This window comes from Methylocaldum sp. MU1018 (assembly GCF_053646775.1).
The window spans coordinates 1,298,408-1,354,008 of sequence record NZ_CM132195.1 but is presented as its reverse complement, the minus strand read 5'-3'; the positions used below and the strand labels follow the sequence as shown (position 1 = coordinate 1,354,008).

Annotated in this window: 56 protein-coding genes (2 of these 56 running past the window's edge); 34 read left to right on the top strand and 22 right to left on the bottom strand. The window is 62.4% G+C overall.

The window, feature by feature from the left end; genetic code table 11:
* From ACWJKU_RS06385 to ACWJKU_RS06360, 6 genes are all read left to right on the top strand, one after another.
* Positions 1 to 215: the end of a Gp37 family protein gene (locus ACWJKU_RS06385; protein ID WP_454146885.1), read on the top strand. 250 nt of this gene lie to the left of the window's left edge; the window shows 215 of its 465 coding nt (coding positions 251-465); its start codon lies beyond the left edge, outside the window; the stop codon is at positions 213 to 215.
* The gene (locus tag ACWJKU_RS06380) at positions 212 to 445 is read left to right on the top strand and encodes a hypothetical protein (protein ID WP_454146883.1); all 234 of its coding nucleotides are present in this window, start codon (positions 212 to 214) and stop codon (positions 443 to 445) included. The genes ACWJKU_RS06385 and ACWJKU_RS06380 overlap by 4 nt, the downstream gene beginning before the upstream one ends.
* Before the next feature lie 3 nt (positions 446 to 448).
* Complete coding sequence (locus ACWJKU_RS06375; RefSeq protein WP_454146881.1) at positions 449 to 1,879, top strand: phage tail sheath subtilisin-like domain-containing protein; 1,431 nt, start codon at positions 449 to 451, stop codon at positions 1,877 to 1,879.
* A gap of 2 nt (positions 1,880 to 1,881) precedes the next feature.
* Positions 1,882 to 2,406, top strand: a complete 525-nt coding sequence (locus ACWJKU_RS06370; protein WP_454146879.1) for a phage major tail tube protein — start codon at positions 1,882 to 1,884, stop codon at positions 2,404 to 2,406.
* Positions 2,407 to 2,544: 138 nt separating this feature from the next.
* Entirely contained in the window at positions 2,545 to 2,787 is a 243-nt protein-coding gene (locus tag ACWJKU_RS06365; RefSeq protein WP_454146877.1) for a phage tail assembly protein, read from the top strand.
* Between the two features lie 25 nt (positions 2,788 to 2,812).
* Positions 2,813 to 2,950, top strand: coding sequence for a hypothetical protein (locus ACWJKU_RS06360; RefSeq protein ID WP_454146875.1), 138 nt, complete (start codon positions 2,813 to 2,815; stop codon positions 2,948 to 2,950).
* Here the strand turns inward: ACWJKU_RS06360 and ACWJKU_RS06355 are convergent.
* On the bottom strand, positions 2,938 to 3,498 hold the full coding sequence (locus ACWJKU_RS06355; protein ID WP_454146873.1) for a hypothetical protein: 561 nt from the start codon (positions 3,496 to 3,498) through the stop codon (positions 2,938 to 2,940). The genes ACWJKU_RS06360 and ACWJKU_RS06355 overlap by 13 nt on opposite strands.
* A gap of 117 nt (positions 3,499 to 3,615) precedes the next feature.
* Here ACWJKU_RS06355 and ACWJKU_RS06350 point away from each other — a divergent pair, with 117 nt between their 5' ends.
* From ACWJKU_RS06350 to ACWJKU_RS06285, 14 genes are all read left to right on the top strand, one after another.
* Positions 3,616 to 6,102, top strand: a complete 2,487-nt coding sequence (locus ACWJKU_RS06350) for a phage tail tape measure protein (RefSeq protein WP_454146871.1) — start codon at positions 3,616 to 3,618, stop codon at positions 6,100 to 6,102.
* A complete protein-coding gene (locus ACWJKU_RS06345; protein ID WP_454146869.1) occupies positions 6,102 to 7,016 on the top strand; it encodes a phage tail protein in 915 nt (304 codons plus the stop codon). The genes ACWJKU_RS06350 and ACWJKU_RS06345 overlap by 1 nt, the downstream gene beginning before the upstream one ends.
* The gene (locus ACWJKU_RS06340; RefSeq protein ID WP_034175821.1) at positions 7,016 to 7,222 is read left to right on the top strand and encodes a tail protein X; all 207 of its coding nucleotides are present in this window, start codon (positions 7,016 to 7,018) and stop codon (positions 7,220 to 7,222) included. The genes ACWJKU_RS06345 and ACWJKU_RS06340 overlap by 1 nt, the downstream gene beginning before the upstream one ends.
* On the top strand, positions 7,210 to 8,397 hold the full coding sequence (locus ACWJKU_RS06335) for a phage late control D family protein (protein ID WP_454146867.1): 1,188 nt from the start codon (positions 7,210 to 7,212) through the stop codon (positions 8,395 to 8,397). Before ACWJKU_RS06340 ends, ACWJKU_RS06335 begins: the two co-directional genes overlap by 13 nt.
* Positions 8,394 to 8,927 carry a phage baseplate assembly protein V gene (locus ACWJKU_RS06330; protein ID WP_454146865.1) on the top strand — a complete coding sequence of 178 codons (534 nt, stop codon included), beginning with the start codon at positions 8,394 to 8,396 and terminating at the stop codon, positions 8,925 to 8,927. Before ACWJKU_RS06335 ends, ACWJKU_RS06330 begins: the two co-directional genes overlap by 4 nt.
* 63 nt (positions 8,928 to 8,990) lie before the next feature.
* A complete protein-coding gene (locus tag ACWJKU_RS06325; RefSeq protein WP_454146863.1) occupies positions 8,991 to 9,344 on the top strand; it encodes a GPW/gp25 family protein in 354 nt (117 codons plus the stop codon).
* On the top strand, positions 9,341 to 10,447 hold the full coding sequence (locus ACWJKU_RS06320) for a baseplate assembly protein (RefSeq protein ID WP_454146861.1): 1,107 nt from the start codon (positions 9,341 to 9,343) through the stop codon (positions 10,445 to 10,447). The genes ACWJKU_RS06325 and ACWJKU_RS06320 overlap by 4 nt, the downstream gene beginning before the upstream one ends.
* Positions 10,440 to 11,078 (top strand): phage tail protein I, encoded by a 639-nt coding sequence (locus tag ACWJKU_RS06315; RefSeq protein ID WP_454146859.1) that lies wholly within the window; start codon positions 10,440 to 10,442, stop codon positions 11,076 to 11,078. The genes ACWJKU_RS06320 and ACWJKU_RS06315 overlap by 8 nt, the downstream gene beginning before the upstream one ends.
* A 15-nt stretch (positions 11,079 to 11,093) precedes the next feature.
* Positions 11,094 to 12,983, top strand: a complete 1,890-nt coding sequence (locus tag ACWJKU_RS06310) for a phage tail protein (RefSeq protein WP_454146857.1) — start codon at positions 11,094 to 11,096, stop codon at positions 12,981 to 12,983.
* 14 nt (positions 12,984 to 12,997) lie between these two features.
* Positions 12,998 to 13,573 carry a DUF4376 domain-containing protein gene (locus tag ACWJKU_RS06305; RefSeq protein WP_454146855.1) on the top strand — a complete coding sequence of 192 codons (576 nt, stop codon included), beginning with the start codon at positions 12,998 to 13,000 and terminating at the stop codon, positions 13,571 to 13,573.
* 4 nt (positions 13,574 to 13,577) lie between these two features.
* Entirely contained in the window at positions 13,578 to 14,051 is a 474-nt protein-coding gene (locus ACWJKU_RS06300; protein ID WP_454146854.1) for a hypothetical protein, read from the top strand.
* A 151-nt stretch (positions 14,052 to 14,202) separates the two neighbouring features.
* Entirely contained in the window at positions 14,203 to 14,616 is a 414-nt protein-coding gene (locus ACWJKU_RS06295) for a DNA adenine methylase (protein WP_454146852.1), read from the top strand.
* Positions 14,617 to 14,645: 29 nt separating this feature from the next.
* Positions 14,646 to 15,811 (top strand): IS3 family transposase gene (locus ACWJKU_RS06290; protein ID WP_454142624.1). Its coding sequence is split into 2 segments (ribosomal slippage): positions 14,646 to 14,901 and positions 14,901 to 15,811, totalling 1,167 coding nucleotides; the frame shifts between segments, so codons are not numbered across the junction.
* The gene (locus ACWJKU_RS06285) at positions 15,812 to 16,243 is read left to right on the top strand and encodes a DNA adenine methylase (protein ID WP_454148058.1); all 432 of its coding nucleotides are present in this window, start codon (positions 15,812 to 15,814) and stop codon (positions 16,241 to 16,243) included.
* 75 nt (positions 16,244 to 16,318) lie between these two features.
* On the opposite strand, the gene ACWJKU_RS06280 is transcribed toward ACWJKU_RS06285, so the two are convergent.
* Entirely contained in the window at positions 16,319 to 16,495 is a 177-nt protein-coding gene (locus tag ACWJKU_RS06280; protein WP_454146850.1) for a hypothetical protein, read from the bottom strand.
* 131 nt (positions 16,496 to 16,626) lie between these two features.
* Here ACWJKU_RS06280 and ACWJKU_RS06275 point away from each other — a divergent pair, with 131 nt between their 5' ends.
* Both ACWJKU_RS06275 and ACWJKU_RS06270 read left to right on the top strand, forming a co-directional pair.
* The gene (locus tag ACWJKU_RS06275) at positions 16,627 to 16,890 is read left to right on the top strand and encodes a helix-turn-helix domain-containing protein (RefSeq protein WP_454146848.1); all 264 of its coding nucleotides are present in this window, start codon (positions 16,627 to 16,629) and stop codon (positions 16,888 to 16,890) included.
* A 525-nt stretch (positions 16,891 to 17,415) separates the two neighbouring features.
* Positions 17,416 to 17,757, top strand: a complete 342-nt coding sequence (locus tag ACWJKU_RS06270) for a zinc ribbon domain-containing protein YjdM (RefSeq protein WP_454146846.1) — start codon at positions 17,416 to 17,418, stop codon at positions 17,755 to 17,757.
* Positions 17,758 to 17,877: 120 nt separating this feature from the next.
* Here the strand turns inward: ACWJKU_RS06270 and ACWJKU_RS06265 are convergent, their stop codons facing one another.
* From ACWJKU_RS06265 to ACWJKU_RS06225, 9 genes are read right to left on the bottom strand one after another with little or no spacing between them, the layout of a single operon-like run.
* Positions 17,878 to 18,498 carry a PqiC family protein gene (locus tag ACWJKU_RS06265; protein WP_454146844.1) on the bottom strand — a complete coding sequence of 207 codons (621 nt, stop codon included), beginning with the start codon at positions 18,496 to 18,498 and terminating at the stop codon, positions 17,878 to 17,880.
* Positions 18,499 to 19,491, bottom strand: a complete 993-nt coding sequence (locus ACWJKU_RS06260) for an MlaD family protein (protein WP_454146842.1) — start codon at positions 19,489 to 19,491, stop codon at positions 18,499 to 18,501. It abuts the gene before it with no gap.
* Complete coding sequence (locus tag ACWJKU_RS06255) at positions 19,488 to 20,276, bottom strand: ABC transporter ATP-binding protein (RefSeq protein WP_454146840.1); 789 nt, start codon at positions 20,274 to 20,276, stop codon at positions 19,488 to 19,490. Before ACWJKU_RS06255 ends, ACWJKU_RS06260 begins: the two co-directional genes overlap by 4 nt.
* Positions 20,277 to 20,294: 18 nt before the next feature.
* Positions 20,295 to 21,440 (bottom strand): MlaE family ABC transporter permease, encoded by a 1,146-nt coding sequence (locus ACWJKU_RS06250; RefSeq protein WP_454146838.1) that lies wholly within the window; start codon positions 21,438 to 21,440, stop codon positions 20,295 to 20,297.
* A 23-nt stretch (positions 21,441 to 21,463) separates the two neighbouring features.
* Positions 21,464 to 22,588, bottom strand: coding sequence for an ABC transporter permease (locus ACWJKU_RS06245; protein ID WP_454146836.1), 1,125 nt, complete (start codon positions 22,586 to 22,588; stop codon positions 21,464 to 21,466).
* 2 nt (positions 22,589 to 22,590) lie between these two features.
* Positions 22,591 to 25,455, bottom strand: coding sequence for a ribosome-associated ATPase/putative transporter RbbA (gene rbbA / locus ACWJKU_RS06240; protein WP_454146834.1), 2,865 nt, complete (start codon positions 25,453 to 25,455; stop codon positions 22,591 to 22,593).
* Complete coding sequence (locus tag ACWJKU_RS06235; protein WP_454146832.1) at positions 25,452 to 26,510, bottom strand: HlyD family secretion protein; 1,059 nt, start codon at positions 26,508 to 26,510, stop codon at positions 25,452 to 25,454. The genes rbbA and ACWJKU_RS06235 overlap by 4 nt, the downstream gene beginning before the upstream one ends.
* Positions 26,507 to 27,943 (bottom strand): efflux transporter outer membrane subunit, encoded by a 1,437-nt coding sequence (locus tag ACWJKU_RS06230; RefSeq protein WP_454146830.1) that lies wholly within the window; start codon positions 27,941 to 27,943, stop codon positions 26,507 to 26,509. Before ACWJKU_RS06230 ends, ACWJKU_RS06235 begins: the two co-directional genes overlap by 4 nt.
* The gene (locus ACWJKU_RS06225; protein ID WP_454146828.1) at positions 27,933 to 28,535 is read right to left on the bottom strand and encodes a TetR/AcrR family transcriptional regulator; all 603 of its coding nucleotides are present in this window, start codon (positions 28,533 to 28,535) and stop codon (positions 27,933 to 27,935) included. Before ACWJKU_RS06225 ends, ACWJKU_RS06230 begins: the two co-directional genes overlap by 11 nt.
* Before the next feature lie 75 nt (positions 28,536 to 28,610).
* Between ACWJKU_RS06225 and ACWJKU_RS06220 the strand changes: the two genes are divergently transcribed.
* On the top strand, positions 28,611 to 29,636 hold the full coding sequence (locus ACWJKU_RS06220; protein WP_454146826.1) for an HlyD family secretion protein: 1,026 nt from the start codon (positions 28,611 to 28,613) through the stop codon (positions 29,634 to 29,636).
* Here ACWJKU_RS06220 and ACWJKU_RS06215 read toward each other — a convergent pair.
* Positions 29,623 to 30,936: a hypothetical protein gene (locus ACWJKU_RS06215; RefSeq protein WP_454146824.1), complete on the bottom strand. Its 1,314-nt coding sequence runs from the start codon at positions 30,934 to 30,936 to the stop codon at positions 29,623 to 29,625. The two genes, ACWJKU_RS06220 and ACWJKU_RS06215, sit on opposite strands and share 14 nt — an antisense overlap.
* Positions 30,937 to 31,095: 159 nt before the next feature.
* Here ACWJKU_RS06215 and ACWJKU_RS06210 point away from each other — a divergent pair, with 159 nt between their 5' ends.
* A complete protein-coding gene (locus ACWJKU_RS06210) occupies positions 31,096 to 32,649 on the top strand; it encodes an MBOAT family O-acyltransferase (protein WP_454146822.1) in 1,554 nt (517 codons plus the stop codon).
* A gap of 16 nt (positions 32,650 to 32,665) precedes the next feature.
* Positions 32,666 to 33,946, top strand: coding sequence for a hypothetical protein (locus tag ACWJKU_RS06205; protein ID WP_454146820.1), 1,281 nt, complete (start codon positions 32,666 to 32,668; stop codon positions 33,944 to 33,946).
* 7 nt (positions 33,947 to 33,953) lie between these two features.
* Here ACWJKU_RS06205 and ACWJKU_RS06200 read toward each other — a convergent pair.
* The 3 genes from ACWJKU_RS06200 to ACWJKU_RS06190 form a co-directional block, all read right to left on the bottom strand.
* Positions 33,954 to 35,086 (bottom strand): IS630 family transposase gene (locus ACWJKU_RS06200; protein WP_454148056.1). Its coding sequence is split into 2 segments (ribosomal slippage): positions 33,954 to 34,654 and positions 34,654 to 35,086, totalling 1,134 coding nucleotides; the frame shifts between segments, so codons are not numbered across the junction.
* Between the two features lie 299 nt (positions 35,087 to 35,385).
* Positions 35,386 to 36,897, bottom strand: a complete 1,512-nt coding sequence (gene gndA / locus ACWJKU_RS06195) for an NADP-dependent phosphogluconate dehydrogenase (protein WP_454146818.1) — start codon at positions 36,895 to 36,897, stop codon at positions 35,386 to 35,388.
* Between the two features lie 164 nt (positions 36,898 to 37,061).
* Positions 37,062 to 37,748, bottom strand: a complete 687-nt coding sequence (locus ACWJKU_RS06190; protein WP_454146816.1) for a retropepsin-like aspartic protease family protein — start codon at positions 37,746 to 37,748, stop codon at positions 37,062 to 37,064.
* Positions 37,749 to 37,982: 234 nt separating this feature from the next.
* On the opposite strand from ACWJKU_RS06190, the gene ACWJKU_RS06185 reads away from it, so the two are divergent.
* Positions 37,983 to 40,310 (top strand): dynamin family protein, encoded by a 2,328-nt coding sequence (locus tag ACWJKU_RS06185; protein WP_454146814.1) that lies wholly within the window; start codon positions 37,983 to 37,985, stop codon positions 40,308 to 40,310.
* Positions 40,311 to 40,382: 72 nt separating this feature from the next.
* On the opposite strand, the gene ACWJKU_RS06180 is transcribed toward ACWJKU_RS06185, so the two are convergent.
* From ACWJKU_RS06180 to ACWJKU_RS06160, 5 genes are all read right to left on the bottom strand, one after another.
* A complete protein-coding gene (locus ACWJKU_RS06180) occupies positions 40,383 to 41,258 on the bottom strand; it encodes a phosphoribulokinase (RefSeq protein WP_454146812.1) in 876 nt (291 codons plus the stop codon).
* A 39-nt stretch (positions 41,259 to 41,297) separates the two neighbouring features.
* A complete protein-coding gene (locus ACWJKU_RS06175; protein WP_454146810.1) occupies positions 41,298 to 42,089 on the bottom strand; it encodes an HAD-IA family hydrolase in 792 nt (263 codons plus the stop codon).
* A 3-nt stretch (positions 42,090 to 42,092) separates the two neighbouring features.
* Entirely contained in the window at positions 42,093 to 43,157 is a 1,065-nt protein-coding gene (fba, locus tag ACWJKU_RS06170; protein WP_454146808.1) for a class II fructose-bisphosphate aldolase, read from the bottom strand.
* Between the two features lie 170 nt (positions 43,158 to 43,327).
* Positions 43,328 to 45,340, bottom strand: coding sequence for a transketolase (gene tkt, locus ACWJKU_RS06165; protein ID WP_454146806.1), 2,013 nt, complete (start codon positions 45,338 to 45,340; stop codon positions 43,328 to 43,330).
* Positions 45,341 to 45,582: 242 nt separating this feature from the next.
* Positions 45,583 to 45,744: a hypothetical protein gene (locus ACWJKU_RS06160; protein WP_454146804.1), complete on the bottom strand. Its 162-nt coding sequence runs from the start codon at positions 45,742 to 45,744 to the stop codon at positions 45,583 to 45,585.
* 157 nt (positions 45,745 to 45,901) lie between these two features.
* On the opposite strand from ACWJKU_RS06160, the gene ACWJKU_RS06155 reads away from it, so the two are divergent.
* Both ACWJKU_RS06155 and ACWJKU_RS06150 read left to right on the top strand, forming a co-directional pair.
* Positions 45,902 to 46,888: a transaldolase gene (locus ACWJKU_RS06155; RefSeq protein ID WP_454146802.1), complete on the top strand. Its 987-nt coding sequence runs from the start codon at positions 45,902 to 45,904 to the stop codon at positions 46,886 to 46,888.
* A gap of 750 nt (positions 46,889 to 47,638) precedes the next feature.
* Entirely contained in the window at positions 47,639 to 47,917 is a 279-nt protein-coding gene (locus tag ACWJKU_RS06150) for a transposase (RefSeq protein ID WP_454146800.1), read from the top strand.
* A 210-nt stretch (positions 47,918 to 48,127) separates the two neighbouring features.
* On the opposite strand, the gene ACWJKU_RS06145 is transcribed toward ACWJKU_RS06150, so the two are convergent.
* Complete coding sequence (locus ACWJKU_RS06145) at positions 48,128 to 49,483, bottom strand: YihY/virulence factor BrkB family protein (RefSeq protein WP_454146798.1); 1,356 nt, start codon at positions 49,481 to 49,483, stop codon at positions 48,128 to 48,130.
* 58 nt (positions 49,484 to 49,541) lie between these two features.
* Between ACWJKU_RS06145 and ACWJKU_RS06140 the strand changes: the two genes are divergently transcribed.
* From ACWJKU_RS06140 to ACWJKU_RS06130, 3 genes are all read left to right on the top strand, one after another.
* The gene (locus tag ACWJKU_RS06140) at positions 49,542 to 50,702 is read left to right on the top strand and encodes a lipocalin-like domain-containing protein (RefSeq protein ID WP_454146796.1); all 1,161 of its coding nucleotides are present in this window, start codon (positions 49,542 to 49,544) and stop codon (positions 50,700 to 50,702) included.
* 58 nt (positions 50,703 to 50,760) lie between these two features.
* Entirely contained in the window at positions 50,761 to 52,179 is a 1,419-nt protein-coding gene (locus ACWJKU_RS06135; RefSeq protein WP_454146794.1) for a c-type cytochrome, read from the top strand.
* 151 nt (positions 52,180 to 52,330) lie between these two features.
* Entirely contained in the window at positions 52,331 to 52,885 is a 555-nt protein-coding gene (locus ACWJKU_RS06130; protein ID WP_454146792.1) for a DUF488 domain-containing protein, read from the top strand.
* A 33-nt stretch (positions 52,886 to 52,918) separates the two neighbouring features.
* Here ACWJKU_RS06130 and ACWJKU_RS06125 read toward each other — a convergent pair whose 3' ends face one another.
* The gene (locus ACWJKU_RS06125) at positions 52,919 to 53,098 is read right to left on the bottom strand and encodes a hypothetical protein (protein WP_454146790.1); all 180 of its coding nucleotides are present in this window, start codon (positions 53,096 to 53,098) and stop codon (positions 52,919 to 52,921) included.
* Positions 53,099 to 53,467: 369 nt separating this feature from the next.
* On the opposite strand from ACWJKU_RS06125, the gene ACWJKU_RS06120 reads away from it, so the two are divergent.
* The 3 genes in view from ACWJKU_RS06120 to ACWJKU_RS06110 are tightly spaced (each overlapping or abutting the next) and all read left to right on the top strand, a layout consistent with a single transcriptional unit that may run on beyond the window.
* On the top strand, positions 53,468 to 54,367 hold the full coding sequence (locus ACWJKU_RS06120) for an isoaspartyl peptidase/L-asparaginase (RefSeq protein WP_454146788.1): 900 nt from the start codon (positions 53,468 to 53,470) through the stop codon (positions 54,365 to 54,367).
* On the top strand, positions 54,364 to 55,290 hold the full coding sequence (locus ACWJKU_RS06115; protein ID WP_454146786.1) for a M90 family metallopeptidase: 927 nt from the start codon (positions 54,364 to 54,366) through the stop codon (positions 55,288 to 55,290). Before ACWJKU_RS06120 ends, ACWJKU_RS06115 begins: the two co-directional genes overlap by 4 nt.
* Positions 55,262 to 55,601, top strand: the 5' portion of a protein-coding gene (locus tag ACWJKU_RS06110; protein WP_454146784.1) for a WbuC family cupin fold metalloprotein. Its footprint extends 176 nt past the window's final position; only the first 340 of its 516 coding nucleotides appear in the window; the start codon lies at positions 55,262 to 55,264; its stop codon lies off the right edge, out of view. Before ACWJKU_RS06115 ends, ACWJKU_RS06110 begins: the two co-directional genes overlap by 29 nt.

Here is a 55,601-nt window from a genome sequence, read left to right as displayed (position 1 = left end):
CCGTCGACGTGGTGGATGCGGTACGGCGGGCGCTGGTGGGCTTCCGCCCGCCGGACTGCCGCAAGGCCTGGGCCGTGTCCGAGAAGTTCCTGGGCGAGACGGCCGGTCTGTGGCAGTACGCCGTGGATGTGGCCTCCGAGGCCATGCTGGTCGAGGACGCCGACGTCAACACCGAAACACCCCTGACCCTGGTTACTTACGAGGAGAACCCATGAAATACCGTTACAGCGGGCCGACCAGCGGCGTGACGCTGCAAAAGAGCGCAGACGACCCCGATGCCCAGGAAGTGATGCTCCATACCGGCGCCGAGGTCGAGCTGCCGGAAGAGCACGAGTACACCAAGACCCTGCTGGCCCTGGGGCACCTGACCCCGGTGAAGCCGGCCGCCAAGACGTCGGCGCGCACCAGCGCCGGCACCGACGAACCCGCAGCGAAAGGAGCGTAAGCGATGGCTGCAAACTACTTGCATGGCGTAGAAACCATCGAGGTCGAAAAAGGCAAGCGTCCCGTTCGCACGGTGAAGTCGGCCGTGATCGGCCTGATCGGCACGGCGCCGATCGGCGCGGTCAACGTCGCCACCCTGACCCTGTCCGAGAAGGATGCGGCCGCCTTCGGCTCGCAGCTTCCGGGCTTCACCATCCCCCAGGCGCTGGATGCGATCTACGACCACGGCGCCGGCACGGTGATCGTGATCAACGTGCTCGACCCCACGATCCACAAGACGGCCGTGGTTTCCGAGGCCATCGCCTTCGACGCCTCCACCGACCGCGTGAAGCTCGCCCACGGTGCCGTGGCCGCGCTGGTGGTGAAGAGCAACGACAACGCCGCCACCTACGTGCTCGGCACCGACTACACGGTCGATACGCTCACCGGCGAGCTGACCCGCGTCAAGGGCGGCAACATCATGGCCGGCGCCAGCGTCAAGGCCAGCTACGACTACGCCGACCCGACCAAGGTCACGGCGGACGACATCATCGGCGTCGTCGACGCGGCGGGCGTGCGCACCGGCCTGAAGGCGCTCAAGGACACCTACAACCTGTTCGGCTTCTTCGCCAAGATTCTGATCGCCCCGGCCTTCTGCACGCAGAACTCGGTGGCGGTCGAGCTGATCGCGATGGCCGACCAGTTGGACGCGGTGGCCTACATCGACGCGCCGATCGGCACCACCTACGCCCAGGCGCTGGCCGGTCGCGGCCCGGCCGGGACGATCAACTTCAACACCTCCAGCGACCGCGTCCGGCTGTGCTACCCGCACGTGAAGGTGTATGACCCGGTGCTCAATGCCGAACGCCTGGAGCCTTTGAGCGCCCGCGCCGCCGGCCTGCGCGCCAAGGTCGATCTGGACAAGGGCTTCTGGTGGTCCAGCTCCAACCAGGAACTGGCCGGGGTGATCGGCGTCGAGCGCCAGCTCTCGGCGATGATCGACGACCCGCAGTCCGAGGTGAACCTGCTCAACGAGCAAGGCATCACCACCGTGTTCTCCAGCTACGGCTCGGGCTTCCGGCTGTGGGGCAACCGCACCGCCGCTTGGCCGACCGTCAGCCACATGCGCAACTTCGAGAACGTCCGCCGCACCGGCGACGTAATCAACGAGTCGCTGCGCTACTTCAGCCAGCAGTTCATCGACATGCCGATTAACCAGGCGTTGATCGACGCCCTGGTGGAGTCGGTGAACGGCTACGGCCGCAAGCTGATCGGCGACGGCGCGCTGCTGGGCTTCAAGGCGTGGTTCGACCCAGCGCGCAACGAGGAGACCGAGCTGGCCAACGGGCACCTGCTGATCAGCTACAAGTACACCCCGCCGCCGCCCCTGGAGCGCCTGACGTTTGAGACCGAGATCACCTCGGAATACCTGCTGACCCTGAAGGGAGGTAACTGATCATGGCCGGCAAGATCGAAATCAACCGCATCACCAACGCCAACATCTACGTGAACGGCAACTCGCTGCTCGGCCGCGCCGAGGAGATCAAGCTGCCCGACATCTCAGCCATCATGCAGGAGCACAAGGCGCTCGGCATGGTCGGCAAGATCGAGCTGCCGGCGGGCTTCGACAAGCTGGAGGGCGAGATCAAGTGGAACTCGCTGTACAAGGATGTGGCCAAGACCGTGGCCAACCCGTTCAAGGCGGTGCAGCTGCAGTGCCGCTCCAGCATCGAGACCTACGGCGCCCAGGGCCGCATCTCGGAAGTGAGCCTGGTCACCTTCCTGACCGTGATGTTCAAGAAGAACCCGCTCGGCACCTACAAGCAGCACGACAACGCCGAGTTCGGTTCCGCCTTTTCGGCCACCTACATCAAGCAGGTGGTCGATGGCGACGAGGTGCTGGAGCTGGACTACCTGGCCAACATCTTCCGCGTCGGCGGCGAGGACATGCTGGCCGACTACCGCAGCAACATCGGCGGCTGACCCTTCACCTCTTCCCCCTGCAGGCCCACTTCGGTGGGCCTTTTCATTTGTTAAAGCCGTTTAACTGACCCACGCCCGGCGCCGGCCGACAATCCTTCGCGTACCTCTTTGTTTCTCAACCCACGCGAAGGAAGCCTCATGGAACTCACCCTCAAGCACCCGTTCACCAACGCCGCCGGCCAGCGCATCGAGAAGCTCACCGTCCGCCGCGCCAAGCGCGCCGACATGAAGGCCGCCGCCAAGTACAGCAAGGACGAAGGGGAGCAGGAAGACTTCCTGTTTGCCCAGATCACCGGTCTGACGCTGGAAGACATCGACCAGCTCGACCTGGCCGACTCGAAGGCGCTGACCGACACCTTTCGCAGCCTGGTGGACAACTGACGAAGCGCTGCGGCCGCTGGACGAAGTGCTGCTCACGGTCCTGCGCATTCAGCCGTCAGAGATCGACGGCCTCGACATGGAGGACTACTGGTTCTGGATCGGGGTCGCCGAGCGCGAGGTCAAGCGCCGGAACGAGATGATGCAGTCGCTTTACGGCCGATGAACACCGCCACGGCCACCAGCAAACCGCCGATGAAGGAAGCGCCGGCCGCCAGGGGCGCGCCGGCCATCGCCCAAGGCGGTCTTCTGGTCGTCCGGCAGGCGGCGGAACTGGCGCAGCTCGCGGTAGCCGATGCCCATGCGGGACATGCTTTCGAGAGCCTCTTCGCCAAACGCTTGGAGATTCTTGATGTCCAGATCGGCCTTGTCTTCAGACATGCCGAGCAGGCCACAAAACTCCGCCCATGTACCTTTCAACTCCGAACCGTTCGGAGCGCGCATTCCAGCAAGTTGTTGATACAGTTTATTTTTCTTAACAATTTCCAATTTAGAAACCGAAACTGTTCGGGAAAATTGCTCGAATGCACCAGCCATCTGCGCCTGCCCGAGCAACTGGTTGACCAGATCGCGGCCTTGCCCGTAACCCTGCTGCAGGGCGGCGAGCTGCTTGGCCGCTTCTCCGGCCTCTTCGAGGCGCTGCGGGTTGAAGCCGTGCCAGGGTGAGCGCGAAGGGGAAGAGGAAAAGCGCCACCCAGAATGGCAAGTGCGCAAAGCACGCCCAGGCAAGCCACGCGGCGCCGCTGCCGATGGCTAGCCAGTAGAGCGTCTTGGCGGTAGTGAGGGCGGTTTTTTCAAACATGTTTCTAGGATAGCAAAAGGCAAAACGGCATGGCCAATGAACTGCGCGTAGGGGTCAAGATCGGCGCGGTGCTGTCCGGTACCTTCCAGGCCGCCTTCGCCTCGGCGCGCGGCACCTCGTTGAAGCTCGGCCAGGCGGCCGACGAATTGCGCGTCAAGCACGCCCGGCTGGGCGATGTCATGGCGCGCGCCATGTCGCACCCCACCCGCAACGTGGGCGAGCTGCGCCGCCAGTATGAGCGGCTCGGCCAGACCATCGATCAGCTGCGGGCCAAGCAGGAGAAGCTGGCGGCCAGCATGGCGCGGGGCGAGGCGCTCAAGGCGGCCCGCGCCGATCTGCGCGGCCAGGCGATGGAGACAGCCGGCACGGCGGTCGCCCTGGGCGCTCCGGTCGTGCAGTCGGTTCGCCTGGCGGCCGGCTTCCAGGATCAGATGCGGGACATCGCCATCACCGGCGAATTCACCAGGGCCGAGGAAGCCAGGATCAGCGGCACCGTCCGCGATTCGGCAACCCGATGGAACCAGACCCAGGCCGAAATCGGGCGGGGCCTCGGCGTGCTGGTGGCGGGTGGCATCCAGGACGCGAAGGCGCTGGAGCACTACGCGCCGATCATGGCCAAGGCGGCCACGGCGACCCGTGCCAGCATGGACGACCTGGGCAGTGTGGCCATCGCCCTGAAGGACAACCTCAAGGTCGGCGAGGAGGGCTTCGAGGGCGCGCTGAACATGCTGGCCTACGCCGGCAAGCGCGGCCAATTTGAAATCCGCGACATGGCCAAGTGGTTGCCAACCCTGACACCAAGTTTTGCGGCAATGGGCGTGACCGGCAAGGAAGCCGTGGCCGAGATCGGCGCCGCCCTGCAGATCGCCCGCAAGGGCGCCGGCTCGAACGACGAGGCAGCCAACAACTTCCGCAACTTCCTGCAGAAGCTGTTCTCGCAGGACACGAAGAAGGATTTCGAGAAGGCCGGCATCGACATCGAGAAGAGCCTCAAGAACCTCCGGGAAAAGGGCCTGACGCCTGTCCAAGGCATGCTCGAAGTCATCACCCAGTACATGGGCAAGAAGAGCCCGGAGGCCGCCGGCCAGTTCCAGAAGGCGATGGCCCTCAAGGATGACAAAGAGCGCGAACTTGCCCTGCAGCGCCTGTCCGAAGCCTACAAGCTGGGCGAGCTGTTCCAGGACATGCAGGCAATGAACTTTATCCGCCCTGCGATCGCCAACAAGGGTGAGATGAAGGACATCCAGCAAGGCAGCATGGATGCAGCCGGCAAGGGGCTGCTCGATGCCGACTTCAAGAAGCGCATGGAAGGCGCCACCGAGCAGTTCAAGGCGTTCAAGATCGGCGTGATGGACATCGGCATCACCATCGGCGACGCGCTGCTGCCACCGCTGACCGAACTGTTGCAAGAACTGAAGCCAGGCATCAAAGCCTTCGGCGACTGGGCCAAGGAACACCCCGGCCTTATCAAGGGCGTGATCGGCCTGGTCGGCGGCCTGCTGGCGGGCAAGATGGCCTTCATCGGCATCAAGTACGGCCTCAACCTGGTGCTCTCGCCGTTCAACGCGCTGGGCACCACCATCACGGCGCTGTCCGGGAAATGGACGTACCTCCAAGCCATGTGGCAGGCCGGACGCTTCGCTCCCGCGATCGCCAGCCTTCGCTCCATCGGGAGCACCATCCTGGCAGTCGGCCGCTTCCTGCTCCCCTTTGGCCACGGGCTGCTGATGAGCGTGCTGGGGCCGCTCAAGCTGGTTGGCCAGGCCGTTCTATGGCTGGGCCGCGCCCTGCTCCTGAATCCGATCGGTCTGGCCATCACCGGCATTGCCTTGGGCGCCTACCTGATCTACCGCAACTGGGACAAGCTCAAGCCCTGGTTTCAAGGTCTGTGGGGCCAGATCAAGGCAGCCTTCGCCGGCGGCATCGGCGGCGTGGCCAAGCTGATCCTCAACTGGTCGCCGCTGGGGCTGTTCTACAAGGCATTTGCCGGCGTGATGAAGTGGTTCGGCATCGACCTGCCCAAGAACTTCACCGACTTCGGCGCCAACCTGATCGGCGGCCTGGTGAGCGGCATCAAGGCCAAGCTCAGCGCGGCCAAGGACACCATCGTCGGCTTCGGCAAGGGCGTGAAGGGCTGGTTCGCCGATACCCTGGGCATCAAGTCGCCATCCCGCGTCTTCATGGGCTTCGGCGACAACATCGCCCAGGGCGCTGCGATCGGCATCGGGCGCTCGGCCGGGCTGGCCTCCAAGTCAGCCGCCGGCATGGCCTCGGACACGGCGGCAGCCGCAGCAGCGCAGCGCATCAACGCGGGCCGGGCTGGTGCCGGTACCGCAGGCGCGGCGGCCGGTACCGCCGGGGGAATGACCATCCACTTCAGCCCGACGATCCAGGTCCAGGGCGCTGCGGCTGAAGGCGTCAAAGGCCAGATCACCGAGGCGCTCAACCTCTCGCTGTATGAGCTGGAGCAACTGATCAAGCGCGTGACGGCGCAACAAGCACGGAGGGCCTACTGATGTTTGCGCTCCTGGGCGACGTCCAGTTCGACCTCATCACCTACTTCGACGGTTTCGAGTCGCAGTTCGGCACCGACTTCGCCGAGCACGCCCTGATCGAGGGCAAGCCGCGCCTGCAGTTCATTGGCGACAAGCTCGACGAAATCCGCATCCAGCTCGCCTTCCACCTGCACTACTGCGACCCGGAGGCCGAGCTGGCCAAGCTCAAGGATGCTCTGGCGGCACACCAGGCGATGGCCCTGGTGCTCGGCAACGGTGACTACAAGGGCTGGTTCGTGCTGACCGATGTGCAGGCGACTAGCAAGCACACCGACAAGGCCGGCACGCTGATCGCGCTGGAAGCCAGCATCACCCTGCGCGAGTTCGTCGGCGACAAGAAGAACCCGCTGCCGCCGCCCGCCGTGCAGCCCAAGCTGCCGCCGGCCGCCGCCAAGGCCCTGCCGGCCAGCCAGACCGCTGGCGTCACCACGCTGGCCAGCGGCGCCACAGCGGTGCGCGGCAACATCCGCCAGGCGGTGACCTACGCCAACCAGGCGCAGTCCGCGTTGCGGGTGGCGGTGGATGCCGCACGCCTGGCGCAGAAGCTGCGCGACAACCCGCTGGCGGCGCTGGGCCGGGTGCCCAGCCTGCTAACCGGCATGAAACAGGTGGCCGGCCCGCTGGAGAAGCTGTCGCCGACCTTGGCCAGCCTGACCAGCCAGTTGCCCGAGGCGTCCGGCATCCTGCGTGCCAGCAACAACGCCCTGGGTGCGGTGCGCAACGCCCAAGGCGCCCTGTCGGTCGTCAGCGCCGGCACCGTGACCGGCCGCATCGACTACTTGGCCGGCCAGCTCTCGACCGCAACCGGCGCGCTGGAGTCGGCGGCGCCGAGCATCAGCAAGCTGGCCGGCAAGGTCGTGACGAGGACGATCTGATGTACCTGACCCACATCACCACCGAAGGCGAGCGCTGGGACCAGCTCGCTACCCGTTACTACGGCGATCCGCTGCAGTACGAACGCATCGTCGCCGCCAACCCGCACGTGCCGCTGGCCACCACCTTGCCGGGTGGCCTGACGCTGTCGGTGCCGGTGATCGAACAGCAAGACCTGTCCGAGGAGCTGCCGCCGTGGCTGCGCTGACCGACCAGTTGCCCACCGCCGTGGCCAAAGTGCCGCACCCGGTGTTCGTGCTCTCTTACGAGCAGAAGAACATCACCCGCGACGTCACGCCCTACGTGCGCTCGGTCACCTACACCGACTACCTGTCCGGGCAGTCCGACGAGCTGGAGGTCGAGCTGGAGGACGCGGACGGCCGCTGGGTGCGCCACTGGTATCCCGGCAAGGGCGACACGCTGTCGCTCAAGATCGGCTACGAGGCGGCGCCCCTGCTGCCCTGCGGGGCGTTCGAGATCGACGAGATCGAGTTTGCCCAGCCGCCGGCCACGGTATCGATCCGGGGCCTGGCCACCGGCATCAAGAAGTCGGTGCGCACCCGCGCCGGCCGCGCCTACGAAAACACCACGCTGGCAGCGATCGCCCAGCGCATCGCCAAGCGCAACAAGCTGACCCTGACCGGCAAAATCCGCGACATCCGCATCGACCGGGTGACGCAGTACCAGGAGCGCGACGTCGAGTTCCTGACGCGCCTGGCGCGCGAGTACGGCTACGCCTTCAAGATCGTCGGCAGCAAGCTGGTCTTCACCGAACTGGCCGACTTGCGCGACGGCGGCACGGTGGCCACCCTCGAGGCCACCGACCTGATCGCCATCCGCCTGCGCGACAAGATCAAGGACATCTACCAGGAAGCCAAGGTCAAGTACCACGATCCGAAGACCAAGAAGCTGGTGGTCTATGGCGTGAAGGGCGACCAGGTGACCGAGGTCGGCCAGACCACCACCGCCAGGAAACAGTCCGGCCAATCGACCAGCAGCGACACCCTGAAGCTCTCGTCTCGCGGGTCCAAGGCGGCCGTACAGGCGAAGGCACAGGCAGCACTGGAGGCGGCCAACCTGCAGCAGACCGCCGGCAGCCTGACCGTGCCGGGCAACCCCAAACTGGTCGCCGGCACCACCTTCGAGCTGGCCGACTGCGGCAAGCTCTCCGGCAAGTACCTGGTGGAGTCGGCCCGCCACCGCCTCGATCGCGGCGGCTACATCACCGAGCTGGAAGTGAAGCGCGTCGCCCTGCCCATCACCTCGGGCACCGGCGGCGCCTCGGCCAAGAAGAAGTCCGGCAAGACTCTCAACGTGTACGGCGTCCAGCGCAGCGGCCAGGTGGGCGTGGTCGGCACTTCCCAAGCGAGCGCGAAGAAATGAGCGAGACCCTGCAAGAGTTCGGCGCCAGCTTCAAGTTCGGCACGGTCTCGGCCGTCGATGCCAAGACCTGCCGCGTCCGCGTGCGCCTGCCCGACTACGACAACCTGCGCACCGCCTGGCTGCCAGTGCTGCAGGCCAAGACCCTGCGCGACAAGCACTACCACCTGCCCGACCTCGGCGAGCACGTCGTGGTGCTCCTGGACGGGCGCGGCGAGGACGGCGTGGTACTGGGCGCGGTCTATTCGAGCGCCGACGCTCCGCCGGTGGCCAGCGGCGACAAGCACCACGTGCGCTTCGACGATGGCGCCGAGTTGGAATACGACCGTGCCAGCCACCAGCTCACGGTCAAGGGCGGCATCCAGAGGGTGGTGGTCGAAGTTGGCGCCGACATCCTGCTCAAGGCCGGCGCCAAGGTCACCGTCGACGTGCCTGAGACCGAGGTCACCGGCAACCTGCTGGTGAAGGGCAACATCAGCGCCACCGGCACGATCATGGATGCCGGCGCCAACTCCAACCACCACAGCCACTAGCCGCTGGCCAAGCCTTAAATCACTTTAATATCCCCCGGCCGGGGATGGCGGCACGATAGCCGCATGACCCGGCTATCTGACATTTCCTCCGTTCACTGGCAGCCCGCCCTCAAGAGCCTCGACGTGGTCGAGGCCGAAGCGGACATCGACCAGGCCATCCGCGTGATCCTTGGCACCCCCAAGGGCAGCGACCCGCATCGCCCGGACTTCGGCTCCAACCTGCACCTCTATCTGGATTACCCGATCGACCAGGCCGTGCCGCATCTGGTGCGCGAGACGGTCGAAGCGATCCGCCGGTGGGAGCCGCGTTGCCAACTGGTCAAGGTCACGCCCTCGATCATGGAGGCCCAGATCACCCTGCGCGTGCAGTGGAAGCTGGCAGATGGCGTTCTACGTGAGACAGAGGTGCGCCTGTGAGCCTGCCCGAGCCGAGTTTCATCGACCGCGACCCGCAGGCCATCACGACCGAGATCGTCGCGCAGTACGAGCAGCTGACCGGCAAGACGCTTTACCCGGCGCAGGTCGAGCGCCTGCTGATCGATGTGATCGCCTACCGCGAGACCCTGGTGCGCATCGGCATCCAGGAGGCGGCCAAGCAGAACCTGGTCGCCTACGCCCGCGCACCGATGCTCGACTACCTGGGCGAACTGGTCGGCGTCACGCGCCTGCCGGCGCAACCGGCGAAGACCACGCTGCGCTTCACCTTCGCGGCGGCGCTGGCCACCAACCTGCTGATCCCGGCCGGCACCCGCGTCGAGGGCGGTGACGGCACGGCCACCTTCGCCACTGACGCCGATGTGACCCTTCTGGCTGGCCAGCTGTCGATCGACGCGGCCGCGACTTGCGAGGAGCCCGGCGCCGCCGGCAACGCTTGGCAGCCGGGGCAGATCAACAACCTGGTCGATGATCTGGGCGACGTCGAGGTGACGGCCGCAAACACCACGGTCACCTCCGGCGGCATCGAAGAGGAGGAAGACGACCGCCTGCGCGAGCGCATCAAGCTGGCACCGGAAGCCTTCAGCACCGCCGGCAGCCGGCTGGCCTATGTGTTCCATGCCAAGAGCGCCCACCAGAGCATCGTCGACGTGGCGGTGCTGTCGCCCACGCCCGGCGTGGTCAAGCTCTATCCGCTGCTGACCACCGGCCTGCCGGACGCGAACATGCTGTCCCTGGTGGAGGCCACCTGTTCGGCCGACCGTGTGCGGCCGCTGACCGACAACGTGCAGGCCCTGGCACCGACCTCGATCGACTACGCCATCGACGCCCAGCTGGTGCTCTACAAGAACACCGACGTCGCCAGCGTGCTCGCCCAGGCACAGGCCGCAGCGGAAGCCTACAAGGCCGACCGCGCCGCCGGCCTCGGCCGCGATATCGTGCCGGTGCAGGTCGAGGCCGCACTCAAGGTCGCCGGGGTGTACGACATCGTCCGCACCGCCCCGGCCAAGATCGTGCTTGCCGAGAACGAGTGGGCGCGCTGCACCGGCATCAACCTGGTCGTGACGGGGACGGTCGATGGCTGACGCGCTGCTGCTCCCGCCGCCGCTGGCCGGCGATGAACGCTTCCAGGCGCTGGGCCAGCTGGCCGCCCGGATCAGCGACATCGACCTGTCGCCGTTGCTGGTCTATCTGGTCGATACGGTCAACGCCTCGGCGCTACCCAACCTGGCCGAGCAGTTGCACATCCTGGGCGAAGGCTGGCAGTTCGCCCGCGACGACGACGAGCGCAGGCGCCTGCTGAAGCGCGCCATCGAGCTACACCGCTACAAGGGCACCCGCTGGGCGATCCAGCAGGTGCTGGAGACGCTGGCCCTGTCCGGCCAGATCAGCGAGTGGTTCCAGTACGGCGGACAGCCCTACTACTTCAAGATCAACGTCGACCTCTCCACGCGCGGCATTGACGAGGCCACCTTCGACGCCTTGGTGGCGCTGATCACCGAGTACAAGAACGTCCGCTCGCACCTGGAGCTGCTGACCCTATCGCTGACCAACGTCAGCCAGGTGCCGGCGATCGCGGCCACCACCCTGTGCGGCGAGCTGGCCACCGTTTATCCCTACGAGCTGACCGAACTCAACCAGGTGAGCCAGGTGCCGAGCTTCGGCATCGGCCACTGGAGTGTCGAGACCGTCTGGGTCTATCCGCAGACTGCTTAATCCGAAGGAGCCCTTATGGCCAATGATTTTTTCACGATCCTGACCGCGACCGGGCGCAACAAGCTGGCCGCCGCGACGGCGACCGGAACCCCGCTGACGCTCACCCAAATGGCGGTGGGCGACGGCGACAACGGTGCCTACTACAGCCCGACCGAAGCGCAGACCGCCCTCAAGCACGAGGTGTGGCGCGGCGCGATCAATCACTTGGCAGTAGATGCCAACAACCCCAACTGGATCGTCGCCGAGCTGGTGATTCCGGACAACGTTGGCGGCTTCTACATCCGGGAGGTCGGCCTGTTCGATAGCACCGGCGCGATGATCGCCGTGGGCAAGTTCCCCGAGAGCTACAAGCCGACGCTCGCGGCCGGCTCCAACAAGCAGCTCTACGTGCGGATGATCCTGGAGGTGACCAACACCTCGGCGGTCACCCTGTTGGTCGATCCGAGCGTGGTCCTGGCCACCCGGAAATACTGCGACGACAAGGTCGCCGACGAACTCAACAAGCGGGACGGCAAGCAATCGGTGCGCGTGGCCACCACGGCCGCGATCGCGCTCGCCGGCCTGCAGACGATCGACGGCGTGGTGCTGGTGGCGGGTGACCGCGTGCTGGTGAAGGACCAGGCGGCGGGCGCAGAGAACGGCATCTACGTGGCGGCGGCCGGCGCCTGGGCGCGAGCCACGGACGCCGACAGTGGGACCAAGCTCAACGCCGGGGCGCTGGTGCCGGTCGAGGCCGGGACGGTCAACGCGGACACCATTTGGATGCTCAAGACGGACGGCGCCATCATCGTCGACGCCACGCCTATCGCTTTCCAGTGGGCCGGTGGCCTCAATGCGCCGACCCAGGCACCTGGAGACAACAGCGCCAAGATTGCCAACACCTCCTTCGTCCAGGCCGCGATCGCCGCCCTGGTCGCCTCGTCGCCGGCAGCGCTGGACACCCTCAACGAGTTGGCCGCCGCCTTGGGCAACGATGCGAACTTCGCCGCAAACGTTACCAATGCTCTCGCACTGAAGGCGCCGCTGGCGAGTCCCGCGTTCACCGGTTCGCCGACCGCTCCGACGCAGGCAGGGGGGGACAACTCGACGAAGCTGGCGACGACCGCCTTCGTTCAGACTGCCGTCGCGCCGAAGGCGCCGCTGGCGAGTCCCGCGTTCACCGGTTCGCCGACCGCTCCGACGCCGGCTCAGTTCGACAACAGTACCAAGATCGCCAATACCGCCTTCGTGCGATCACGCGGCATGTCGTTCAGTGGCTGCACACAAGTCACGAGCGGAATGACGCTGACCCCGGACTATGCCGGAAAATGCATATTTTTATATGGTACGAGCTACATTGTTGCGTTGCCCGACGCCGGCGACGTCCCGTCAGGATCGATGCTGTCCTTCTACAGCATTAGCGGATCCATCGGGATCGTTGCTCAGGCGGGTGACGCCATTTATATCAATAATAAATCTTTCACTGATCTGACATTGCTTCCGGGCGACACGATGTCCATGGTATCGGATGGCGGCAACGGATGGATTGTTGTATCCGGCTACGCCCAAGTGAGGAATGGCGAAACATTTAAAGCCGGGCGTTCTGCATGGACGTATAAGGACATTGTTCCGAGCGCGTCGGACCAGACCTACACCAACATACTGACGTTCACCTCTCCATGCAGCGGAAGGATCCACGCGTGGGCCGTGGCGAACAGTAGCGCACCGCAACCTGTCAGCCATTATCACGAGGTGACCATCAATGGCTCTCCCTATATGACCGACGGCACGCAGTTGGGCATGACGGAGATGGGCGCTGCCAGCGTATTGGGCGGCGTGCCGTGCACTGTCACCCAGAAAATCGTCACGGGAGGGGCCGGTAATTCAATCCGGATGGGCCTGATGTACCTATTCGTTCCGGCTTAGTAAGGAGGAGGAGGATGTTCTACGCCTTGGATTTCGACCAAGCAGGCAACGTGATCGCCCGTTGCGTGTATTCCGAAGAACCCGACACGTTGGCCAAGGATCAAATTGCCTGCACCGAGCAGCAATACCGCAGCTGGCAAGAGTGGCGGGTGCAAAACGATGCGCTCGTGCCGCTAGGGGCGAACGATCTGGCGGCACGAGCGAAATCGGCGCAATGGACGGCCATCAAAGCCGAGCGTGACAGGCGCAGGACCGGCGGAATCAAAGTCGGAACGTTATGGTTCCACGGCGATGCCGACAGCCGCATCCAGTACCTCGGCTTGAAGGACAGGGCGCGCGACCTGCTCGCTGCCGGCGGGGGCATGACGGACGATATCGTCATCCTGGGCCAGCCGGTGCGCTGGAAAACGATGAATGGCTCATTTGCCAACATCACGGCCCAACTCGCCATCGATATCGTGGCCGCCGCTGGTGATTTGGACGCACGGCTGTTTGCCGTGGCAGAGATGCATCGAGCGGCAATGGAGGTAGCAGACGACCCGGCTGCGTATGACTTTTCCTCCGGCTGGCCGGAAACCTTCGGGGGCTAAGCCCATGTCAGCCGTCCAACTGCTTTTTACCCGGCGCCGGCATCCAGGCAGTGCGTTGATCCGCGTTACCACCTGGTCGGCCTGGTCGCACGTCGATCTGATCGATGGCCAGTCGGTGCTCGGTGCGGTGGCCTTCCACGGCGTCGAGCGCGAGCTGCTGGCGACCCGCTTGGCCAATGCCAGCCGGGCAGCCGTCATGACGATCCCCTGCGCCGACGCCCAGGCCGTGATCGCTGCCGCCGAGGCGCAGATCGGCAAGCCGTATGACTGGCTGGGAGTGCTGGGGATTGGCCTGCATCGAGACTGGCATGAGCCGGATCGGTGGTTTTGCAGCGAAATGGCGGCCTGGGCATTCCATCAGGCCGGGCGGCCGCTGTTCCGGCCTGACGCGCTGCACCGGATCACGCCGCAGCACCTATGGATGCTGCCCTACGAGGCGCGCTTGATCGAGACGCCGGACGCTCTGCAGCCGGCATAAAGAAGAGGGCGGCGGCCGTGGTGCGGGAACACCTCGGCCGTCACCGTAACCCACAGACAGTACCTGTGAGCCTTGGCCAAGGCCCCCTTACCGTGCACACGGCGGGTCTAAGCCTAACACAATTGCAACTAACAAAAAGGGCTTACACAGAATGGAAATGCAATCTGCTTCACCCATCATCCCCTGGATCGGTGGCAAGCGCCGTTTGGCAAAACATATTCTCCCACTCTTCCCTGAGCACACCTGTTATGTCGAGCCGTTCTGCGGCGCGGCCGCCCTCTACTTCCTGAAGGCGCCGACCAAGGTCGAAGTGCTCAATGACGTGAATGGGGATCTGGTCAATCTGTACAGGGTCGTGCGCCACCACCTGGAGGAGTTCGTCCGGCAATTCAAATGGGCGCTGACCTCGCGGCAAATCTTCAAGTGGCTGCAGATCACGCCCGAAGAGACGCTGACGGACATCCAGCGCGCGGCCAGGTTCTTCTACCTCCAGAAGATGGCCTTCGGTGGCAAGGTCGAAGGCCAGACCTTGACGTGGTCCAATGCCAGCAGACACCTGAGTTAAGGAGTTAAGCTCTACAACTGAGGTGAGAGATGATGACAAGAAAACGCTATACGAAGGAATTCAAGCTGGACGCGGTGAGGCTGGTGACCGAACACGGGTACACCCAGGCCGAAGCCGGTCGCAACCTGGGGATCAACCCGAAGATGCTGGGGCGATGGATTCAAGAATACCGGGTGGATGAGCAGGAAGCGTTTCGGGGGAATGGCAAACGGACGGCAGAGCAGGAAGAGCTGCGGCGACTGCGGGACGAGAACCGTAGGCTGAAGCAGGAGCGCGATATTCTGGTAAAGGCGGCGGCCTTCTTCGCGAAGGAAGTGGGCTGAGATATCAGTTCATTGATCAGGCGAAGAAGGCTTATTCCGTGAAACGATTGTGCCGTGTGCTGGGGGTGAGCCGGGCGGGCTACTACGCCTTCGTCCGGCGACCGCAGCGCGGTCCAGATCCGATGCGCCAGGCGAAACTGGACGCAGTGCGCCAATTGGCGGCCGACTCGGACCACGTTTATGGCTCGCGGCGCATGGCACGGGAGCTGGGACGACTAGGCTACCGGGTCGGCCGCTATCAGGCACGTGGACTGATGCGCGAGGCTGGGGTGTGGGTGCGCTATCGCCGCCGGTATCGGGTGACGACAAACAGCGCACACAGCCAGCCCGTGTTTCCGAATCGGCTGCAGCGGGGTTTCCGAGTAGCAGCGCCGGACCGGGTATGGGCCTCGGACATCAGCTATGTCTGGACGGCCGAAGGCTGGTTGTATCTGGCCGTCGTGATTGACCTATACGCCCGCAAGGTCGTGGGTTGGTCTCTGGGAAAGCGCCTCACCAGCGCCTTGGCATGTGACGCGCTCCGGATGGCGCTGTGGCGCCGGCAACCGCCCCGGGGTCAACTGCTGCATCATTCTGATCAAGGCGTGCAGTATGCCAGCCGGGCGTTTCGGGGCCTGCTGCAGGCGTATGGGATGACAGGCAGCATGAGTCGCAAGGGCGATTGTTGGGATAACGCTGTGGTCGAGAGCTTCTTTGGCTCGCTCAAATCCGAACGGGTCCATTGGCGGAGTTACCAGACTCGAGAAGAAGCGCGCCGGGATATCGTCGAGTACATCACGATGTTCTACAACTGTCGCCGTCTGCATTCGTTCCTGGGTTATCGCAGCCCGGACGAATTTGAGAAGAACGGCCATTTGGCCAATGCCGCTTAACTGGGGTGTCCGCTATCACTTGACCAGGTCACCTTCGGCACCTCGACCACCTCGGGGCCGAAGCTCAACCTGCTACGCCTGGAAGAAGACCTGTCTGCTGCCCACCTGCGCCTGAGCCGGACCTACATCGAAAACCTAGACTGGGCCGACTGCATCAGGAAGTACGACCGAGAGCACACCCTGATCTACTGCGACCCGCCGTACTGGGGCACCGAGGGCTATGGCGTCGATTTCGGCCCGCACCAGTACCAGCGCATGGGCGACCTAGCCAAGACCGTCCAGGGCCGCGTGGTCATCTCGGTCAACGACATCCCGGAGATGCACCAGGCGTTCGCTGGCCTGCGTATCGAGCGAGTGGATATCAACTACACAGTAGGAGGCGGCGGCCGGTCAAAGGCCAAGTCGGGCGAGCTGATCATTCGGAACTGGTAGACGTGACAAAGGGGCCTCGCGGCCCCTTGTCTCTGCAATTCTCTTTCAATGCGTGCAACAATTACCCAGTGCAACTTATCTCGCAAAACGAGCCGCTTTTATCGCGGCGCGCTTCACGTGGGCCAACTTGCGGGCATCCGCCTTACCTTTGCCAATCAGTCCTTCCAACTCGCCCCGCTCCTCGTCTGTCAACGTCACCCGGTACTTCTTGGCCATCCGATCCTCCCGGCCGCTCAGCCTCGCCATGCTCATCTAAAGCATGCTCCATTAGACTCGCCAGAGGACGGGTGATACTGCACTAGTACCCTAACCGTACTCAGCTGACAGAGTGAAGGCTGGAATGAAAGACGGTGGCCCTCGTTCATTCTGGAGAGTTCCCTGTTATGGTCCGCTATCTTGTCCGGCTCACCAAGGCCGAACGCGACACCTTGGAGCAGTTACTGACGAAGGGGCGCCATGCCGCGACGATGTTGATACGGGCGCGGATTCTATTGAAAGCGGACCCGGGCGAAGACGGACCGAGGTGGAGCGATGGCAAGATCGTGGAAGCGTTCGATACGAGCCTCTCGACGATTCATCGGGTCCGGCAGGCGTTCGTGGAATCCGGCCTGGACGCTGCGCTCTCTCGGAAGCGGCCAGTATCTTGAAGCCGGGCCGATCAGTGATTCTTCGCATGATGTCTCTCTTTATCGCTTTCTGAAGTGGAACCGCTTCGAGTCGCAAGCCGCCGGCGACCGACGACTTCCGAACCGAACCCAGGCAAAATCCAACCAACAAAAAAACGGCGGATGGAAAAGCGAGATCGGGGGAACCTCCGACACTCGCCCAGTCATCCGCCAACATCTCAGGTTGAGGTTATGCGCCAAAGTACACGCAAAATCGGCGCCAGAAGCTTAAAGCCTTGTCTGCCGGGCCCTGCGCGGTTCCGCCGCCGCAGTCCGGAGCGCAAAATGAGGCGTGTCACGCACCCGCTGCGCGAATTCGCCCAATTCCGCCCGGAACCGTCGAGAAGGCACATGGCCATCCACGGCCGGGCACTCCCCTTCTCCACGTTTCCCGCAAGGCTTCAAGACGAAAAGATACGCGCCGGTTCGCCGCCGAAAGCGGCTCTCCCCTACTTCGGCCATGATCGATCCCTTATAATGCGCGCCTCACTATATTCGAGCGGAATTATGTCTACTATCCCAGCTTGCCCCCAGTGCACCTTAGAGAACACTTACCCGGACGGCGACAATTACGTTTGTGCGGACTGCGGCTATGAATGGCCGATCGAGGAGACCGCGGAGGCCGATGAGGTCGCCGAGGCGGTGGTAAAAGACGCCAACGGCAACGTGCTGACCGATGGCGACTCGGTCGTGCTGATCAAGGATTTGAAAGTCAAAGGTTCGTCCATCACCCTAAAAATGGGCACCAAGGTCAAGAGCATCCGTTTGGTCGGCGGCGACCACGAGGTGGACTGCAGAATGGATAACGGTAATTTCATGCTGAAGGCCTGCTATTTGAAGAAGGTCTGACAGACCGCATCTCACCGACAGCACGCGGCTGTTCTCGGCCCGAAGCTCCGCGTGCTCGTCCAAGCCCTGCGCGACGGTCTCCGCGAACGATTGCCGGGAACCGATTTCCCGCTTCCGGCTTTATTCATTCGAAACGGCCAATCTCTGTAGCTCGGAAGCCAAATCCCGACTCAGGCGATCGAGGCACTCGTTGAGCGCTTCCACGATGATGCGGTAGTCGGAGGCCGTAGCCTGCGCATGGTAAGACACTTGCCGATTCGCCAGCATGTCTTTGCCGCGCGTGATGTGCCATTGCGCGGTCAAGACGGCCTGCCCTTTCGGGCCTGCATGAAATTCGAGAATATTGACGGATACCCGGAAATCCGCGCGTTCCGCCGTAGTCGACGTGTTGGAAAACCTCACCTCCGCCGGCACCAAAATTGTGAGATTTTGGGCCAATACGCGGCTGATATTGTAATCCAGCGGCTCGGCCCAGCGATTGCGCTCGCTCAGCTGATAGGCATTCTTGCGGGTGGCGGTCACGATCTGCGGCCTGTCCACATAGTGCGGAACGCGAACCGATGCCAGGACAATAACGGGCTTGGGGGTAGTTCTTGCCGATCCATTCCGCCCGATGTCGCCGATGGGCTCCAGCATATAGAAATGTGGCGGAGACGTTGTCCCGCCTATGCAGGCCGTCAGGAGCAGGAGCAGAATGGACAGTGGAAGAAAAACGAGCCGGTTCGCGCGGGTGATAGACATCTAGTGATCCTTTCCGGTAAGTACCGCTTCCGGATGGCGTTCCAGATAGTCGGTCAGATTTCTGACGGAACGTGCGGCATCTTTGAGCGCTTCCAGGGTTTCGTTCAATGCCGATTCGGGTCCGACGGCGCTGTCCAGTTTCTCCATAGAATCCTTCGCTCTATCCAGGGCAGCGACTGCGGCGGTCAATGTCTTGTCGGCGTTGGCCATAACGGGCTTGAAATCCTTGATCAGCGCGTTGGTGTCGACCATGGTCTTGTTGGCATTGGCCAGCAACGGCTGCAGATTATGATTGAGCGTCTTTACCGTTTTCTCCATTTCCTCCAGGGTATGAGCCAGAGCGGCACTCGATTTCCTGGCGTCTTGGGAAGTCAGAAAATTTTTGATTTCCCGCAAACTGGCCGACAAATCCTGGATGATGTCTTCCAGCGGCAATTCGTTTATTTTCTTTGCCACTTCTTCGGCGGTATTGCGGAGCTCGTCCGCGGTCGAGGGGATGGCGGGCAGTTCCAGCAATCCCTGATATTCAAGACCGGTAAACACCGGCGGTTTGTCACGATGCACATCGAAATCGATGTAAAGCAAACCCGTCAACAGGCTTTGCAGCTCGAGACGAGCTCGAAAGCCCGCGGCGACGAGCGCGTTTCGGTTCGCCTCCTGATCCTTGCGCGTCATCGCTTTGGGAAAAGACTTGCCTTCGGGACCGGTCAAACGACTGCGATCGATATCTATGACCACCGGCTTGTAGATCTTGGTGTTCTTCGGATCGAACTGCAGAACGATCTCCTTCACTTCGCCGATCTTGACGCCCTGCATTTTGACCGGCGCGCCGATTTCGAGGCCGTTGAGCGAGGAATCGAAGAAGATCACGAAGCGGACCGTATCGGCGCCCCAAAACCGTCCGCCGCCGAAGATGAAAACCGCGGCCAGCAAAAGCGCCAAAGCGCTGACCGTGAAACCGCCGATCGCGACGGGATTGATAGGTTTACTCATGGAAATGTTACGCTCTTCTCAGCCGGCTTATCGACGGTGCTTTCGCCCCGGGTCAGGAATCGAACGATTTTAGGATCGCTGGATTCGGCCAACAGTTTTTTGGGCGAACCTGTCGCCAGCATGGTCTTGGTCTCGGGATCGAGGAACACCGAGTTGGTGCCGATGGCGAAAATGCTCGCCAGTTCGTGGGTGACGACGACGATGGTCGTGCCCAAGGTGTCGCGCAGGCGGACGATCAGATCATCCAGCAGCTTGGCGCTGACCGGATCGAGTCCGGCCGACGGTTCGTCGAATAACAGAATCTCGGGGTCTAGCGCCATGGCCCGAGCCAGGCCGGCGCGTTTTTGCATGCCGCCGCTGATCTCGGACGGGTAATAATCCTCGAACCCCGCCAGACCGACCAGGCCCAGCTTGTAAGACACGATGTCGCCGATTTCGCGCTCGCTCATGGCGGTGAATTCGCCCAGCGGCAAGGCGACGTTTTCGGCCAGCGTCAGGGAGCTGAACAGGGCGCCGCTCTGATAGAGAACTCCGATGCGCCGCATGATGCGGACACGTTCCTCGTCGCTGGCACGCCAGAAATCCTGCCGCTCGTAGAACACGTCGCCTTTGGCGGGCCGCTGCAAGCCGATCAAATGCCTGAGCAAGGTGCTTTTGCCGCAACCGCTGCCGCCCATGATGATGAAGATGTCGCCGTGATCGATCGTGAAATTCAGATCCCGCTGAATCACGAAATCGCCGTAAGCCATGGTCAGATCCTTTACCGCGATATGTGGCGTACTCATGGTCTGGTCTTATCGCCGCTAAATACCGAGCCGATTGCAGATTAACGTCATCAGCGAATCGGCCACCACGATGTAGACGATGCCGTTCACCACGGCCGATGTTGCGGCATCGCCGACAGCGGAGGCGCTGCGCCCGCACTGCATGCCGCGCATGCAGCCGGCCGTTGCGATCAGGACCGCAAATACCAGGCTTTTGACCAGGCCGATGCCGAAATCGGGCAGATGCACGGCTTTCTGGGTTTCGTTGTAGTACTGGATCAAGGACACATCGAATGCGCTAACCGTGACCAGCGCCCCGCCCAGAATACCCATCAGATCGGAATAAAGACAGAGTAGCGGCATCATCAGAACCAAAGCCAGCATGCGCGGCAGCACCAGAAACTCCATCGGCGATATGCCCATGGTCCTGAGCGCGTCGATCTCGCTGTTGACGTTCATGGTACCGAGTTGCGCGGCGTAGGCGGCGCCGGTGCGGCCGGACATGATCACGGCCGTCATCAGTGCGCCCATCTCGCGGACCGTGCCCAAACCGACCAGATCGGCGATATAGATCTGAGCGCCGAACATAGCCAACTGCACGGCGCCGACGAAAGCCAGAATCAGACCCACCAGCACGCTGATCAACGTCACGATCGGCAAGGCCGAGGGACCTGCATCCTGTATGCATAAAAACATATCGACCACGCGAAAGCGCGCCTTGCCACGGACCAGCGCCAGGAAAGCCATTACGGTCTCGCCGATGAAAGCGATCAGCCCCTTGGCGTCTTTAAAGCCGTTCAGAACTGTCTTGCCGATTTCGGCCAGCGTAGATTTTTGTTGCGCCGCGCGGCGCGCGCCGGCCCGCTCGGGCACCGCGCGCGCCAATGCGAGCAGCGCCTGCACGCCCTCGGGCAGCCCGGACCCATCGACCTCGATGCGCCGGGCCCGGCAATGATCGATGATCTTGAGGAGATAAGCCGGCAGCCGGCTGTCCCAGCGCGAAAGCCCGTGCGCCCGCAGTAAAATGCGTTTTGGACTTTCGAAGGCGCCCAAATCCGCGAGCACCCGGTCGACCGGCTTGAGTTCCGCTTCGCGGCTCCAGTTGCCGGTCAACTGTATGGCCACGGTCGCATCGTCGATCCGTATGACACTGACTTGGCCAGATACTGTGTCGGCAACGTTCATCGCATTATTCCGTAAGCTGAGTGCTACGCCATTGTACCGATGATTTTGCGGAAGCGGGCCAGCGCCAGCGCGAAAAAAACGCTGCCGATCGCGATCAGGGCGAGAAACTGCGGCCAGACGATGCCGAAACCGGCTCCACGGTAGAGAATCGCCTGAGCGAGCGCGACGAAATGGGTGGTCGGCGCCGCCAGCATGAGATTCTGCACCAGCTCCGGCATGCTCTCGCGCGGGGTCATGCCGCCGGACAGCATCTGCAAGGGCAGCAGGACGATGATCATCAACAAGCCCATCTGCGGCATCGAGCGCGCCACCGTGCCGAGAAAGATCCCCATCGAGGTGGTGGCGAACAGGTGCAGCGCCATCCCCAGGACGAACAGCCCGATCGAGCCTTCGATCGGCACTTCGAGCGCATCCTGCACCACGAAGACGACCGAGGCCGTCGCCACGACGGCGACCACCAATCCCATAGACCACACCTTGGCCGTCATGATTTCGAACGGCGTCAGCGGCATCACCAGCAGGTGTTCGAGGGTGCCGTGTTCGCGCTCGCGGATCAGCGCCGCGCCGGTGAGAATGATGGAGAGCATGGTGACGCTGTTGATGACCTCCATCACCGCGCCGAACCAGACCGGGCTCAGATTCGGATTGAACAGCATCCGTTCTTCGAGCGCGACCGGCAGGGTGGCGGCCGCGCGGTGGCGCTGGGCGAAGGCCGCCACCTCGCCGGTGACGATGTTATGGATGTAGCTGTTGCCGACGAAGGCCTGCGACATGCGGGTGGCGTCGACGTTGAGCTGGATCGCCGGATCGCGCCCGGCCAGCACGTCGCGCTGAAAATCGGGCGGAATGTCGAGGACGAAGGTATAGAGGCCCGAATCCATGCCGGGATCGATAGCGTACGTATCGATGATCGCCGGCGGCAGGAAATAAGGCGGGTAAAAGGCATTGACGATGCGCGTCGACAATGGCGAACGGTCTTCGTCGACGATGGCGATCGGCGCCTTGTGCAGCGAGCCGGGAAGACCGGTCGCGGTCAGGTACACCTGGCCGGTGAAGGCGAACCCGATCAGCACCAGCATCAGGGTATCGCGCCCGAGGCTGCGCAGCTCTTTCACCCCGAGATGGAAGATGTTGAGCAAAGTACGCATCGCTAGCTCTCCTGTTTCTTCATGAGCACGATGCTCAAACCCAAAATCACCGGAATGGCGAAAACGAGCGGCGGCAGCGAGGAACCGAGATCGGCGAAACCCAATCCCTTGGAGAAAGTGCCGCGGCTGATGGTCAGGAAATACGCGGTCGGAAAAATTTCGCCGACCAGGCGCGCCCCGCCCTCCAGCGACGACACCGGGTCGATCATCCCGGAAAAGCGCGAGGTCGGAATGACGGTGGCGATCGAGGTGGCGAAGATGGCGGCGATCTGGCTGCGGGTGAACGCCGAGATCAACAGCCCCAAGCCGGTGGCGGACGTCACATAGAGCAGCGCGGCCACGGTCAGCAGCAGGAAGTCGCCTTTGTGGGGTACGCCGAGGACGAACACCGCCAGCGCACATAGCAGGAAGAAATTGACCATGCCCAGGGCGATGTAGGGCAGTTGCTTGCCGAGGAGAAATTCCAGCTTGGTCACCGGCGTGACGTACAGGTTGAGGATGGAGCCGAGTTCCTTTTCGCGCACCACGCTGAGCGCGCTGAGCATGGCCGGAATCAACATCAGCAGCATCGGAATCACCGCCGGCACGATGGCGGGCAAGCTCTTGACATCCGGGTTGTAGCGGAAGCGCGTCTCGATGCTTATCAACCCGGCGGGTGCGCGGCCCGTCGCCTGGCGGCGCGCCTGCTCCATCAGCCAGCCCTGGTGCATGGCCTGCACATAGCCGCGCACGTTCTCGGCGCGGCTGGGCATCGCGCCGTCGATCCAGGCGCCGATCTTGACGCTGTCGCCGCGCGCCACGTCGCGCGCGAAGTTGGGCGGAATCTCCAGCGCCAGGCTCAGCTCGCCGCTGCGCATGCGGCGGTCGAGCTCGTCGTAATCGGCGATCGGCGGCCGCGCGATGAAGTAGCGCGAACCGCCGAGGTCGAGCACATAGTTCTGGCTGAGCACGGTCCGGTCGCGATCGAGCACGGCGAAGCGCAGATCCTCGACGTCCATGCTGATGCCGTAGCCCATGATGAACATGAGAAGCACCGTGCCGAACAGGGCGATGGACCCGCGAACGGGATCGCGGCGCAGTTCCAGCGCCTCGCGAAAGGTATAGCTGAACAGGCGCAGCAGGCTGAAGCGGGCGGCGGGTTGAGCAAGCCCCCTCTCCCCCGGAGAGAGCGGGGGAACAAGGGCCGTGGCTTCATTTGTAAACACCCTCTCCCCAACCCTCCCCCTTCGAGGGGGAGGAGGCAATAATTGGTTCGGCTTCGGCGGGGACGCCTTGGATGGAGGAGTGGAGTCAGGGACATCGCCCGCCGGCTCCCGGTCGAGCCCGCTCGCTTCCTTCAGATAATCGATGAAGGCGTCTTCCAGCGTGGCGCGGCCGCGGCGTTCCGTGAGTGCGGCGGGAGCGTCGCTGGCGAGCACCTTGCCGGCGTGCATCAGCGAGATGCGGTCGCAGCGCTCGGCCTCGTTCATGAAGTGGGTGGAAATGAAGATGGTGACCCGGTCGCGGCGCGCGAGGCCGATTATCAAATCCCAGAATATGTCGCGCGCCACCGGATCGACTCCCGAGGTCGGTTCGTCGAGAATCAGGAGATCCGGCCGGTGGATCACCGCCACCGCCAGCGACAGGCGCTGGCGGATGCCCAGCGGCAACGCGTCGGGCAGGCTGTCCATGACCGTGCCGAGCATGAACCGCTCCGCCACTTCGCCGAGGCGAGCGGGAATCTCGGCATCGGGCAGATGGAACAGCCTGGCGTGCAGTTCCAGGTTCTGGCGCACGGTCAGTTCGGAATAGAGCGAAAATGCCTGCGACATGTAGCCGACGCGCTTGCGGGTTTCCAGATTGCGCGCGTCGACGACCCGGCCGAATAGCCTCGCCTCGCCTTCGCTGGGCGGTAACAGGCCGGTGAGCATTTTCATCGTGGTCGTCTTGCCGCAGCCGTTGGAGCCGAGAAAGCCGAAGATCTCGCCGCGCTCTATCTTCAAGTTCACATGGTTGACCGCGACGAAATCGCCGAAACGCATGGTCAAATCGTGCGCCTCGATGGCGATTTCCCGCGCGCCGCCGGCATCGCGGGGCGGAATCGCCACTTCCCGGTGGCCCTTGCGCTTTTCCTCCGGCAGCAGCCGGATGAAGGCCGCCTCCAGGGTATCCGCGCCGGTCCGTGCCCGCAGCTCGGATGCGGCGCCGGTGGCGAGAATCCGGCCCGCGTCCATCGCCGCCAGCCAGTCGAAGCGCTCCGCCTCGTCCATGTAAGCGGTCGAAACCAGCACGCTCATACCGGCGTGCCGGGCCCGCAGGCGATCGATCAACTCCCAGAACTGGGCGCGCGACAGCGGATCGACGCCGGTGGTCGGTTCGTCCAGCACCAGGAGATCCGGGTCGTGGATCAGTGCGCAGCAAAGCCCCAGTTTCTGTTTCATGCCGCCCGACAGTTTGCCCGCGGGCCGATCGCGGAACGGCGCGAGACCGGTGCTTTCGAGCAGTTCGGCGATGCGCCGATGGCGTTCGGCCTCCTCTTGGCCGAACAGACGGCCGAAGAAATCGACGTTCTCGAACACCGACAAAGTGTGGTAGAGGTTCTTGCCCAGTCCCTGCGGCATATAAGCGATGCGCGGACACGCCGCTCGGCGGTGCCGGGCGTCGGCGATGTCGCCGCCCAGCACTTCGATGCGGCCTTTCTGCATCGCCCGAGCCCCGGTGATGAGCGACATCAGGCTCGACTTGCCCACGCCGTCGGGTCCGATCAGCCCCACCATGAGGCGGGCGGGAATATCCAGGCTGAGATCGTCGAGAGCGAGGTTTTCGCCGTAGCGCAGGCTGACGCCCTGCACGCGGATGACGGGCGAGGCAAGGGCCCCGGCGTTCATTGCGGCAGCCTGATCTCGAGCCGGGCGGGCCAGGGTGCGGCCGGATCGAGCTTGACGTAGGCCATGCCGGGCAGACCGGTCTTGACCTGTTCGAGATGCCGCTTCAACAGTTCGGGATCGATCCTCGCGCGCACCCGGAACATCAGCTTGAGGCGTTCGCTCTCGGTCTCCACCGTTTTCGGGGTGAACTGGGCGACACTGGAAACGAAGCTGGCCTTGGCCGGAATCACGTAATTCGGTATAGCGTCGAGCACCAGGCGGACGTCGCTGCCGAGCGCGACCCTGCCGGCGGCCTCGGTCGGCAGAAAAAAGGTCATATAGACATCGGACAGATCCACCATGTTCAACACGCGACCGCCGGCATTCAGCACTTCGCCGGGTTCGGCGACGCGGTACTGCACGCGGCCGTCGCGCGGCGCCTTCAGTTCGCTGTCGTCGATGTCCGCCTGCAGGCGTGCGACGGTCGCCTTGGCCGCCTCGATCACCGACTGCGATTCCACCACCTGCGATTGCGCCGCGTCGATGCCGGCACGGGCCGCCGCCACCTGGGCCTGCGCCGCACTGACCGTGGCCTGCGCACCCAACACCTGGGCGCGGTCGTCGTCGAGTTGCTGGCGCGAGGCGGCACCTTCGCCGACCAGCGCCAGCGACCGCCGCAGACGCTTTTCGGCGGCATTGAGTTCGGCACGGCGCTGGCCGACCACGGCCTCTGCCGCGGCCAGTTCGCTGTTGCGCTGGGCGACCACGGATTGCGCCGCCAGATAAGCGTTCTCGGCCTGGCGGACCTGGGCCTTCGCTTCCGCCTGCTGGGCGCGCAGCACTTGCGTGTCCATCCGCGCCAGCACCTCGCCGGCCCGCACGAAATCGCCTTCCCGCTTCAGGATATCGACGACGCGGCCGGGGATTTTGGTGGCGATGTCGATCTCGGTCGCCTCGATGCGGCCGTTGCCCGCGACGATGCCCTTGGGCAGACCGGCCGGGCGCAACGCCCACCATAGCGCGGCGACGGCGATGGCGGCAGCCGGAATCAGCGCCCATTTCATCCACTTGCTCATGATGTCCCTTGCACGGTTTTCGAGTTCGGCGGCTGGACGTTCGCGCCGCCGCCCAGCGCTTTATACACCGCGATCAGCTGGGTGGAAGCCCCCGCCTCGGACCGGGCCAGCTCGATTTCGGCGGCGTATAGGGCGCGCTGGGCGTCCAGCACGTCCAGAAACGAGATGACGCCCACGTTATAACGCAACTGGGACAACCGAACCGATTCCTGCAAGTCCGCCACCGAGCGGGCCAGCATCCGCCGGCGCACCTCTTCCTTGAGGTAGCGGGTCAGCGCGGTTTCCGTTTCCCGCAGGGCTTCGAGCACCGCCTTCTCGAAAGCGAAATAGGCTTCCTGCTGCCGCGCTTCGGCCAGGTCGATGCCGGCCCGGATGCGGCCGAAATTGAGCAGCGGCTGCATGAGGTTGGCGGCGGTGCCGTAGGAAAACGTCGCCGATTTGAACAGGTTTTCGAGATCGGTGTTGCGCAGTCCCAAAAAGGCGGACAGCGAGAGTTTCGGGAACAGTTCCGCGATCGCGGCGCCCTGCATCGCCGTGGCGGCGGCGAGCTGGCGTTCGGCGCTGCGGAGGTCGGGGCGATGACGGATGGTCGCGGCCGGCGATGCCAGGATTGCCCGGCCCGGCGCCACGGGGACGGCGCCGCCTTGCTCCAAATCGGCCGTCAGCGCGCCGGGGCGCTGCCCCACCAGCACTTCCATCTGCCGCAGCACGGCCGTCAACTCCGCCTCGAGGGCGGGAATCTGGGACTCGGTGGCTTCGGTCTGGGCCCGCGCCCGCACCAGATCGTGCCGGGTGCCGACGCCTTCGTTGAAGAGCTTCTCCGTCAGTTTCAGCGTGTGCCGTTGCGCGTCCAGATTGGCGCGCGTGATCCCCAATTGGTTTTGAATGCTGCGGTATTCGATATAGGCTCGCGCCAGATCGGCCGTCAGCGTCACCAGGGCTTGCGCGTACTGCTCCCGAGCCGCCGTCAGATCGGCGGACGCCGCCTCGAGCCGGCGCCGCTGGCGGCCGAACAGGTCGATTTCCCACAGCGCGTCGAAACCCAGTTCGAACAGGTTGTAGCGGATGCCGGGCGCCAGGCCGGGGAAGGGATTGTCTTGGCGCTGCGCGCCCGCCGTGGCATCGATGGTGGGAAACAGTTCCGCGCGGGTGCCGCGGCGCTCGGCGCGGGCCTGGTCGATGCGGGCCAGCGCCATCTTGAGATCCAGATTGTCCGCCAGGGCCTGATCCATCAAACGGTTCAGCCGGGCGTCGCCGAAGCTCGTCCACCAGGTTTTCAGCGTCTCCGGATCGACCGGTTTCAAGTCGGCCGACGCGTCCTTTCCGGCCTGCCAGCGATTCGGTACGGCGGGCTCGGGTTCCCGGTAATCGGGCCCCACGGCGCATCCGGCCAAGCCGATCAGCATGCATAACCCGCCCAGCTTAGGCGTCATAGCCATGTCCTTTGAGGAACAGCGAAACCGCCGCGTCGATGAGATGTTCCTTTTCCGCGTCGCTCAAGCCCGGCTGCAAGCCCAGGAGACAGCGGAGGTGCTCGTCGCCTTGCAGCATGCCCAATAACAATCGGCTCGATGCGTTTACATCGAGAATTCGCAAGGCGGCGCGCCCGTCCAGCTCGCCGAGATAGGCCGAGAGCAGCTTCAGCACGGGTTCCGGACCGGAGCGGTAGACCAGCTCGCCCAGTTCCGGAAAGTTCTGCTGCTCGGCGATGATCAGACGATAAAGATCCAGGGCCTCGTTCGCATAGATGAGATCGACGAAAGCGCCGGCAATGGCTTTCAGGCCGGCTACCGGACCGAGCTGCTCGGTCTTTACCCGCGACAGGGTGCTCAAGAGCGCGTCGCACTGGCCGCCGATCACGGCGGCGAACAGCTCTTGCTTGCTGTGAAAGTGACTATAGAGGGTAGGTTTCGACACCGGAGCGGCTTCGGCGATGGCTTCCATGCTGGTGGCGCTGTAACCGTTGGCGAGAAAAGCGCGCTTGGCCGCATCGAGTATGGCCTTACGTTTGGGATTGGAATACATCGCTCGGCCCCATTGCTTTGAAGTGGAATCGATGGGTAGGCTAAACTACACCGTGTAGTAAGGCAACCGAAGACCATGCGCATCCCTGCTTCTCCAAAAACCATTCTTATCCTTGTCGGGCTCACGGTCGCGGCGGCGGCCGGCTTCGCGTACTGGCACGAGGCGATCCGTCCGTTCGAGACCACCGACAATACTTATCTGAAAGCGCACATGAGCCTGATCAGCCCCAAAGAAACGGGCTACGTCAAGGAAGTTCTGTTCGAAGACAACCGGCAGGTGATGCCGGGCGATCTCCTGGTCGTCATCGACGATCACGATTTCCGGGCTAGAGTCGCCCAGGCCGAGGCGCAAGTGATGGCGGAGACGGCGCGCATCCAGACCCTGGAAACCGACAAGCGCACGCAGAGCGCCAGGATCCGCCAGGAAGAAGCCAATATCGCCGTCGCGGAAGCCGACCTGGAAAGGGCCACAAAGGATGTAAAACGCTTCAGCCATTTGGCGGCGGACGGGGCCATCTCGGCCCAAACCCGCGATGTCGCCGAAGCCGCCTTCAAGCAGGCGGCGGCCCAACGGACGAAATTCCATTCGTCGAGGCAGGAAGCGGAAAGCCAACTGGCCTCCCTGGAAGCCCAACTCGGCGAGACCCGGGCCAGATTGCAGGCGGCCCAGGCCGCCCTGGAACTGGCGCGCATCGATCTGGCGAACACCCGCATCACGGCGCCTTTCGCCGGCATTATCGGCAACCGCAGCGTGCAGGTCGGGCAACTGGTGAAACCCGGCAGCGTGCTCGCCTATCTGATTCCGACCGACGGGCTCTTCGTGGAAGCCAACTTCAAGGAAACCCAAATCGGACGGATGCGCCCGGGACAGCCGGTCGACATCCGGGTCGACGCTTACCCCGATAGTCGGTTCGAAGGCACGGTGGACAGTTTCGCGCCGGCTTCCGGCTCCGAATTCAGCCTGCTGCCGCCGGAAAACGCCACCGGCAACTTCACCAAGATCGTGCGGCGCGTGCCGGTAAAGATCCTGTTCCGGCCCGGCACCGACTTGAGCCGACTGAGACCGGGCCTTTCCACCGTGGTCAAGGTCAAAGTCCGGTAGGAGCGGCCGGTTCGAGCGGCGGGCTTCGGCCCGGAGCGTATCCCGCGCCCGAGTATGCGCCGCGCAGCCGGCCATCCCGTTTCAGGCCGTCGAAGTCGCGGTCGAAGTCCGGAAACTCGGCAAACTGGCCGAGACTGATTCGACTCCCCTCCAACCGGCCCGGCCTGGGAAAAAGGCTCAAGCGGCCTATAGGAGCGAACGGACTCTGCAAATAATCCGGCGCGGCCGAATAGGCGGCCGCGAGGTTTTCGGCCTGCTGCCCTCCCCGGATCGGAGTTTCCGCAAAAACCGCGTTCCCGACGATTCGCTGATCCGATTCAGTGCTCCCTTCCTTGTGCAGAATGCGAATCCCGGTTCCGGGATGCAGGACGGTGTTGAAGAAAATCCTCACCTTTCGCGGGATATCGTGATGGGGCTGAATGGCAACGGCGGGAAATTCGTTTTTGCGAGAACCGTAAAACAGATTGGAATACAGGGCGATCCGCCCTTCGCCCTGGAACAAGGCTTCATTCGGATTTTCGTAGAAGAAATTTCCGTAAATCAGATAGATGTCGTCCTTCCCCGCGCCCTGCAAGGGCCAGTGGCCGACCAGCACATTGGGGCGCGCGCCGGGTCCGGCCGAGCCGCCGGCCGCCTTGCCGAACACGTTATGGCGAATGATGGTCGCTCTCGGCTCCAGCGGCATGCCGGGAAGCCGGGGCCTGGGGTTTTGATGCTTGATTTGCAGGTTGTAGCCGATGGTGTTCACAACCCGGTTGTTTTCGATGAGCGCGCCCCAAAAAGGATGATTTCCATCCGAATTTCCGAAGTACATCCCGGTTCCCGCCCCGATGATGACGGTGCGCCGCACCTGCCAGTCCCAGGCTGGACATTTGGAGGAGATCCCGACGATCTGCTGATGCCGCCCGAGGTTGTGAATGTACAGGTCTTCCAGGGTGATGTGATGGGCGAACCGCCCCGAGGCCCTGACGCCGTTGACCATCAATCCCTGGCCGTTTATCTCGAAATTGCGAAGCGTGACGTAACTGGAATCGCGCAGCACGACGGTATCTTCGCCCGGCCTTGCCAGAAATACCGGACGTCCGCCGACGCCCGCCAAGACGATCGGCTTTTCGGAATTCCCGTTCAGCCCCTCGATCAACAGCCCCTGACGGTAAATTCCGGCATCGAACAGCACCGTGTCTCCGGGCTTCAGGCGCGACACCACTTGCCTATAATCGTCGGGACCTACGCGCAGTTCCGCCGCGCAAAGGCCGGCGGCGCCCGAAAACAACAGAACGGCGATGACGAATCGAAACATGGGGTGTTCAACCGGGTCTTGCTGCGGAATGAAGGGATACGGCGCGAGATTCCCGCGGAACCGGCCGGCGCCCGTCCGCATCTGTCGTGTTCGCATACCGGCCATGTAAGATACGTCACCGCGGGATCGCATCCAATCCATCCAGACAAATAGAAAAAAATGCTATTCAACTCGGTCGAGTTTCTGTTTCTATTTCTACCGGTGCTGTTATTGGTTTTTTTCGGACTGGGGCGCCACAGCCACCGCCTCGCCGCCGCCTGGCTGACCGCCGGTTCGCTGTTCTTTTACGGCTGGTGGAACCCGGCCTATCTCGGCCTACTGTTCGCCTCCATCGTTTTCAACTATCGGGTCGGCTATGCGATCGCGCGCGGCGACGATGTCGGCTCCGTCCGCCGCAAGCGGCTTCTGGCGCTGGGAATCGGCGGCGATCTGGCGTTGCTCGGGTATTACAAGTACGCGAATTTCTTCGTCGACACTTTCAATGCCGCTCTCGGCACCGCTCACGGTTTTGCGGAAATCGTCCTGCCTCTGGGCATCTCGTTCTTCACCTTCACCCAGATTGCCTTCCTGGTGGATGCCGCTCGCGGCGAGGCCAAGGAATTCGATTTCGTTCACTACGGCTTGTTCGTCACCTATTTCCCGCACCTGATCGCCGGCCCGGTATTGCATCACAAGGAAATGATGCCGCAGTTCGGGCAGGCTTCCACCTATCGTTTCAGCCACGAGCATCTGACGGTCGGACTGACGGTTTTCGCCATAGGACTGTTCAAGAAAGTGGTTCTGGCCGACGGAGTCGCGCCCTACGCCTCGTCGGTGTTCGACGCCGCCGGGAGGGGGGAGATTCTCGGTCTCTTTCAAGCCTGGGGCGGCGCGCTGGCATATACCTTGCAGCTTTATTTCGACTTTTCCGGCTACTCCGATATGGCCATCGGACTGTCGTACACAATCGGCATACGCCTGCCGCTCAATTTCAATTCCCCCTATAAAGCGGTCAACATCGCCGATTTCTGGCGCCGCTGGCACATGACCCTGTCCCGGTTCCTGCGCGACTATCTCTACATTCCCCTGGGCGGCAACCGGAAGGGACGGGTCCGTCGGTATATCAATCTGATGACCACGATGCTGCTCGGCGGGCTTTGGCACGGCGCCGGCTGGACCTTCGTCTTCTGGGGCGGCCTGCACGGCCTGTACCTGGTCATCCATCAGGCTTGGCAAGCCTTCCGGACTGGCCTGGGACACGACCTCGCCCGCGCGTCGACGGGCGGGCGCTTCCTCGGCACGATGCTGACTTTTCTGGCCGTCGTGGCGGGCTGGGTTTTCTTTCGCGCGCCGACGCTGGACGGCGCGTTGTCCATTCTGCGCGCCATGATCGGCTGGAACGGCGTCGCCCTGCCCGAGGCGATCGCGTTGCGCATGGGCCCTGCCGCAGACTGGCTGGCCCGATCGGGAGTAGCGTTCACGCCGGGCGGAGGCCGCGATTTCGTCATGAATTTCGTGTGGGTGGCTGCGCTCTTGCCCGCGGTATTCCTGGCGCCCAATACGCAGCAGATCATGCGCCGCTTCGAGCCGTTTCTGGACCGTCACGCGGACGCCGACGGCCCGCGCCTGGCCTGGTCGGCCGAATGGCGGTGGGCGCTGGCGATGGCTTTTGTGCTCGCCGCCGGCTTATTGTCGCTGACCCGGCCGAGCGAATTTCTTTATTTCCAGTTCTGACAAGGACATGCCGGCCATGAAACGCTACCTCCATTTTTGGCTGATCCTGACCGGGGCCTTGCTGCTGGCTGTGGCCGCCTGCAATCTGGTAGCGGACCCGTACGGTCTGTTCCGAGTGGTCGACGAGCCCGGATTCAACAGCCTCAAACCCAGCGCGGGCGCTCACGGAGCCATGGTCAAAGCCTATCAGGTCTTGCGGGTACGGCCGCGCGGCCTGATTTTGGGCAATTCGCGCGCGGAAGTCGGCTTCGATCCCGAATACGCGGCTTGGCCGGCGGAGTCGCGCCCGGTTTTCAATTTGGCTTTGCCGGGCACCGGCACCCAGACCACTCTACGCTTCTTGCGGCATGTCCTGGCCCATGAGAACGGCGACTCCAAAGCCATCCCCGAAGTGGTCGTCTGGGGCATCGATTTCATGGATTTTCTGATCGATGCCGGCGCGCCGCGCCGCGCCGCCGCGGAAAGCGCCGAAGGCAGGCGTCTCCTGACCCGTTCCGACGGATCGCCCAATCCCGCGCGAGCGTTGCAGCAGGCGCGCGATTACCTCGAGGCCACGCTGACGCTGGGCGCCTTTACGGACGCGCTGCGGACACTCGCGAGCCAGGGCAACTCCTACGCGGAGGATTTGACCCCGCTGGGCTTCAACCCCATGCGCGACTATCTCAAGATCACGGCGGACGAGGGATATCGGGCGGTATTCAGGCAACGCGATTTGGAGAACATCAAGGCTTATCTGCGCCGCCCGACGGATATTTTCGCGGCGGACGGACATTCTTCGTCTCGGCTGGACGATCTGCGCCAGGTCCTGGACCTATGCCGGCAACACGGCATCGCTCTGCGTCTGGTGATCTACCCTTATCACGCGCACCTGCTGGAAATCATCCGCATCACCGGACACTGGCCGGCTTTCGAAACCTGGAAGCGGGCGATTGCGGACATCGTCGCGACGGAAGCGCGCAGGTTCGGAGAAACGCCGATTTCGCTATGGGATTTCAGCGGATTCGATGAACTAACCACGGAAGCCGTTCCCGACGGAAACGACCGGCGGACAGCGATGCGCTGGTACTGGGAGGCGGGACATTTCAAGCGGGAACTGGGCAACCTGATTTTGGACCGGGTATTCGCGACCCCGGACGCCATCGACGGGTTCGGGACATTGCTTCGCCCGGACAACGCGGAAGCGCAGGCGGACCTGTTGCGCGCACAGGAGGCGGACTATCGCCATAGCCATCCGGAGGACGTGGAGGAACTGGAAAGCCTTGCCGAACAAATCAAATCTCGGCAACGGAAGCACTAGTACTCTGTCAGCCCTCAATTGTCGGGTAGAGCTTGCGGAGTTTGATCCGGGCGTCGGCGGTGGTGAACTGCCAGTTCGCTGTCACCTGGACTTGGTTGCGGCGCTGGGTCCAAGCGGCGACGTGCCGGACCAGATCGGCCCGCTCGCCGACCCGCCCCGGGAGGTCGCGGGCCAGGGCGCTCAGTTCAATTTCGGCCATGTCCAGCCAACTGCCGTGCTTCGGCGTGTGGTGAATTTCCAGCCGCTCGGCCAACTGCCGCGCCTCGTCCGGGGGAAAGGCCTCATACAAGCTCGCCGTCGAGTGGGTGTTGAGCTGATCCATCACCAGCACCACCTTCTCGGCGTCCCGGTACCGCCCCTCGACCAGGTCGCGCACGACGTGGGCAAAGTCCTTTCGGGTCCGGCCGTCGGTCACCTGGACTTCGCGCCACCCGGCCAGCGGCTCGAAGACCAGGAACACGCTCGCTACTCCGTGGCGGACATAGACGCTGTCGTAGCGTTCCACCCGGCCCGGCGCCCCCGGCAGCGGTTCCCGCACCTCGCCGATCAGTTGAGTGAAGGTCTCGTCCAAACAGACCACCGGTCGCTCGGCCTGGTACGGCCGCTGATAAACCTCCAGGACATCCTCCATGGCCGCGACAAACTCGGCCGAGGCCTTCGGCGGAATCACCCACATCTTCCGAAGAGGCGGCTTGAGTTCGTTTTTTTAAGCACGCGCCGGACCGTCTCATAGGAGACGGCGTCGACATAATCGAGTTCGACCATCCGCTCGGCCAACAGCCGCAAAGTCCAGCGCGGCTTGCCTTCGGGCGGGGCCGAACAGGCCAGGGCGATCAGGTGCGCCTCCTGAGCCCCGTCCAGCGCCCGTGGGTACACGCGCGGGCTCGGCCTCGGCAACAACGCGGCGGCCAAGCCCTCTTCCACGAACCGTTGCCGCACCCGCTCGATCGTGCGGAGACTCAGATTCAAGGCCGAGGCCACGTCGGTATCGATGCGGCCGGGGCCCCCTGCTGATTCGTCCACTTGAAGCAAAACCCGCGCGTGGGCCAACTTGCGGGCATCCGCCTTACCTTTGCCAATCAGTCCTTCCAACTCGCCCCGCTCCTCGTCTGTCAACGTCACCCGGTACTTCTTGGCCATCCGATCCTCCCGGCCGCTCAGCCTCGCCATGCTCATCTAAAGCATGCTCCATTAGACTCGCCAGAGGACGGGTGATACTGCACTAGAGCGTTTTCGATACGGACGCAGGAGCCCCTGTAGGGGCGACTGAAGTCGCCCCTACAGGGCATACGACACACGCGTTCCGCCCGGAATGCCGTCAACGCGAGATGAAAACGCTCCGGGCATAGCGGCCCGAAAATACTGTCCGGACGAACGAAAAAGGCCCCGAAGCACGCTCTCTCCGGGGCCGCGATCCGGCCGGTCGGCGGCCGATGCCGTTAAGCTTCCGTCTGCGGGCGGTCGGCGGCCGGCCAGTCGAGGTGGAAGAACTTGCCCCGGGGCTGATCGGTCCGCTCGTAGGTATGAGCGCCGAAATAATCGCGTTGCGCCTGCAGCAGGTTGGCAGGAAGCCGGTCGCTCCGGTAGCCGTCGAAATAAGCGAGCGCGGAACCGAATGCCGGGACGGGCAAACCGCCGGAAACGGCGAGAACGACCGTCTGCCGCCATCGGCTTTGTCCTTCGTGCAGCACATCCTTGAAATAAGGATCGAGCATCAGGTTCTTCAGACTCGGATTACGCGTGTACGCGTCCGTGATCTTTTGCAGGAAGCGCGCGCGGATGATGCAGCCTCCCCGCCAGAGCTGGGCGATGGTTCCGAAATCGAGCTCCCAGCCATAGGTCTTCTGCGCTTCCGACATTAGCTGAAAACCCTGGGCATAGGCGCAAATCTTGGAGCAATACAAGGCGCTCCGGATCGCATCGATCGTCGCAGCGGGGTCGGATACCGACTGGATATCCGGGCCTTTCAACGATCGGCTGGCTTCGACCCGCTCTTCTTTGAGCGCCGACAAGGCGCGGGCGAATACGGCCTCGGCGATCGAATTCGCCGGCACGCCCAATTCCAGCGCGCTGGCCGCGGTCCACATGCCGGTGCCTTTCTGTCCGGCCGCGTCCAGCACCTGATCGACCAGGAAACCGGGGCCGGCCGGATCTCTCTGTTGCAGGATATCCCCGGTGATTTCGATGAGATAGCTGGACAATTCTCCCGCATTCCAGTCGCGGAAGATCGCTCCGATGGCGCCGGTGTCGAGGCCCAACAACCGTTTCATCAGCCAATAGGCTTCGCAGATCAACTGCATGTCGATGTACTCGATGCCGTTGTGCACCATCTTGACGTAATGCCCTGCTCCGTTCGGCCCGATATAGGCGGTACACGGCACGCCGCCCTCCACCGGCTTTCCGGGGGCGGCTCCCTCCAGCGGCACGCCCATTTCCGGATCGACCTTGGCGGCGATGGCACGCCAGATCGGCTCGAGTTCGGCCCAGGCGTCCGGGCTGCCGCCCGGCATCAGGGACGGTCCGAAGCGCGCGCCGGTTTCGCCGCCCGAAACGCCGGAACCGATGAATCGAATTCCCCGTGCCGTCAGTTCCTTGTCCCTGCGGATGGTGTCCAGCCAATGCGCGTTGCCGCCGTCGATGATGATGTCGCCGGGCTCCAGGTGAGACAGCAGGCTCTCGATGGTGCGATCGGTCGGCGCGCCCGCCTTGACCAGCAAGATGATCTTGCGCGGGCGCCGAATGGCCTGAATGAACTCTTTCAGGTCGGTAAAGCCCAGGACGCGCTCGCCGGAAGGCTCTTTCTGTCGGCATCGTGCCATGAACTCTGCCGTTTTCTCGGCGCTGCGGTTATAGACCGCGATGGTATAGTCGTGATCGGCGATGTTCAGAGCCAAGTTCTGCCCCATGACCGCCAGCCCGATTAAGCCGATGTCCGCATTGTGCCTGTTCATAACGGTTCCTGCTGTTGATGGGTGATGCGCGAAACTCCCGCGCGGCGCCGGAATGGATGATCGCCGCCGCGGCGACTCGCTACCGGCCTATCATAAGCCCTGCTCCCAGGTTCTCCAAAAAGGTCATGAGCCTCTTCCGGCCCGCAAACCCGCGGAATACGGCATCATTTCGCCAGCAGAATCAGTTCATTTTGCGTTTCGTCCAGGGTCATCCGGAATCGGCTTAAAAAGCTCATTCCGAGAAGCCTGGCGCCGCGCAGACGATCGTCCGGAAAGAAAGCGACCGGCACGGCCGTCACCGAAGCGGGACCCACCTGCACCGATCCGAGAAGACCGACTCTGATCGGGACGGTATCGTTGGCGGTCTGGCTGATTCCCGGCCGAAGCGCCTCGGGAGCGAAGCCCAGTTCGCCGGCCATCGATTCCGGCAAAGCCAGCGTGGAGGCGCCGGTATCGACCATCAGCGCAACCTGTAGAGCCACTCCGTTCGGCCCCACCAACACCGCGTCCACCTGATGATGAGGGCCTAGCCGCGTCGTTTTGACGGTGACGGCGCGGGACCGCGCTTGCGCCGGCGTCTTCGCGCTGGTGATCAGCAGCCGTTCGATCGCCCCGGACCGGCCGTTCATGAGGACATAGTTGTAATCATCGAGAAGGGTCTTGATCCGGGCGGGCAAATCGCCTTCCGCGGCGCGCGCGGATTCCGGCCCGAGGCGGTCGAGCCCTTCGACGGCGAATCCGTTGTCGCTCGCCAAGGATTCCAGCCGGGCGCGCAGCGTCTCCGATTCGGCCCACGCCGATACCGTACCGGTCAGAAGCAGACCGCAGAGCAATCTGCGCAAACGTCGCATCGTGAATCTCCTCGAGCCATCAGTCGTATGTCGTTTCGGAAGCGCCGCCCCGCTCCTTGTAGACAAGGCCGTCCCGCCGAAGATTCGCAATCGACCTTGGCGGCTGAGGTCGGCGTAACAGAGATGATAAGATATCCTTTTATCGTCCATGGTCTTACGGCTCGGCCCGCGCCGCGGCCGGCAACTAAAAACCAAAACACCGCTGGCCCTTAAAAACATTCAGGAAATCTAAGGATGAAAGAGTCGGATTACAGCAATTACGTCAAAGCATTCACGCGCCTGTTCGAAGCTTACGATGCCGCCGCACCTTATCTGGGCGTAACCGACGATTTCAAATACTTCATCAACCGCAAGCGTACTTGGTTGGAACGGCTCAAATCGCCGGAATTCCCGGTAGCGTTCTTGGGTGCATTCTCCGCCGGCAAGAGTACCATCATCAACGCCGTGCTGGGCGACGATATCCTGCCCCAGGCCACCAAGTCTTTCACCGCCATCCCCACGCTGATCCGCAAAGGCCGCGCCAATCGGGCCGTCATCCACTACCTCGACGAAAACGCGCGGGACGAGCTGAAAAACCTGTACGTGGAAGAGCTGTCCAAGGAGTTACGCAAAAGCGGCGACGCTTACCGCAAGCTGAGCAAAGGCGAACTGCTGAGCACGCTGGCGAAAGATATCGAACAGCACAAAAACCAGTTCGGCTCGTTCAACAAACAAAAATTCTTCGATGAACTGAAAACCCTGATCGAAGGCTGGAACAAGCTCAGCGGTGCGGTCAAAGAAATCGCTCTGGCGGAATTGCCGAGCTATGTCACCGAAGATTACGAAGACGTGCTGTTCGTGGACCAGGCGGAAATATTCCTCACCGAGGTCAACATTCCGGAAAATGTCGTGCTGGTGGACCTGCCCGGACTCGGCGTGGTCAATCCGCGCCACCGCAAGGTGACCAAGTCTTACGTCGAAAACGACGCCAAGGCGTTCGTCATCGCCATGAAGGTGTTCCATCTGCTGGAAGGGGAAGAAATCGAGCTGCTGGCCGAGATCCACAGCCAGCGCAAGCGCGTGTTGCAGCGCGCCTTCTGGACGATCAATCAGTGGGACGTGCTGAGCAGTCAGCAGAAAAAGGAAGAATTGGCGAATTTCGCGCAGAAAATCGACCACTACGGCTTCCACATCTCCAAAGACCGGGTGTTCCGGGTGTCGGCGCTCAATTACCTGCTGCTGAAACTGATCCAGGAAGGCCGCCTGGACAAGAGCGGCAGTATCCGCGAGCATGTGGACGCGCTTCAAAAAGCCATCGGCAAAATACCCGGACGGAACGAGGCGGAAAGTTTCATCAAATCGCTGGAGGAAGCCAGGAACTTCGCCGCATTCCGCGCCAATCTGTTCGATTACCTGGCCAACACCGCCAAAGCGGAGTTTCTCGACGAGGCGCGCAGCGAATATATCGATTTGGCCAAGCGCCTGCGGGAACGCTTGGAACCGCTATATCAGAATTACAAAAACAAAAGTGACGACAGCATGAAAAGCACCTTTATCGCCGGCGAATTGTCGCGCCGCCAGGACGAAGTATTGCGGCACCTCCGCAATACGGTGGAAGAGCACATCAAGGTGCTGCGTACCGAGGTGCTGCCGGAGTTCGTGTTCTGGCGCGATGAGGACCGGGAGCAACTGGGCGAGCAGATCGCCCATGCCATCGACACGCTGGATCGCAAAGCGCTTAAAAACGAGTTGCTCAAAGGTCTGGATCTGCATAGCGTCGTCAGCCGGTTGCCGCACAAAATCGAAGAAAACCTTCACATTCAACATACCTTCCGCAGCCAGTTGCAGCATTTGCTGGATGAGCAAATCGTCCGCCGCCATCTCTTCCGGCTGCTCGACGGCATTTCCTCCAATGAAGCTTTGCCGGAGGACGTGCTGGCCGTGCTGAGCGACCGCTTGAGCGGCCGCGATTTGGTTAGCCGGCTAAAGGGCATGTGCGACGTGTTCTTGTTCGAGTACGGCGGCGTCATCGACGAACTGGGGCGCACCATCATGGCCAAGGAGGCCGACGAGGCCATCCAGAACAAAGAAGACATCATGGAATTGGTGCAGAAAAATGCCGACCGCGCTCTGGAAATCGCCAAGAGCACGCGACTGCTCGGCCCCGACGCGGGCGTCAAGCAAATGCTGGCTTTGGGAGTGGACAAACTGACCGGCATTTACCGCACCCTCAACGATAGGCGGCCGATATCGGCCATATCCGCAGCGGGCGACACCGATGAAATCGACCGGGCGCTCGAGTGCTACAAGATCGGGCTGCTCGATTACACCCGTCAGCAGCAGCGGCAAATCAACAAATTCGCGCGCCGCGGCATCAAAAACTATTTCGAGGAGTTGGAAGAGGAGTTACTGGCCTATTTCGAATCCGTCAAGGACGAGATAGCCAAAACGATCATGAAACAGCTCACCACCGACATCGACGCCGAATTGAACTCCGAACTGCAAAAGCAGAAAGTCGTCAAGGACGCTTATCAAGCGGTCACGGCCGCCCTCAGCCAGAGCAAACGAAACGCCGAGAGCTGAACTTCCGAAGACCGGAGCCCCGGCGCATAGCCTGCCGTACGCCGGGATTCTCTTAAAGACCGGCAATCCTGATCAGGCGTTTTTGCGCTCTTCCATCAGGCATTCGATGATCGGGCGGAAGATGACTTCCATGGCGAGCCCCATTTTGCCCCCGGGAATAACGATTGAATTGTGCCGGGACATGAAGGAGTTCTGAATCATCGACAACAAGTACCGAAAATCGATGTTGAACTTCTTTGGATCTCTAAAGCGGATGATCACGACGCTTTCGTCCGGCGTAGGAATATCGCGCGCGATAAAGGGATTCGAAGTGTCGACCAAAGGAACTCGCTGGAAATTGATATCCGTACGAGAAAACTGCGGAGTGATCACTTTCACGTAATCCTCCATACGCCTAAGGATGGTATCGGTGATGTCCTCCGGGTTGTGGCCGTACAAGGCGTTGTCCCGATGAATTTTCTGGATCCATTCCAAGTTGACGATGGGAACGACACCCACGAGCAGATCGGTGTATCTGCCGACATCGATGGTCTCGGTCTTGACGGCACCGTGCAATCCCTCGTAGAACATCAGATCGGTGCCTTGAGGTATTTCCTCCCAGGGCGTGAAGATTCCGACTTCGTAGCCGAGTTTTTTTCCCTCCTCCTCGCTGCGAACATAGCAGCGGCGCTTGGCCGAGCCGGTTTCCCCATATTGCTTAAAGGTTTTTTCCATCTCGTCCAATATATTGGCCTCGATCGAAAAATGACTGAAATGCCTTCCTTCTTTTTGCGACTGGGCGATTCGAGCATGCATTTCCGCCTGGGGATAGCGATAAAAGCTGTCGCCCTCGATCATGAGAGGCTTTAATCCCAGCCGAAAAAAAATGTGTTCGAAGGACCTCTTGACAGTCGTGGTGCCTGCGCCGGACGAACCGGTGACGGCGATGACGGGATACTTTTTCGACATGGCGGACTCCTCAACAAACTGCGAAACCCGTTCTCGGGCTTATTGTTGCTTTATATTGCTTTCGCGAGTCCAACGCTCGTGCAATTGCTTGAGAACGTCCACATCCGCCAGATCGAACGCTTTCCAAGGCGCTTCGATCAGACCGTTCGAAGGCTGTTCCGGCTCTCCCAGACGATCCGTTACAAGCCGTGCTCCGGTAAAATCCTGATCGGCGGTATAGTCGTTGACGATGACCAGCGTCGGAATCCCTGCTCCCAAGGACGATCGCAAACCGTTCTCCGAGTCTTCGAACGCCAGGCAATCTCCGGCCTCCAGCCCCAGTTTCGCCAGCACGTACTCATAAATGTCGGGCGCCGGCTTCTTGTTCGGCACGATGTCGCCGGCGCCGATGACCTCGAACCAGCCCGGCGCTCCGGACCCGAAGGAGGCCGACAGCAAAGCATGGACGTTTTCCAGTGTGGTCGTGGTGGCGATAGCCAGCCGCAACCCGGCAGCCCCGGCTTCCCGGATCAACCGGACGATGCCCGGCCGAGCCGGAATTTCCACGTTTTTCAGAAGACTTATATAGTGGCGCGTTTTCGCGGCATGAAGATTTTCGATGAGAGCGTCTAACTCGGCTGCGCCGACAGGAATCTCGAGGTGATAGGCGGTGACGAAATGGCGTATGCGCTCCTTGCCGCCCGCGACGGCGAGCAACTCGCCATATAACGTTTCGTCCCAATGCCAGTTCAGACCGACTTCGGCAAAAGCCCGGTTAAATGCGACGCGGTGGCCGTGGCGCTCAGTATCCGCCAGCGTGCCATCCACGTCGAAAATAAGAGCTTTGAGCACGAGCTAGGCGATGACCGGATCCAGCTCGCCTCTACCGTAGCGCTTGTGCATGTCTTCCAGGCCGATGATTTTGATCTTCGAAGCCTGGCCGGCGGCGCCGAACGCCTCGTACCGGGCCTTGCAGATGCTGGTCATGGCTTTCTGCGCTTCCTTGTAAACCTTGCGCGGATCGAAGTTCTTTTTGTCTTCGACCATATATTTACGCATGGCGCCATAGGACGCGATACGCAGATCGGTGTCGATATTGACCTTGCGTACGCCGTGGCGAATGCCTTCTACGATTTCTTCGACCGGTACCCCGTAAGTCTGACCGATATCGCCGCCGTAGTCGTTGATCATCGCCGCCCAGTCTTCGGGCACCGAAGATGAGCCGTGCATGACCAGATGCACACTGGGAATGCGTGCGTGGATTTCCTTGACGCGGTCGATGCGGAGCACCTTGCCGGTCGGTTTCTGGGTGAACTTGTAGGCGCCGTGGCTGGTGCCGATGGCGATGGCCAAGGCATCCACCTTGGTTTTCTTGACGAAATCGGCGGCCTCGTCCGGATCGGTCAGCAATTGCGAGTGATCCAGTTCGCCTACCGCGCCGTGGCCGTCTTCCTCGCCCGCTTTGCCGGTTTCCAACGAGCCCAGACAACCGAGTTCGCCTTCGACCGACACGCCGCAGGCATGGGCCATGTCGACCACCTTGCGGGTGGTCTCGACGTTGTATTCATAGCTCGACGGCGTTTTCATGTCCTCCAGCAAGGAGCCGTCCATCATGACCGAACTGAAGCCGGACTGGATGGCGCGTATGCACACGGCCGGAGAAGCGCCGTGGTCCTGATGCATGCAGATCGGAATGTGCGGATACATTTCCGCCGCAGCCAGCACGAGATGGCGCAGGAACGGTTCGCCCGCATAGCTGCGCGCGCCGGCGGAACCTTGCATGATCACCGGAGCATCGACCGCGGAAGCGGCTTCCATGATGGCCTTAACCTGCTCCATGTTATTGACGTTGAACGCCGGCAGGCCGTAGTCATGCTCGGCGGCATGATCCAGTAGTTGCCTTAGGGAAATGATAGCCATCGATATGCTCCTCTCGCCCGCTCAGCGATGAAGTTCAGCTGCGCTCCGGCACAACCCTCCTGTCAGGCGCCTTCCGGCCTGAAATGGGTATCTCCGGTGGCGCCGGGCGTCCCCTCGGGACGCGCCCCGGCTGAAATCCATCGCCAATCAGGTCCTTTCGTATGCCTAAATTAGAGAATCGACTCCACCTGTTTGACAACGTTGTCGACGGTGAATCCGAACTCCTTGAAGAGCTGGCCGGCCGGCGCCGATTCGCCGAAGCGGTCCAGGCCCACGATCTTGCCGTTGAGTCCCACGTACTTGAACCAGCCATCGCTGACGCCGGCTTCGACGACGATGCGTTTGGTGACGGCCGACGGCAGCACCGACTCGCGATAGGCGGCATCCTGGGCGTCGAACACGTTGGTCGACGACATGGACACGACGCGGATTTTTTTGCCCTTGCCGGCCAGTTCTTCCGCCGCCTTCAGTGCCAGCTCGACTTCCGAACCCGTGGCGATGACGATGGCGTCCGGAGTGCCGTCGGTGTCGCGAATCACGTAGCCGCCGCGCTGGATGGCCTCGATCTGCGCCGGCGTGCGGGACACATGGGGCAGGTTCTGGCGCGAGAAGATCAGAACGGAAGGTCCATCCTTGCGCTCGATGGCGGCTTTCCAGGCGACCGCCGATTCCACCGCGTCGCAGGGACGCCAGACCTGCATGTTGGGAATCATGCGCAGAGTGGCGGTCTGCTCGACCGGCTGGTGGGTCGGACCGTCTTCGCCGAGACCGATGGAGTCATGGGTATAGACATAGATCACCGGCGCTTTCATCAGGGCCGACATGCGCAGCGCGTTGCGGGCATATTCGGAGAACATCAGGAAGGTTGCGCCATAGGGCCTGAAACCGCCGTGCAGAGCAATGCCGTTCATGATCGCGGACATGCCGAATTCGCGTACGCCGTAGTAGACGTAGTTGCCATTGTGGCCTTCCGCATTCACGTCCTTGCAACCGGACCAGAGGGTCAGGTTGGAACCGGCCAGGTCGGCGGAGCCGCCCATGATTTCGGGCAACAGCGGACCGAAGCCGTTCAACGCGTTCTGCGACGCCTTGCGGGTGGCGATGGTTTCGGCCTTCTCGTTGACCTTGGCGATGAAGGCGCCGGATTTCTCGGCCCAATCGCGCGGCAGTTCGCCGATCATGCGGCGCTCGAATTCCGCAGCCAGCTCGGGATATTCGCTACGGTAGTTTTCGAAGCGGTCGTTCCAGTCGGACTCGGCCTTTGCGCCGATTTCCCTGGCATCCCAGCCTTCGTAAATGTCAGCCGGAACCTCGAAGGCAGGATGCGGCCAGCCGATGGTCTCGCGGACCAAAGCGACTTCATCGGCGCCCAGCGCGGCACCGTGGCACTCTTCCTTGCCTTGCTTGTTCGGCGACCCCCAGCCAATGATGGTTTGGCAACAGATCAGGGACGGCTTGTCGGTAACGGAACGCGCTTCTTCAATAGCTTTCTTTACGGCCTCTGCGTCATGGCCATCGACTTTCGGAATGACATGCCAGCCATAAGCTTCGAAGCGTTTCGGCGTGTCGTCCATGAACCAGCCCGGCGTGCCTCCGTGCCCGCGCACTTCGCCGTCGATGGAGATGTTATTGTCGTCGTAGAACGCAATCAGCTTGCCGAGCTTCATCGAACCGGCCAGCGAGCAGGCTTCGTGCGAGATGCCTTCCATCATGCAGCCGTCGCCCAGGAAGACATAAGTGTAATGGTCGACGATGTTATGGCCTGGGCGGTTGAATTGCCCCGCCAGGGTACGCTCGGCCAGGGCCATGCCCACGGCGTTGGTGATGCCCTGCCCCAGGGGACCCGTGGTCGTTTCGACGCCCGGCGCATAGCCGTATTCGGGATGGCCGGGAGTCTTGGAGTGAAGCTGACGGAAGTTCTTCAGTTCTTCGATCGGCAAGTCGTAACCGGTCAGATGCAGCAACGAGTACAACAACATCGAGCCGTGGCCGTTGGAAAGAACGAAGCGGTCGCGATCCGGCCATTTCGGATTAGCCGGATTGTGCCGTATATAATCGTTCCACAGCACCTCGGCAATGTCCGCCATCCCCATCGGCGCTCCCGGGTGCCCGGAATTTGCTTTTTGTACGGCATCCATGCTCAAGGCGCGTATGGCATTTGCTAGTTCTCGACGCGAAGGCATGCTTTTCTCCTTAATACTTTTTATGGTTGCATTACAAAAGGAAGAAAGGAATTTTATCAGTCTGATCGACTTTGTCACGAAATTCGCATGGCTCTTCCCGAAAAACGGCCTTGCGTCACTGCCGCAGCCTCCTGAACGAAGAGACCTCGCAACCCCGGAAGTTTCGAAGGCGCCACCGGATTCCGATTCCGGCGAAAAGGATCAAACTCCCCGGCGATGTCTTTGCATTCCCTATCCGCCTTTCACGGCTGGCCGCGGCCGGCGGCGATGCTTCCGCCCGCATTGCCCTCGAACCGAGTTTCCGCCATGCCCGGCAACGCCCCGATGCACGCGCCCGATCCGTCGGGTTCGGCTGCGCGCCAGCCCCAAAGACTACCGTTCTTGTTAAAAACGTTTCGTTCCATGTATGCTTAGCCGGCTATTGCCGTAGCAGTCCTCAACCTATTTCCGATCGGGCGGTTCCGTCAGAATCGCCGGACAGGACCGATGCAATGGCGATCGGAGCCCGGATATTCCCGGAGCTCACCAGACACACATTACTTTGAAATGTAGGATTCGATCATGCCAAAGAATTTACTTGAACAACTCCGGGAAGTGACGGTGGTCGTGGCCGACACTGGGGACATTCAGGCCATTGAAACCTTCAAGCCTCGCGATGCGACCACCAACCCTTCGCTGATTACCGCCGCCGCCCAGATGCCTCAATACCAGGGCATAGTCGATGACACGCTGAAAGGCGCCAGAGCGACTCTGGGTGCGGGCGCACCGGCATCTCAGGTAGTTTCTCTCGCTTTCGACCGCTTGGCCGTTTCCTTCGGACTCAAAATCCTCGAGATCATTCCGGGACGAGTTTCCACCGAGGTGGACGCCCGGCTGTCTTACGACACCGAAGCCACGGTCACCAAGGGCCGCGAACTGATCGCGCAGTACGAGGCGCAGGGCGTTTCCCGCGAACGCGTACTCATCAAGATCGCCGCGACCTGGGAAGGCATTCAAGCCGCAGCGGTTCTGGAAAAAGAAGGCACTCACTGCAACCTGACCTTGCTGTTCGGCCTGCACCAAGCAATCGCCTGCGCCGAAAACGGCATCACTCTGATTTCGCCCTTTGTCGGTCGAATCCTCGATTGGTACAAGAAAGACACCGGACGCGATTCTTATCCGCCCGCCGAAGATCCCGGCGTTCTTTCGGTCACCCAGATCTATAACTATTACAAGAAATTCGGTTACAACACCGAAGTCATGGGCGCCAGCTTCCGGAACATCGGAGAAATCACGGAATTGGCCGGCTGCGACCTGTTGACCATCGCGCCCGCTCTGTTGGGCGAGCTGCAATCTACCGAGGGCGATCTGCCCCGCAAGCTGGACCCGAACCGCGCGGCCGACTTCCCCATCGAGAAAATCACCATGGACAAGGCAACGTTCGACCGCATGCATGCCGAAAACCGCATGGCTTCCGAAAAGCTGTCGGAAGGCATCGACGGCTTCACCAAGGCGCTGGAAACCCTGGAAAAGCTGCTCGCGACCCGACTGTCCTATCTCGAAGGATAAGAAGCTCACGCAGCGGAGAACATTTCCGGTTCCGAGACCGGATGGCGACGATGACAAGGAACACCTCGGCGCATCACTCCGAAATCAGGCATTGCCCGCATGGCGGGTAGTTTGAGGAAGCCCCCTAGGAAGGGGGCTCCGAACCTGCCCGCGCTTCGACGCTGAAGGTCCAAGTTCATCGGCCCTTCTTTCCTTTCACGCTCGCCCTGGGTCCTGCTGTCGTTACGACGGATCACGGCTTCGTCGAAACCACGACTACTCACGCCGGACGTAACGCCAAGACAGAGACGACCGTCGCGCGCGAGCTGACCGCGCCACCCTCTTAGGAAAGTCGCCGTCCAATACCGCTCAGGATTGCCGACCCGATGATTTTTTGAGCTATCTACGAGCACTTATCCACCGTCAAGACTTGACCGAAGAATAGTGGACTTTTTCAGCCGGCGGCCTGACCTTAACCGATTGATCTCCCGTTCGATAGCTCATAGATTGCGAAAAATCAAGTACATAGTTTAAAAAGAACCTGAAGGACGGCGGTTGAACAGAACGTGATCAGCCGGACAAAAAGCCTGATCGGCCGGACGATGGCCCGATTCATCCCCATGCTTATCCACAGGGTTGTCCACGGAATCTGTGGATAGTAATGCTACGTATTACCCTGAATAGGATCTCAAGCTCCGCCATACTGACGCGGTTCAATGCCGGCAGACACCTGCGTTAAGGAGTTAAGCTCCATAACCGAGGCGAAAATTGATGACAAGAAAACGCTATACGAAGGAGTTCAAGCAGGACGCGGTGCGGCTGGTGATCGAGCACGGGTACACCCAGGCCGAGGCCGGGCGAAACTTTGGGATCAACGCGAAGATGCTGGGGCGATGGATTCAGGAGTTCCGGGCCGATGCGAGCGAAGCCTTTCGGAGGGAATGGCAAGCGGACGGCGGAGCAGGAAGAGCGCCGGCCACCGCCGAGTCGACGGCACGGTCGAGTCCCTCATTCTGGCGACTAATCGCCTGGACTTCGCGGCGGAGTTGATTGCGATCGCCCATCGCGGCCGCTGGACCGTGGAATTGTTCTTCAGCGGTTGGGCGACCGAGGAGGAATTGATCACCTATCTGGAACGAATGCGCCACAAAGCCACCTGAAGCAAGAAATGAGCCCAACATTATTGGGAGAGGGGTTGGGGTGAGGGCGTGCGGCCGCTGGCGTGGCATAGCGGTCATTTCGGAGATCCCATCGCGGTTTTTAGAATGAACGAACTTGCGCCGGGCTCTCCGGCGCCGCCGCCTGAGCTAGGACGAGATCCCGCAACGAACGGTGCGCCGAAGCGGTCGCCGCGACGGCATTTTCCAAGTCCTCCGCAATCGTCTCCAGTTCCGGCAAGGCGAAAGCGGCATGGGACGAAAAGTCGGCATCCTCGCGTTTCGTGCGCATGACCTCCAAAATGTCCCAAACGGTGATTCCGGCGATATCGCGGGCGGGAATGAAGCTTTCGTCGCCCTTCCCCGTCTCAGCCACCAGTCCGCCGGCTTGCAGCACTCCCAGGCTATCCTTGACGGTTTCCCAGGGCAGCGACAAGCGCCCGGCCAGTTCGTCGATGGTCCAGGGCTTGCCGGCATGGACGAAGCGTTCGCCGACCAGATACATCACGGCAAGCCCGAGCCTCTCTTTCAGGCGGTTGCTGAGCTGAAAAAACCGGCTCTTTCCCCTGACGTAGTGAGGATGCTGGAAATAAAAGGCGGCCTGCCCGCCCACCAGCAGGATGAGCCAGCTCAGATCGAGCCAGATCATGAACAGAATGACGATGACCAGGCTCGAATAGATGGCGTGGTAACTGGTCGAACCGACCACGAACTTGGCGAACAGCAGGCCGGCCAGTTTCCACAACAGCCCGCCCACGGCGCCGCCGAATAGCGCGGCCCGCCACGGAACCCGCGTATTCGGAATGTAAAGGTATACGAATGCGAACGCCGCCATGATCATCAAATAAGGAAGCAGCTTTCCGCCGAGATAAAACAGCGTGCCGAAAGGCTCTTGCGCGATCAGTCGCCGGACCGAACCGGCGCCGGGCATGGAAGCGGTCAGGCCGATGGCCGAAAAGATCAGCACCGGGCCGAGCAGGATGACGCTGAGGTAATCGCTCGCCCGCCGGGCCAGGCTGCGTGCCCGGCTGACCCGCCAGATATGGTTGAATGCCGCTTCGATCTTTTCCAGCACGGAAATGATGGTGTAAATGAGCACCGCCAGGCCGACGAAGCCGAGCACGCCCACGTTCACTTTCGTCACGAAGCCGAGAATCGCCTTGGTCAGATCGTCGGCCTTGTCGCCCAGCGGCGCCAGCATTTGCAGGAGGAACGGTTCCAACTGATTGTTCACGCCGAAGGTTTTCAGGAGCGAAAAGCACAGGGCGAGACCCGGCACGATGGCCAGCAAGGTGGTGTAGGCGAGACTGGTGGCGCGGTAGTTCAAGCCCTCGTGGCGAACCGCCACGGCCAGCGCCTTGACCCAGGCGGACAGCAAAGCGGCCGAGGCGCGGAGCCGGTCGAAGAAATCGCGTTTTCGCTGCGCGAGCTTGATGGGATTGGTGAACTTGATTGGCATGCTAGAGACGATCGTTATTGAACATTGGACAATTTGGAACAACCGGGAATAAATTCGTATGGCAAATATCCGCGGCCATATTGTTGTTCGGATCGCCGTCGCTCTACTAGCCGTTCTTTTGTGTCTGATGCTGCCATCGACGTTCCTGCGCCCGCCCGAACGGAGTTCGCCCGGCGCGGCGGCCACGTTCCCGTCTCTGGCGAAGACCTTGCGAAAAATCGCAGAAAAATTCCCGGGCGACCGTTCCGGCCGGCCCTTGTCTTTCCCTTTCGATCACGGCGCTCATCGGGACGCCCCTGCGGAAATTTGGGAATTCACCGGATACATGCATGATCCGGACGGTTACCGTTACGGCTTTCGGCTGAGCTTTACCCGGCTCGGCCTCCAGCCCGGCGAACCCGAAAGACCGTCGGCCTGGGCGGCTCGCGACGCCTATCGGGGGCTGTTTGAATTTCTCGACGGGCGCCGCGCCCGTCATCGGACGTCCGAACGCTTTGCCAGGGCGGCGCTCGGCATGAGCGGATACGATCCCGGCGCCGGGCTGATCTGGCTCGATGACTGGAAGATACGGCTGCCATCCCGAGAAAGTCCGTTCTTCGCCCTGCAAGCCGAGGCCGAAGGGGCTCGGCTCGATCTCCGGCTGGAGGCCCGCAAACCCGCCGTCGAGCCGCCGGCCCGAGGCTTTCCGGGCGCGGCGGGCGGGCTTCTGCGCGCGTATCTGCTCAGCCGGCTGGCGATTTCCGGCACGCTTCGGCTCGACCGGAACCGGCATGAGGTTACCGGCCAGGCCTGGCTCGGCCGCAGTTGGGGAAAATTGGCCCCGCCGGGCGGACAGGTGACCCTGAACCGCTATCAAGTGCAACTCGACGACGGACGCGAGATCCTGATTTTTCAATTGCGGCGCAAGGATGGCAGCGCGCCGCCGCTTTCCGGTGGACTCTCGATCGAAGCCGATGGCCGCGCTCTGCCGATTCCCGAAAACGAGATTCGGCTCGAATCCGGCGCTTACGGATCGAATGTCTCGGGAGCGCGTTACCCGGCAGGCTGGATCGTGAGGCTGCCGAATCTCGCGGCCGAACTGCGCCTATCCCCATTAGTCGAAGATCAGGACGCCGCCCGATCGACTCGCGCCTGGTCCGGCCCGGTCACGGTTTCCGGAAGCGGCCCTCGCGGCGAAACGCTTTCCGGACACGGCTTCGTCGAGTCGGCCAACTATTGACGGCGCGCCGTCCGGAGCAAGAATGATCCGGACATGAACACCAACCCGTGAGCCGAACATGCCGCAGACATCATCGATCCTTGCCCTGGGCGCCGTTACGGCGTTCCTACTGGCGGCCTGCGATTCAAGGGAACAGACCACCGTCGCCCGTTCGCCCGTCGGTCCCGTGGCGTCCGCTCCGCAGCGCCCCGGCGACCCGCAGAAAGGCTATGAAGCCCTGCTCAACGCGCCTTACATGACCTGCGGCATGCCTTACTCGATTTACAAGCAGACGGCCGCGCCGCCGGATTCCGCGGCCCCGATCCCGGACAGGCCCGGGCGAAACGCCGAGTTGCCCTACAATCTCACCGCGTACACGACGCCTCGAGGCGTGGAACTCGTGGCGAACAATTGCCTGTCCTGCCACGCCGGCTTTTTCGACGGAAAGCTCGTCATCGGCCTCGGCAACGAAAATCTCGATTTCACGGAGGACCGTACCGTGGCCGTGGAGAGTGCCGGCGCTTACGCGGAGGGCGAGGCCGAAGCCGTGGAATGGCGGCGCTGGGCCGATCGGATACGCGCCATGGCGCCATACATGATCACCGATACGGTAGGCGCCAATCCGGCCATCGGCACCACGCTCGCCCTGATGGCGCACCGCGATCCCGAGACCCTGGCGTGGTCGCAACGACCGCTGATCGAGCCGCCGCCCAAAACGGCGGCGCCGGTAAGCGTTCCGCCCTGGTGGCGCATGGCAAAGAAAAATGCCTTGTTCTACAACACCGAAGGACGCGGCGACCTGGCGCGCGCCATGATGCTGGGCGCCATACTCTGCGCCGACGAGGTCGAAACCGTGCGAAAAATCGACGCCTATGCGCCGGACATCCGCGCCTACCTGGCATCGCTCGAACCGCCGCCTTGGCCGTTTGCTCTCGACATCGCGCTGGCCGAGCGGGGGCGCGCCGTGTTCGAGCAAGCGTGCGCCCGCTGCCACGGCACTTATGGCGATCATCCGAGCTACCCGAATCTGGTGTCGGGGCTCGACGAAATCGGCACCGATCCGGTATTGGCCCGGAACGCCGCCGGCGGCTCGTCGGACCGGTTCATCGCCTGGTTCAACCGATCTTTTTATGGCGAGACGGCCCGCGCTGCGCCGGCACCGGGTTATATCGCTCCGCCCCTGGACGGGATCTGGATAACCGCCCCTTATCTCCACAACGGTTCCGTTCCCACCATCGAGAGCCTGCTCGACAGCGCCAAGCGGCCGAAATATTGGACCCGGTCCTACGCATCGTCCGCGGCCGACTACGACCCCGCCGCCCTGGGATGGCGCTACACCGAACTCGAACCGGGAAAAGCCGGCGCCGAAGATTCGCGGGAAAGGAAAAAAATCTACGACACTACCCTGCCCGGCCATTCCAACGCCGGACATACATTCGGCGACGGTCTGAGCGGCGAGGAACGGAGGGCCGTGCTCGAATACTTGAAGGCTCTCTGAAAAGCCGACTCGGAATGCTTCTGATTGTTTTTCGAGCGCAAAAAGTGCATTACATACGGGCTCGAACGGCGGATTGCCGGACGCGCGGGTCGGCCAACCAAGCACCGGCTCGAAAAACGGGAAAAACAATCAGCAAAAAGGAAGCGAAACCATGAAGATCTATTCCATCGGCCACAGCAACAGAAGCTCCGGCGAACTGATCGACATGCTCAAGAGACATGGCGTCGGGTGCCTGGTCGACATCCGGAGCCAACCCGGCTCCGCGCGTTTCAGACAGTTCGACCGCCCCGCGCTGGCGCGCGCCCTCACCCGGGCCGGCATTCTGTATCAATGGGAAGGCGACGGCCTGGGCGGACGGCGAACGGCGACGCCGGAGGAAACGAAACATCGGGCTCTGGCTCCCGGATTCAGATCGTATGCCGCCTACATGGAAACGCCGGCCTTCCGCGAAGCCGTGGAACAAATCCTGAAACGAGCGCGGAGTTGCCGGACGGCGCTCCTGTGCGCCGAGAAAGATCCGTCGCGCTGCCACCGCGGTTTGATTTCCGATTACCTGACGGTGCGCGGGCACACCGTCGAGCACCTCATCGCGCCGAACGAAAGCTGCCGGCACGAGCTGCATTCGGCCGCGCGCATCGTCGGTTCGCAATTGGTCTATGACCGCGTCCTGCAAAACCTGGAGCTGTTTGCAACGGATGCGACCTGAGCGCATCGGAAGGTCGACGGAAACGGGGAACGCTCAGCCGCCTTTCCGTATCTGCTGCCGGAGGCGTTCCAGATAACGGCGGAAGAACGAGGTCGCCGCATACAGCAACACCGCGTAGAGTATCCACTCCCGCGGAGATACGCCAGTCGGATCGTCGTCGAACGCCACGATGCCGACGAAAGCGACCAGACAAAGGGCAAAATAGTTGTACATGAACGCGTCTCGCTGAACGGATATATCGAGAATTTCAAGTTTTTATGGTAACAAACACGCGATGACTCGCTCGATCCGGCACGGACTGGAACAACCGTCCCGCGACGAGGTGCGCCCGCATGCGGTTAGACCCTCGGCTCGCCGGATTATTCGCCTGCCGGATGACGCCGAGAAACGCCTACAATACCGCACTCGTTCAACTTAAAAACCGCCGTTGAATCTCCGAAATGACCGCCATGCCGCATCAACGGCCGCACGCCCTCACCCCAACCCCCCTCCCTCCGGGAGAAGGGCCGGGAATGAAGGCTTTCCGGGTTGTTGTTTCCAACGGCCGGATTTAGGTTCAAACATCAACCCGTAGCGAATCGCATGGAAAAGCTCTTCTCCAAAATCGCCCGCGCCCCGGTCCTCCTGATCCACGGCGGCGCAGGCCCGCTCGAGACCGATCCCGGATCGAGCGAGAAACGCCGGGCGTTCATCCGGGATCTGGCGGCATCGGCGTGGGCCGAGATCGATCGGGGGCAATCCGCCGTCGACGCGGCGGCGGCGGTCGTCAAGCGGCTGGAGGCATCGGCCCTGTTCAACGCCGGCTCCGGTTCGGCCTTGCAAAGCGACGGACTAGCCCGGCTCTCCGCCTCGCTGATGGACGGCGAACGCCTGAAATTCTCGGGCGTCATGCTGGCGACTCACATGATCCACCCCATCGAACTCGCGCGGGCGCTCCAGGACCGGAGCGAATCGGTGCTCGGCCCCTTGGGAGCCCAGCTCCTGGCGCGCGAGCTCGGCATGGCACCGCAAAATCCGGCTGCGCCGGAGCGCGTGCGGCGCTGGCTCGCCCATCTGGAACGACAAGCCGCGCCGCCGAGCGGCAGCGGCACGGTAGGCGCGGTCGTCCTGGACAAGCAGGGCCGTTTGGCGGCCGCCACCTCCACCGGCGGCGGCCGGTTCAACGGCCCCGAGCGGATCTCCGACTCGGCGACCGTGGCGGGCAATTATGCCTCGGGCCATGCCGCCGTCAGCTGCACCGGCATCGGCGAACACATCGTCGACGACGGCGTCGCGGTGCGCCTCGAAACCCGCGTGCGGGACGGCCGCAGCATCGTAGAAGCATCGGAATCGATCTACCGCGAAGCCGTCGAGCGAAATCGCGAATACGGCTGGATCGCCGTGGACCGCGATGCGGCATGGTGCATGTGCTGGACCAGCGAAACCATGCTTTGCGCCGCGATCAGCGCGGATTGCCGGAGCCCGATATTGGGTCGGCCATGATCTCACCTTTTCGCCTGCTCCGCCGACGGCGCCGCCGCAAGCTTCTTCAGCGCGGACTGATACCCGAGTCGACCTGGCTTTCGGCCCTCGCGGGCCTGCCGATTTTCGAATCCCTGACCCCCGGTGAGCGGGAGCGCCTGCATCGATTGTCCACGCTTTTCGTGCACGAGAAGATCTTCGAACCGGCCGGCGGGATGGCGCTGGACGACCGAGCGTGCGCCCGGATTGCCGCGCTGGCATGTCTCCCGATCCTCAATCTCGATTTCGACTGCTATGAGGGATGGCGCACGGTAATCGTTTATCCGGGCGGATTCATACGCCCGCGCTCGGAATTCGACGACATCGGCGTCATGCACGAATGGGAAGAAGCGCTGACCGGTGAATCCTGGGAGCGCGGCCCGGTCATATTGTCGTGGGCGGACGTCCAGGCCTCGGGATATTGCGACGGCTACAACGTCGTCATCCACGAAATGGCTCACAAGCTGGACATGCTCAACGGCACGGCCGACGGTTTTCCGAACTTGCGCCGCGGGATGAGCCGACGGGACTGGACCGACACGTTCACGGCCGCGTTTGCCGATTTCAACGACCGCCTGGACCGGGAGGAAGATACGCCCATCGACCCTTATGCCGCCGAGACGCCGGCCGAATTTTTCGCGGTGCTCAGCGAATACTTTTTCGAAGTGCCGGACCTGGTGCGCGGAGAATATCCGGCGGTCTACGATCTTCTCGCGCAATTCTACGGACAGGACCCGGCCGCGAGATTACCGTCGGCATCGGCGAGGCACGGGCCGAAATGTCGGAGCCGAAAGGCGGATGCGCCCGGCGAATGCCGGCAAGCCGGTCCGAATCCGCTTCGCGAAACGCTCGCCAACGCCGCAACAGGAGACCATCATGCATACCTTGAAAACGATCAGCGATAAACAGCTCCTCCGCTTGAGCGGCGAGGCCGCAGCTTCGCCCAGGCTACGCAAGAACCTGAACGTTCACCCGGTCCCGGAGGATCCGATCCAGCGCCTGTTCAACGCCCTGGAGCCGGGCACTTACGTCCGTCCCCACCGGCATGCGCGCCCGGACGGATGGGAACTGATGCTGGCGGTGCGCGGCGCTTTTTCCGTCATGACATTCGACGGCGACGGGACCGTCCTGGAGCGCATCGACCTGAGCGCCGCGGGAGGCGACACGGCGGTGGAAATTCCGCCGTATACCTGGCACGCCGCGGTCGTTCTGGCGC

Bases quoted from the DNA above. Each gene is read 5' to 3' on its own strand.
- ACWJKU_RS06245 (WP_454146836.1), bottom strand. From the start codon at position 22,588: ATGCGTACTTTGCTCAACATCTTCCATCTCGGGGTGAAAGAGCTGCGC.
- ACWJKU_RS06325 (WP_454146863.1), top strand. From the start codon at position 8,991: ATGACCCGGCTATCTGACATTTCCTCCGTTCACTGGCAGCCCGCCCTC.
- ACWJKU_RS06370 (WP_454146879.1), top strand. From the start codon at position 1,882: ATGGCCGGCAAGATCGAAATCAACCGCATCACCAACGCCAACATCTAC.
- ACWJKU_RS06300 (WP_454146854.1), top strand. From the start codon at position 13,578: ATGTCAGCCGTCCAACTGCTTTTTACCCGGCGCCGGCATCCAGGCAGT.
- ACWJKU_RS06270 (WP_454146846.1), top strand. From the start codon at position 17,416: ATGTCTACTATCCCAGCTTGCCCCCAGTGCACCTTAGAGAACACTTAC.
- ACWJKU_RS06155 (WP_454146802.1), top strand. From the start codon at position 45,902: ATGCCAAAGAATTTACTTGAACAACTCCGGGAAGTGACGGTGGTCGTG.
- ACWJKU_RS06340 (WP_034175821.1), top strand. From the start codon at position 7,016: ATGTACCTGACCCACATCACCACCGAAGGCGAGCGCTGGGACCAGCTC.
- ACWJKU_RS06315 (WP_454146859.1), top strand. From the start codon at position 10,440: ATGGCTGACGCGCTGCTGCTCCCGCCGCCGCTGGCCGGCGATGAACGC.
- ACWJKU_RS06275 (WP_454146848.1), top strand. From the start codon at position 16,627: ATGGTCCGCTATCTTGTCCGGCTCACCAAGGCCGAACGCGACACCTTG.
- ACWJKU_RS06225 (WP_454146828.1), bottom strand. From the start codon at position 28,535: ATGTATTCCAATCCCAAACGTAAGGCCATACTCGATGCGGCCAAGCGC.
- ACWJKU_RS06375 (WP_454146881.1), top strand. From the start codon at position 449: ATGGCTGCAAACTACTTGCATGGCGTAGAAACCATCGAGGTCGAAAAA.
- ACWJKU_RS06305 (WP_454146855.1), top strand. From the start codon at position 12,998: ATGTTCTACGCCTTGGATTTCGACCAAGCAGGCAACGTGATCGCCCGT.
- ACWJKU_RS06135 (WP_454146794.1), top strand. From the start codon at position 50,761: ATGCCGCAGACATCATCGATCCTTGCCCTGGGCGCCGTTACGGCGTTC.
- ACWJKU_RS06115 (WP_454146786.1), top strand. From the start codon at position 54,364: ATGATCTCACCTTTTCGCCTGCTCCGCCGACGGCGCCGCCGCAAGCTT.
- ACWJKU_RS06150 (WP_454146800.1), top strand. From the start codon at position 47,639: ATGACAAGAAAACGCTATACGAAGGAGTTCAAGCAGGACGCGGTGCGG.
- ACWJKU_RS06255 (WP_454146840.1), bottom strand. From the start codon at position 20,276: ATGAGTACGCCACATATCGCGGTAAAGGATCTGACCATGGCTTACGGC.
- ACWJKU_RS06145 (WP_454146798.1), bottom strand. From the start codon at position 49,483: ATGCCAATCAAGTTCACCAATCCCATCAAGCTCGCGCAGCGAAAACGC.
- ACWJKU_RS06160 (WP_454146804.1), bottom strand. From the start codon at position 45,744: ATGGAACGAAACGTTTTTAACAAGAACGGTAGTCTTTGGGGCTGGCGC.
- ACWJKU_RS06265 (WP_454146844.1), bottom strand. From the start codon at position 18,498: ATGTCTATCACCCGCGCGAACCGGCTCGTTTTTCTTCCACTGTCCATT.
- ACWJKU_RS06365 (WP_454146877.1), top strand. From the start codon at position 2,545: ATGGAACTCACCCTCAAGCACCCGTTCACCAACGCCGCCGGCCAGCGC.
- ACWJKU_RS06235 (WP_454146832.1), bottom strand. From the start codon at position 26,510: ATGAGCAAGTGGATGAAATGGGCGCTGATTCCGGCTGCCGCCATCGCC.
- ACWJKU_RS06125 (WP_454146790.1), bottom strand. From the start codon at position 53,098: ATGTACAACTATTTTGCCCTTTGTCTGGTCGCTTTCGTCGGCATCGTG.
- ACWJKU_RS06345 (WP_454146869.1), top strand. From the start codon at position 6,102: ATGTTTGCGCTCCTGGGCGACGTCCAGTTCGACCTCATCACCTACTTC.
- ACWJKU_RS06210 (WP_454146822.1), top strand. From the start codon at position 31,096: ATGCTATTCAACTCGGTCGAGTTTCTGTTTCTATTTCTACCGGTGCTG.
- ACWJKU_RS06350 (WP_454146871.1), top strand. From the start codon at position 3,616: ATGGCCAATGAACTGCGCGTAGGGGTCAAGATCGGCGCGGTGCTGTCC.
- ACWJKU_RS06180 (WP_454146812.1), bottom strand. From the start codon at position 41,258: ATGTCGAAAAAGTATCCCGTCATCGCCGTCACCGGTTCGTCCGGCGCA.
- ACWJKU_RS06380 (WP_454146883.1), top strand. From the start codon at position 212: ATGAAATACCGTTACAGCGGGCCGACCAGCGGCGTGACGCTGCAAAAG.
- ACWJKU_RS06185 (WP_454146814.1), top strand. From the start codon at position 37,983: ATGAAAGAGTCGGATTACAGCAATTACGTCAAAGCATTCACGCGCCTG.
- ACWJKU_RS06250 (WP_454146838.1), bottom strand. From the start codon at position 21,440: ATGAACGTTGCCGACACAGTATCTGGCCAAGTCAGTGTCATACGGATC.
- tkt (WP_454146806.1), bottom strand. From the start codon at position 45,340: ATGCCTTCGCGTCGAGAACTAGCAAATGCCATACGCGCCTTGAGCATG.
- ACWJKU_RS06140 (WP_454146796.1), top strand. From the start codon at position 49,542: ATGGCAAATATCCGCGGCCATATTGTTGTTCGGATCGCCGTCGCTCTA.
- fba (WP_454146808.1), bottom strand. From the start codon at position 43,157: ATGGCTATCATTTCCCTAAGGCAACTACTGGATCATGCCGCCGAGCAT.
- ACWJKU_RS06190 (WP_454146816.1), bottom strand. From the start codon at position 37,748: ATGCGACGTTTGCGCAGATTGCTCTGCGGTCTGCTTCTGACCGGTACG.
- ACWJKU_RS06220 (WP_454146826.1), top strand. From the start codon at position 28,611: ATGCGCATCCCTGCTTCTCCAAAAACCATTCTTATCCTTGTCGGGCTC.
- ACWJKU_RS06215 (WP_454146824.1), bottom strand. From the start codon at position 30,936: ATGTTTCGATTCGTCATCGCCGTTCTGTTGTTTTCGGGCGCCGCCGGC.
- ACWJKU_RS06330 (WP_454146865.1), top strand. From the start codon at position 8,394: ATGAGCGAGACCCTGCAAGAGTTCGGCGCCAGCTTCAAGTTCGGCACG.
- ACWJKU_RS06230 (WP_454146830.1), bottom strand. From the start codon at position 27,943: ATGACGCCTAAGCTGGGCGGGTTATGCATGCTGATCGGCTTGGCCGGA.
- ACWJKU_RS06280 (WP_454146850.1), bottom strand. From the start codon at position 16,495: ATGAGCATGGCGAGGCTGAGCGGCCGGGAGGATCGGATGGCCAAGAAG.
- ACWJKU_RS06295 (WP_454146852.1), top strand. From the start codon at position 14,203: ATGGAAATGCAATCTGCTTCACCCATCATCCCCTGGATCGGTGGCAAG.
- ACWJKU_RS06130 (WP_454146792.1), top strand. From the start codon at position 52,331: ATGAAGATCTATTCCATCGGCCACAGCAACAGAAGCTCCGGCGAACTG.
- ACWJKU_RS06260 (WP_454146842.1), bottom strand. From the start codon at position 19,491: ATGAGTAAACCTATCAATCCCGTCGCGATCGGCGGTTTCACGGTCAGC.
- ACWJKU_RS06120 (WP_454146788.1), top strand. From the start codon at position 53,468: ATGGAAAAGCTCTTCTCCAAAATCGCCCGCGCCCCGGTCCTCCTGATC.
- gndA (WP_454146818.1), bottom strand. From the start codon at position 36,897: ATGAACAGGCACAATGCGGACATCGGCTTAATCGGGCTGGCGGTCATG.
- ACWJKU_RS06205 (WP_454146820.1), top strand. From the start codon at position 32,666: ATGAAACGCTACCTCCATTTTTGGCTGATCCTGACCGGGGCCTTGCTG.
- rbbA (WP_454146834.1), bottom strand. From the start codon at position 25,455: ATGAACGCCGGGGCCCTTGCCTCGCCCGTCATCCGCGTGCAGGGCGTC.
- ACWJKU_RS06310 (WP_454146857.1), top strand. From the start codon at position 11,094: ATGGCCAATGATTTTTTCACGATCCTGACCGCGACCGGGCGCAACAAG.